Raw genomic sequence first — 57,544 nt, forward strand, 5'->3', positions numbered from 1 at the left:
GCCGATTAAAAACTTAATTTTTATGACAAGTCCATTTGATTTTTCGGATACAGGTTTATACGGGGCATTTCTAGACGATCGCTACTTTAATTTAGATAAAGCAGTAGATACATTCGGAAACATCCCTCCAGAGATGATTGACTTTGGAAACAAGATGTTAAAGCCAATCACGAATTTCTACGGCCCGTATGTAACGTTGGTGGACCGCTCGGAAAATCAGCGCTTTGTTGAAAGCTGGAAGCTAATGCAAAAGTGGGTTGCTGACGGAATCCCATTTGCTGGCGAAGCTTATCGTCAGTGGATTCGTGACTTCTATCAACAAAACAAACTAATCAATGGTGAACTTGAAGTTCGCGGACGCAAAGTAGATTTAAAAAATATTAAAGCTAATATTTTAAACATTGCTGCTAGCCGTGATCATATTGCGATGCCGCATCAAGTGGCAGCTTTAATGGACGCTGTTTCAAGTGAAGATAAAGAGTATAAATTGTTGCAAACAGGTCACGTATCTGTTGTATTTGGTCCAAAAGCAGTGAAGGAAACATATCCTTCAATCGGCGATTGGCTAGAAAAACGCTCTAAATAAAATAAAGACGAGGCTGGGACAAAAGTATTTTAGCCGAAGTGAAAAACGAACCACTGATATTAGTGGTTCGTTTTTTTGTTATGGTGAACGTAGGTTTCAAATATGTAGTTGCTTCTAGCTGTTGATTGGAGGGCAAGGCGAAGACTCCTGCGGGAAAAGCGGAACAAGTGAGACCCCGCAGGAGCGTCAGCGACGAGGAGGCTCACGGGCCGCCCGCGGAAAGCGAAGTCTTGCACGGAAATCAACAGCCATGTCACAAGCGGTTCAGCTCATGTATCCCATTTGTTCGTCTTTAGATTGGATTCATTTAATTATGTCTCAACCTCGTTTTTTTGTGTAAACAGACAATATTGAGTGACGGTTCTTTATGCGGACTGCTGGGATTTATGATATCTAATGACAAGTGAGGTGACTTCTTTTATACTAATGTAGTCACCTTCTTGAACATGGGATTTTTTACATGGATATTTCGATCCGTGTAACAATGAGTATGCTTTGGGAAGAAAGAAGAAAACTATTAGTATTATAACAAAAAAGGAATGTCAGATTATGCCGCAACCATGGAAACGACGAGTAAGACAGATGTCTTCAGCTCAAATTATTGTTACATTTTACATAGTGGCTGTTACGCTTGGATTTCTATTACTTAGTATTCCAGAAGCTTTAAAGCCGGGAGTGAAGTTAGCATTTATTGATCGCTTATTTATTGCCGTTAGTGCGGTAAGTGTAACAGGGCTGACACCTGTCTCTACTCCGGATACATTCAGTACGACGGGCTATTTTTTGCTCGCTTTTATCTTTCAAATCGGTGGTATTGGTGTGATGACACTCAGTACATTCATTTGGATAATTTTAGGTAAAAAAATTGGTTTAAAGGAACGTCAGCTCATTATGACAGACCATAACCAATCCCGCTTATCAGGATTAGTTGACTTGATGAGAAATATTTTATTTATTATTTTTGCCATTGAACTAGTTGGCGCCATTATTTTAGGATTACATTTTCTCCGTTATTATTCGAGCTGGACAGATGCGTTTCTGCATGGTTTCTTTGCTTCTGTCAGCGCTACAACAAATGCTGGCTTCGATATTACAGGATCTTCATTTATTCCGTATGCCCATGATTATTTTGTACAAGTGGTAACCGTTATTTTAATTACGCTTGGAGCGATTGGATTCCCTGTATTAATTGAAATTAAGCACTATTTTTTAACATTTAAAGATAAGCGTAAATTTCAATTTTCGCTATTTACGAAGCTAACGACCATTATGTTTTTTCTGTTGTTAGCAGGGGGAACAATCTTGATTCTTGTGCTAGAGCATTCAGGGTTTTTAGCAAATAAGTCTTGGCATGAATCTTTCTTTTATGCATTTTTCCAATCCGCTGCCACAAGGAGCGGAGGAGTGGCGACCATGAATATTAATGAGTTTTCGCTTCCTACGTTAATTATGATGAGCGCGATGATGTTTATCGGGGCTTCTCCGAGCTCAGTAGGGGGAGGAATTCGTACGACGACGTTTGCATTAAATATTCTTTTCCTGTTTTATTACGTAAGAGGAAATAAGACGATTAAAATCTTTCGCCGCGAAATTCATGAAGATGACATTATTAAATCAGTAGCTGTATCGATGTTAGCTATAATCATTTGCTCGATTTCTCTTCTTATTTTAAGTATTACAGAACATTTTTCTCTCATTGAGCTTATTTTTGAAGTGTGTTCAGCTTTTGGGACAACAGGTTTATCAATGGGAATTACAGGAGGGCTTTCTGATATCGGTAAATGCGTTATTATGATTTTAATGTTCATTGGTCGAATCGGCATGTTTTCATTTATCTTAATGCTTCGCCGTCCAACGTCTGGACCTGATTATCACTATCCGAAAGAACGTATTATTATTGGATAAAAGAGGCTGGGACAAAATTATGTTAGTTGCAGGAAGATCCGAACGAGTTTGTTTCTTGATTAAGAATCAAACTCGTTCGGATCTTTTATTATGATGGTGAACGTAGGTTTCATTATCCCATTTGTTCGTTTTTAGATTAAAGTGATTTTGTCATGTTTCAACTGCTTTTTTACAGCTTTTTCTGCTTATATTGCTTAGCAAAAGGCGCATTCTAAGAAAAGGAAGTTCAATGAGCTTCCAAGCATAGGAGGGATAGATGATGGCAAAGCGTAAAGTAGGGTACAAATCAGCACTAACTAACAACAATACACCAAAAGAGAGCCTTTCAGATGCAGAATTTGCTGCTGAGTATGCTGGCGGCGAGGAGCCGGCTAAAGGCGCGAATCGCAATTCAAAAAAAGGAAAGCAAGGTAAGCAACGATGAGCAAACATAAACAAAATAATAAGCACATCGCGAGCACCGAAGCGAAGCAAAAACAATTACTGCAAGAAGAGTTCGGAGCGGAAATGGGCGATCCGAACGCAGCTAAAATATATGAATCCCTAGGAAAGACAAAGTCTGATAAAGAGCATGAAAAGAAAAAAGAATGTTAAAGAAAAAAACCTCGGATATCCGAGGTTTTAGCTTACAACTGGAAGACCAAATGCTTCTACAGGTGCTGAATAAAGTTTCGTATCATTTGCTTTTTGATCATAATAAGCAAGAAGAACAGATGGTTGTTCATTGATTTGTCCCGTTTGTTTATAATACATATAGTCAAATGGAAGAATCTCTAAAACAGTGTGCTTGTATAATTCTTTTTCAGCAAGCTGTTCAGCTTCAAAAGCCCGTCCCATGATAGAAGGATTAGCAAGCATTTGCTGATAGTAATGAGAGCGGACTTGTTTTTCTACTTTATCGTCCCACCAAGGTTTACGAGGCTTATGCTTTTGGTTTTGTAAATAATCAATTTTCATAAACCCTTCAACCATTTCTTCATTTGAAAAATTCTCTGTTTCAATATACTGTCTAAGGCGTCTGAATAAATCTTCAAGCTGATGGCCGATTCGAACCCAGCCCATTTCATCCCAATACGTCCCGAAGTTTTGGAAGAAATCAAAAGGTGTATCATAGCAGTGCTCTACTAAAAACTCTATTGTTTCATCCATTCGATGGTCATTCCAAAACTTTTCTAAAATATCTTCTACATGTTTAATACGTACGACATCTGAAAATGGCAAGACGTTATTGCTTAAAATTTCATAAGGCGACTGATCCATGTATTGATAATTATAGCGAGGCGCACTTAAGCGTAAGCCGGTGCCGCGAAGCATTTTTAAAAAGCCTAACTGAAGCTCTTCAGGGCGAAGTGCAAATACATCATTAAACGTATTTTTAAATGAGTTATAATCTTCGTCTGGCAGTCCCGCGATTAAATCTAAATGCTGGTCGATCTTTCCGCCTTCTTTTACCATTGTTACGGTGCGCGTTAATTTTTTAAAGTTTTGTTTGCGTTTGACTAGTTCATTGACAGCATCATTTGTAGATTGAACGCCAATTTCAAAGCGGAATAATCCTTTTGGCGCATTATCGTTTAAGAACTGAATAACTTCTGGGCGCATAATATCAGCAGTAATTTCAAATTGAAACACGGTACCTTCACGATGTTCATCAATTAAAAATTGGAACATTTCCATGGCGTAGCTGCGGCTGATGTTGAACGTGCGGTCTACGAACTTAATTGTGCGCGCTCCGTTATCCATCAAATAGCGAATATCTTCTTTTACCTTTTCTCTATCGAAATAACGAACGCCTACTTCAATAGAAGAGAGACAGAACTGACAGCTAAACGGACAGCCGCGGCTTGTTTCAATATACACAACGCGTTTTGAAAGTTCTTGGCGGTCTTCTTCAAAACGGAAAGGGGAAGGCATTTCGCGCAGATCAATTTTATTGCGCTGTGGATTAACAACTGGTTTTCCTTCTTTTCGGAAAGCCACGCCGCTTACGTTTTCAAACTGACGCTCTCCGTGAAGTTCGTCCAACAGCTGCTTGAAGGTTTCTTCTCCTTCACCAATAGCGATAAAGTCAGCTTCAGGAATACGCTCTAGCCAGTGAGTTACATCATAGGTTACTTCTGGTCCACCGAATATAATGATGAGCTCGGGATTGATCTTTTTAAGCATTTGTGCGACTTTAATCGTTTCTTCAATATTCCAAATGTAACAGCTGAAACCAATAATATCTGGGTTGCGTTTATATAAATCTGTGACAATGTTCATAGCAGGATCTTTAATTGTATATTCGGCCATATCCACTTTATAGTCAGGCTCAGCATAGGCTTTTAAACATCGAAGGGCTAAAGAAGTATGAATATACTTCGCATTCAATGTACTGACAACAATGTTCATTCAAAAAGCTCCTTTTAACTCGTAATATGAAATCAATTTACTATTTTAGCACATTTGAGAAATAAAGTATAAATACCTTTGCACTTTTGTTGTGGAGGGGAAAAGATTTCGGTAAAATGTAACAGAAACGTAAAAGAAGAAAGAGTCTCGGTTAATGTGAACCTTGGTGAACGAAAAAAATGAGGTGGAAAACGTGGAATATAAGCGAATTAAGCCAAAAAAAATATACGAAGAAGTAGCCGAAACGCTTCTTGAGAATATAAAAGAAGGCAGCTTGAAGCCTGGAGACCGTTTGGATTCAGTGCAGCAGCTGGCGGAAAACTTTCAGGTAGGACGCTCAGCTATTCGTGAAGCTCTTAGCGCTTTGCGGGCGATGGGTCTTCTGGAGATGAAGCAAGGAGAAGGCACATTTGTACGCGAATTTAACTCAGATATGCTGTCTTTGCCTGTAACTAGCGCTGTATTAATGAATAAAAATGATATTGAACATTTGCTTGAAGTGAGAAAAGTATTAGAAATTGGAGCTGTTCGAGCGGCAGCTCAAAAGAGAACGGATGCGGACCTTAAACAGCTGTCCGATAGTCTGGAACAAATGAAAGGAGCGTTTGGCAATGAAGAACTGGGAGAGAAAGCAGATTTTGCTTTTCATTTAACCATTGCTAAAGCCTCACAAAACCCTCTTTTAGTGAAGCTTATGAATAACGTATCAGAAATGATGATTGAAACGATGAAAGAGACAAGACGCATCTGGCTTTATGCAGAAGAAAAAACGGCTGAACGGATTTATAAAGAGCATCAGCAAATTTATGAGGCTATTTTCTCTCAGCATGCAGAAGACGCTCAGCATTTTATGATGAGTCATCTTGACAATGTTGAACATGTACTAATGAAATACATACCGGAAGAAAAATAACGCCATTTCAGGTAGAAAAGTGTGCATCAAATAACAAAAAAACTAAAATTCAAGCACCTTCCGATAATTTATGCTTGCTCTATTGTGAAAAGATTTACATAATAGAAACTAGGATTGTCAAATGGAGGGTTACAAAGTATGAAAAAGCAATATAGAGATGATAGTTTGGCTTTGCATACAGATCTATATGAACTGAATATGGCGCATACGTATTTTAAAGACCACATTCATAACCGTCGTTCTGTATTTGAAGCTTACTTTCGTCGGATGCCGTTTGAAAGCGGTTATGCGGTGTTTGCCGGGCTAGAAAGAGTAATTGATTTTATTGCTAATTTTAGGTTTAGCGAAACGGATTTAGATTATTTATATGAAGAATTACATTATGAAGCGGAGTTTATCGACTATTTAAAACAAGTTCGATTTAGCGGTAATATTCGTTCGGTCGTAGAAGGCGAAATGATTTTTGCTAATGAACCAATGCTGCAAATTGACGCTCCTTTAGCAGAAGCGCAGCTTATTGAAACGCCGCTTTTAAATATTTTAAATTTCCATCCGCTGATTGCAACAAAAGCCTCGCGTATTCGCTTGGCGGCGGGAGAAGATAATTTATATGAGCATACGGGTACAAATCAGCTTATGGAATTTGGCTCAAGAAGAGCACATGAGCTAGACGCTGCTTTTTACGGAGCAAGGGCTGCTTATATTGGAGGCTTTGACGCAACGAGTAATGTCAGAGCGGGAAAAGTATTTGGAATTCCCGTGTCTGGCACTCACGCCCATGCGCTTGTTCAAGTCTATCGTGACGAATATAGTGCGTTTAAAAAGTATGCGGAATCACACCGTAACTGTATCTTTTTAGTAGACACGTATAATACGTTAAAATCAGGTATTCCAAATGCTATTAAAGTAGCAAAAGAAATGGGAGATCGCATTAATTTTATCGGTATTCGATTAGACAGCGGAAGACTTCCATATCTTTCTCAAGAAGCAAGAAAAATGCTTGATGAAGCTGGCTATCATGATGTGAAAATTTTTGCTTCGAATGATCTCGATGAGTACAGCATTCTGGATTTGAAAGCGCAAGGTGCCAAAATTGATGGATGGGGAGTTGGAACAAAGCTCATGACGTCTTTTGATCAGCCTGCGCTAGGAGCTGTGTACAAGCTGGTTTCCATTGAAGATGATCATGGAAACATGGTGGATACGATTAAGCTGTCAGAAAATCCAGAGAAAATTTCAACTCCCGGTCTAAAAGAAGTATACCGAATTGTAAATCAAGTGAATCACAAATGGGAAGGCGATTATATTACGATGCAAGACGAAGTGCCGAACGAAGAGCAGCACTTAAAAATGTTTCATCCGATTCACACGCACGTCAGCAAGTTTGTCACAAACTTTAACGCACGTAAAATTCACCAGCCAATCTTTGCGCAGGGAAAGCTTGTGTACGAGCAGCCTACAATTGAAGAAATGAGAGCCTACTGCTTACAAAACTTAAAGCATCTATGGGATGACTACAAAGTCATTACAAAATCGAACGAAGATGTATTCCGTCCTACAGAGTATCCAGTAGACTTGAGTACAAACTGCTGGGATAACAAAATGCAAAATATCGAAGAGACTAGAAGCAAGTTACTATCTGATACAGTGCTTGTGTAGATCCCATCAGCTAGTAATGAGAGGAGAGTTTTTTTATGAAAGAGCTACAAAAGCAAATTATTGAAGAAATGAACGTACAAAAAGAAATTAATCCCGTAGAAGAAATTCGCCGCAGCGTTGATTTTCTGAAATCATACATGAACAAATATCCTTTTTTACGTTCGTTTGTACTAGGTATTTCCGGCGGCCAAGATTCTACGTTAACTGGAAAGCTGGCACAGCTAGCGGTTAATGAGTTAAATGAAGAAGCCGGAGAAGAGCGCTATCAGTTTATTGCTGTTCGTCTTCCATACGGTGTGCAGGCAGATGAAGCAGACTGTCAAGATGCACTTGCTTTTATTCAACCAACAAAATCTATTTCTATTAACGTAAAACCAGCAGTGGATGCTATGCTTTCTGCTGTTGAAGAAGCGGCAGGAGATAAAGTATCCGACTTCAACAAAGGAAATGTAAAAGCACGTGAGCGAATGATTGCACAATATACGGTAGCTGGAATGTACAGTGGAGTCGTACTAGGAACGGATCACTCTGCTGAAGCTGTTACAGGATTTTATACAAAATTCGGTGACGGAGGAGCTGACTTAGTACCTATCTTCCGTCTGAACAAGCGACAAGGAAAACAAATGCTAAAAGAATTAGGCTGTCCCGAGCATCTATATATGAAAAAACCAACGGCTGATTTGGAAGAAGATCGTCCACAGCTTCCGGATGAAGAAGCGCTTGGCGTAACGTATGAGCAAATCGACGATTATTTAGAAGGCAAAGATGTAGGTGAACATGCAAGTAACATCATTGAAGGTCACTTCTTAAAAACGCAGCATAAACGCCAATTGCCAATCACAGTATTTGATGATTTTTGGAAATAAATAAGTAAGAAGCTAAGACAAAAGTAGTTTAGTTAAAGGAAGATCCGAACGGGTTTGATTCTTGATGGAGAATCTTCACCGTTCGGATTTTTTTAATGATATGGCAAACGTAGGTTTCACGTGTTTCGTTTCTTCTAGCGGTTGATTGGAGGGCAAGACGAAGACTCCTGCGGGAAAAGCGGAATAGATGAGACCCCGCAGGAGCGGAAGCGACGAGGAGGCTCATCGGCCGCACGCGGAAAGTGAAGTCTTGCACGGAAATCAACAGCGGTGTAACAAGCGACTAGCCCATTAATCCCATTTGTGCGTCTTTAGATTGAAATGATTTCGTTATCAACCTCTTATTATTTTGTGGGAAAAATATCAAACAAAGAAATGTATTTTTGAAAAACTAGTGAAATTAGAAAAACATAGGAGTATAATAGCATTAAGTCATCTGATGACCTGTTAACTAAAAGAAGTAAAATGATCAGCTTGGAGGGAGCAAATGATGAAAGTATCTTTATTTGCCACATGTTTGATTGATATGTTTCAAACAAATGTAGGAAAAGCGACGGTAGAATTGTTAGAACGATTAGGATGCGAAGTGGATTTTCCAAAGAGTCAAGTTTGCTGCGGGCAGCCTGCGTATAACAGCGGTTATGTAAAAGAATCAAAAGAAGCGATGAAAAACATGATAAAAGCGTTTGAACATGCAGAGTACGTTGTATCTCCGTCTGGCTCGTGTGTGACAATGTTCAAAGAGTATCCCCATCTTTTTGAAGGTGATGCTGCATGGCATGAACCTGCCGTGAAGCTTGCTGATAAAACGTATGAGCTAACGGATTTTATTGTAAACGTTTTAAAAGTGGAAGATGTAGGAGCCAGCTTAAATGGGAAAGCCACTTATCATTCTTCTTGTCATATGACGCGTTTGCTAAACGTAAAAAAAGAACCTTTTACACTATTAAACAATGTAAAGGGTCTTGAAATGGAGAATCTTGAAAACAGTCATAACTGCTGCGGATTCGGCGGGACGTTTTCGGTTAAAATGGGGCAAATCTCTGAACAAATGGTAGATGAAAAAGTAGGCTGTATAGCTAAGACAAACGCAGAGTACTTAATTGGAGCTGACTGCGGCTGTCTTATGAATATTGGAGGAAGAATTGAACGAAAAGGACAGCCTGTAAAAGTGATGCATATCGCTGAAGTGTTAAATAGCAGAATGTAAAGAAAGGAGAATACCGAATGTCTATGAAAATAGGAAACGATCAGTTTAAAAAACGCGTCGATGATGGAGTCAATAATGCATTTATGCGCTTTGCGGTTTCAAGTGCTCAAGAGCGTTTAAGAAGCCGTAGATTAGATGCGGCAGAAGAGTTAGGAAACTGGGAAGAATGGAGAGCGCTTGGCGAAGAAATTCGTCAGCATACGCTTGAAAATTTAGATTACTATTTAGAGCAGCTCACTGATAATGTAGCTAAACGCGGAGGCCACGTTTTTTTCGCTCAAACAGCTGAAGAAGCGAATGAGTACATAAAAAATGTAGCGAGGAAAAAACAGGCAAAGAAAGTCGTTAAATCCAAGTCAATGGTTACAGAAGAAATTCATATGAACGCTGCTTTAGAAGAACTAGGCTGTGAAGTTATTGAAACGGACTTAGGAGAATATATCCTGCAAGTAGATGATCACGATCCGCCTTCTCATATCGTAGCTCCTGCGCTTCATAAAAATAAAGAACAAATTAGAGATGTATTTCAGGAAAAGCTTTCTTATAAAAAAACAGAAAAACCTGAAGAACTAGCTCTTCATGCCCGGGAAATGCTGAGAAAAGAATTTTTATCAGCAGATATTGGCATCACAGGATGTAATTTTGCGATTGCAGAATCTGGATCTATTTCACTTGTTACCAATGAAGGAAATGCAAGGCTAACGACCGCCCTTCCTAAAACGCAAATTACGGTTATGGGAATGGAACGAATTGTGCCAACATTTGAAGAGTTTGAAGTGTTGGTAAGCCTGTTAACTAGAAGTGCAGTAGGTCAGCGGCTTACAAGTTACGTAACGGCACTTACGGGACCTAGACTTCCAGGAGAAGTAGACGGACCAGAAGAATTTCACCTAGTGATTGTAGATAACGGACGATCTGCGATTTTAGGAACTGAGTTTCAATCTGTTTTACAGTGTATTCGCTGTGCGGCATGTGTGAATGTATGTCCCGTGTATCGCCATATTGGAGGACATTCATATGGATCTATTTATTCAGGTCCGATTGGAGCTGTATTATCTCCTTTGCTTGGAGGCTATGAAGACTACAAAGAGCTTCCATATGCCTCAACGCTATGCGCAGCCTGTACAGATGCCTGTCCAGTCAAAATTCCGCTGCATGAGCTATTGCACAAGCACCGTCAGCGAATTGTCGAAAAAGAAGGAAAAGCACCTATTTCGGAAAAGCTGGCGATGAAAGCATTTGGCTTGGGCGCAGCTTCCTCTTCTCTATATACAGTGGGCGCTAAAGTAGCACCGGCAGCTCTTACTCCTTTTATGTCAGGAAGCAGTATTTCCAAAGGGCCTGGTCCATTAAAAGCGTGGACGGAAAGCAGAGAGTTTCCAGCGCCTACAAAAGAGCGCTTACGAGATTGGTTTGATAAAAGGAGTGATGGTGATGAACGGAAGCATTCAAAATAGAGACAATTTTTTAGACAATATTGCTGCTAATCTTAAGCGAAGCAGGCGAACAAGCGGCGTAGTAAAGCCACAATGGAAGCATGCTCCTCAGCATGAGGTCTACCGCAACTATTCGCCGGATCAATTAAAGAAAGAGCTTGAAAACCATTGCGAACGTATTCATACTCGCTATGTAGAAACCTCATCACAACACTTACCAGCTGCCCTTGAGGAAGCCGTAGCGAACTATGGAAATGGTCTTGTCTGCACGTGGAATGATCCTAGGTTTTCCGAATATGGATTGAATCCGCTGATGGAGAAATGGGAAACAAACCGTAACCTTCACGTATGGAATTCAGTAAAAGGCGATGAGAATATTACACTAGCTGAACAAGCAAACGTCGGCATCACGTTCAGTGATTTGACGCTAGCGGAATCTGGAACAGTTGTTTTGTTTAGCAGTGCTGCAAAGGGACGAGCAGTAAGTTTGCTGCCCGCCACTTATATTGCGATCATACCTCAAAGCTCAATTGTCCCTCGCATGACACAAGCCGCTGAAATGATTCATGAAAAAGTAGAGCGAGGAGAAACGATTGCTTCTTGCATTAACTTTATTACGGGACCGAGCAATTCGGCTGATATTGAAATGAATTTAGTAGTTGGTGTGCATGGACCTATTCAAGCAACTTATATTGTAGTGAATGATCGATAGAGGCTGGGACAAACGTATTTTTGTTGAAGGAAAATCCGAACGATGAATCGAGATTCTTAATGAAGAATCAAATTCGTTCGGATTTTTTTATTGGTAGGGTGAACCTAGGTTTCTTGTATGTAGCTGCTTCTAGCTGTTGATTGGAGAGCAAGGCGAAGAATCCTGCGGGAAAAGCGGAATAGGTGAGACCCTGCAGGAGCGGAAGCGACGAGGAGGCTGACCGGCCGCCCGAGGAAAGCGAAGTCTTGCACGGAAATCAACAGCGGTGTAACAATTGATCCATACTAGGGCACTTATCCAATTTGTTCATCTTTAAATTGGATTGATGTAGTTATGTCTCAATCTCTTTTTATTCATGATTTCTTTCTAAATAGCGGGATAATGTGAAGAAATGTCGCATTTTGAATAAACATGCCTAATTTTAAAAAGGTAAAAAGCAAATCTTGTAGAATACTAAGTCTATAGATAAAAGGTGGGGAAATGGGAAGTGCAAAAGAAAGGAGCAATGAGCATGTCACCACACAGAGAATTAACATCTGAAGCTGCGCAAAAGCAGCAAGGTGAATTACAGCAGCTACGAGCTATTTTTAATGACGTATTAGATGCCATTGTCGTATTTGATGAGTATTTTCAAGTTATAAATGCAAATGAATCAGCCTGCGGGCTGTTTGAAAAAACAAAGGATGAGCTATTAACGTATCAAATGAAAGATTTTCTGATGTATTTTCCGTATGACATGATTGAAGCGTATTATCCAGCACTCTTAGAAGAAAGCTATTTCAAATATGAAGGCGCGATGACGCTTCGAAGCGGCATGATGAAACATGTTGAATTTACTTCACACAAACATAGTCACATGTCGGGCATTATTGTGTGTACATTTCGAGATATTACGCAGCACAAAATGATGGAAAATGAACGGTTTATTAGTCATCATATGTTTATGGATGTATTTAATGAAGCGGTAGACGGAATTGTCATTTTTGATCGAACTGGTCAGCTTATCGACGCGAACCCTTCATTTTGCGAAAGATTAAATTATACAAGAGCACAGCTTCTAACCAAAACATTAGAAGAGCTTGTAGAACCTACTTATCATTATAAAGTGAAAAAATTATGGAGAACTCTGCATCAAGAAGGAAAGACAAGCGGCGAGCTACCGATCAGGCTCGAAAATGGAGACGTTACTTTTTTTGAATTTACCACAACCGCTAATATATACAGTCAATACTATATGTCCATTATGAGAGACGTGACGGAAAAACGCCTGATGGAGCAGCAGCTGTTGAGAAGCGAAAAAAATTTCAGGGCTATTTTTGAAAATGCGATTGAAGCGATCTTGATTTGGAGAGACGATGGTGAAATCTTGAACGCTAATCTTGCTTCTTCGCGTGCATTTGAGCTGCCGTTAAATAAATTAATTGGAAGCAATTTGTATACGTTTATCGATACAAAAAGCTTTAGTGCGTTAAAGGTGCTCCAAACGTTTCAAACAAAAGGAGAAATTCGCAATCAGCTTCCTTTTTACATGCCAAATGGAGAAATCAAACAGTTGGAATTCACAGGGAAAAAAGGCATTATAGAAGGAGACCATTTAACCATTTTTCGAAACATCAGTGAACGTACAAAAATCGAACAGGAGCTTCGGAATAACGAAGAGAAATTCAGACAGATTTTTAATGGTTCGATCGATGGATTAGTTTTATGGGACGGCAAGCGAAATATTATTGATGTGAATTCTTCTCTTTGTGATATTCTAGAACTCAGCAAAGAGGAGATTTGTGCGCACTCCATGGAGAATTTTATTTCTTCAGCGAATTTAGATGCGGTGATTGAGCATCAAGAAACGATCGAGCAAAAAGGGGAAGCTGAAGGAGAGATTACGTACGTTACGGGGAACGAAAAAGTTAAAAATATCGAATTCTCTACGAAAAAAGATATCTTGCCAGGTCTATATATGACGCTTTTAAGAGACGTAACGGAACGAAATCAAATGCAGGAGCAGATTCGGAAATCGGATACGCTTCAAGTAGTCGGACAGTTAGCAGCTGGGATTGCACATGAAATCCGCAACCCGATGACAGCTTTAAAAGGGTTTGTTCAGCTGTTAGAAAGCAGCATTCAAGAAGATCACTCTCTTTATTTTGATATTATTAAATCCGAATTAAAAAGAATTGAAACCATTATTACAGAGTTTCTAGTACTCGCTAAGCCACAGGCCGTAAAGTTTGAAAAGAAAAATCTAGATGCGGTTGTTAAAGAAACGATTGATTTATTAAATGCTCAAGCGCTTTTAGAAAATATTCAGTTTGAACTAAGTGTGTCCCCTCAGCTGCCAATGGTGTACTGCGAGCCAAATCAAATTAAGCAAGTACTAATAAATGTAATTAAAAATGCAATCGAAGTCACGTCAAACGGGGGAAGAATTTTTATTGAAGTCTACTCCACAGAGCCGGGTTACGTAACGGTCTCCGTTCGAGATCAAGGAGATGGAATGCCCGAAGAGCGCATCAAGCGCTTAGGAGAACCATTTTATACGACAAAAGAAAAAGGAACGGGACTCGGTTTGATGGTCTCATATAAAATTATCGAAGAACATAAAGGGCGAATTGAAGTGGAAAGCAAAATAGGAGAAGGAACAGCTTTTCATGTTATTCTTCCAGCTTAAATAGAAAGGATAAGCAAGTATGTACTATGGAGAAATGAATTTATTTTCTGATTTGAAAATTTATATTGTAGCCTCGGAAAAAGGGGTTCAACATATTTTATTTGATAGCGATGATCATAATGAGCAGCTTAAAGAACTTGTCCATGACGAGAATTATCACTATGTGAAAGAAGCGAAGCGACAGCTGCAGGATTATGCTGAAGGGCGCATGCTAACATTTGATTTGCCTTTGGATATAAAAGGAACAGACTTTCAAAAAGAAGTGTGGTTAACGCTTAAACATATACCTTATGGACAAACGTGGTCTTATAGTGATGTAGCGGAGTCTGTTAATCGTTCTAAAGCCGTAAGGGCTGTGGGACAAGCGAATCGTCGAAATCCACTGCCTATTATTTTACCTTGTCACCGTGTGATTGGAAAAAATGGAGCTTTAACAGGTTATGCTGGTTCACAAACTCATATAAAAGAGAAACTATTAATGCTTGAAAGAAATGTAGCAAAAGGCGCTCTTTAGTTAAAATAACTATTCACCGTCTAATTTCCAGCCTTCTCCTTGCACAAAAACACCGTCAATTTGCTGAGGAGAAGGGAGGGAATTTAGTTCTTCATCTTTGGATAAATCGAATAGCTGATATTGCTGCTTTCGATTCAGCGCTTTGTTTTTATCCGTTTTTTGCTCTGAACTCATATTTACTCTCCCCTTTATTCAAAAAGAATCCCCTATAATATATGTAGTAAAAGAAGATAGTACTGTTACAATTGTGTTACAAATGCAGTTGAAAACCAGTGCTCAATAAAAAAAGCCGCATAGCAGCGGCTTTTTTTATTGAGCAGATTGCAGCAAAACTTTTTGAATGGATTCAGAAGACGGGGAATGGATAATTCCATGCTCTGTAATAATGGCCGTAATCAGTTCGCTTGGCGTTACATCAAAAGCTGGATTGTACACAGAGATGCCGTCTGGAGCAATTTGTGTATCTCCAATGTGCGTTACTTCTTTAGGTGAACGTTCTTCAATAGGGATGCTGCTTCCGTCTTGAATAGATAAATCAAATGTGGACTGCGGCGCTGCTACGTAAAATGGAATACCGAATGCTTTCGCTAAAAGAGCAAGTCCATATGTTCCAATTTTGTTAGCCGTATCGCCATTTGCTGCAATGCGGTCAGCACCTACAATAATCCCATTAATCTCTTTTGTTTTAATTGTATGAGCAGCCATATTATCCGTAATCAGCGTAACGTCCACTCCCGACTGCTGAAGTTCCCATGCTGTTAAACGAGAACCTTGAAGAACGGGTCTTGTTTCACAGGCAAATACTTCAAGCGGAATATCGCGCTGCTTAGACAAGTGAAAAGGTGCTAAGGCTGTTCCATAATAAGCTGTAGCAATTGAACCAGCATTACATATTGTCATGATTTTATCTTTCTTTTTAAATAAAGAAAGAGCATGATCTCCAATTCGGTAGCACGTTTCTTCATCTTCTACTTGAATTTGAATAGCTTCATGAACAACTTTTGTTTTAGCTTCATTAACGGACGAAGCGGATTCAGCGCTTTTCGCTACGCGTTCCAATGCCCAAAATAAATTGACGGCAGTAGGGCGTGAACTAGCTAAATACTGTTGATCAAGAGCTAGCTTTTTGTTAAATTCCTTGACTGAATCTGTGTCATAGCTAAGCGCAGAAAGAGCAAGACCAAAAGCCGCCGTAATGCCAATTGCAGGGGCTCCGCGTACTTTCAAGGTAGTGATAGCATCCCATACGTCTTTAATGGTTTGCAGCTTAATATATTCAACTTTGCCAGGAAGCTGCTGCTGATCTAATAAAGTAATATATGATTCATTCCATTCCACTGAGCGCGGAAGTGATAGTGTATTTGTCATGCTGATACCGATCCTTTCATTGTGTATATTATTCGTTATCGAAGTAAATGTTCAAATTCATTTGGTGAAACGTCTTGTTGGTGCAGAAGCAAATAGCGTCCAATTTTTAACGCAGTACGTTTAGCGTTAATTTTTCTTTCCTCTGAAGAAATTCCATCTAAGTCCGCCACGTGAGCTAAGCCAATCGTACGTCGAATGATTTCACATCCTGCATATCCAACAGCATCTTGCCACGTTTGCGTTAAAATTTCATGTAATAAGCGCTCATCTTTAGCAAAAGGTTCAGTGTTTTCAGAATGCCAAAGCGCAGTAAAGGTATCTTTGAATACGTTCCATGTGTTAGTAATGTGTGCAAATAAAGGTTCGCGATTTGTTTCTCGAGAAAGAGCATTTAAAAATAAATTCGCAACAAATTGCCCTAAATCGAATCCAAACGGACCGTAAAAAGCAAATTCTGGATCAATCACTTTCGTTTCTTGACTGCTAGCAAAGATGCTGCCTGTATGTAAATCACCGTGGATTAGCGTTTGCGCATTTGTTAAAAATTTATATTTTAATTTTGCTGCTTGTAGCTTTACATCACTATCATTCCACAATTCTTCTACATCAGGACGCAGCGCTTTTTCAAATTCATTTGTATCAATATCAAAAAAAGGATCTGTAAAAACTAAATCTTCCGTAATATTGCATAAGTCCGGGTTGCTGTACTTAACAACTTCTTCTTTTTTATCCTGAGGCTTTAAGGCAAAATCAGACGTTTTGAACGCAATATGTCCTAAAAAAGAACCGATATGCTGTGAGAGTAGAGGATAACTTTCACCTTGAATAAGTCCGGCGCGAGAAATCGTTAAATGAGACAGATCTTCCATGACCGTAACAGCAAGCGTTTCATCGTGGTAATAAACAGCGGGCACAAGTTCTGGCGTAAATGAACCGAATTGCTTGAGCGCATTGCTTTCAATTGTGGCACGGTTCAAGGATAGAGGCCAGCTTTCGCCTACAACTTTTGCATAGGGAAGTGCTTGTTTGACGATAATGGATTTATTCGTTTGATCATTTATGATGTGAAAGACAAGATTTAAGTTGCCGTCACCAATTTCACGGGCAGTCAGTGCTTCTGTGGCATCAAAAAGACCTAGCTTTTTCACAAGTTTGATTGCTGAAATTTCTGTTAAAGGCTGATACTTCTCTGTTTTTGTTGTTGACATCGGAATCCCTCCATAGTTTATTAAACTGATTTGTTTACTAAGTTAATAGGTTTAAGAATATATGGAGGCTTTTATAATTTTAGAAAATATAAAAGCCTCTTTCGTTGGAAAGAGGCTTGATTGTAGTGTTCAAACCTCTTATCTGCCAGAAAGAATTACTTTCTGTTGGAATTAGCACCGTGCCTTTGTAAAACATGTTTTACGGGTGTGATCCACCTTAGGATGGAATGACGGTCGGTTGCTGGGCTTCACAGGGCCAAATCCCTCAGCCAACTCTTGATAAGAGTACGATTACTTATTCAATTTTGATTTGTTTGAATATTTTATGATATCTGGTGAAAATCGTATCATGCAAAAAAACGGCTGTCAATACATAATTAATAAAATTCTGTGCGTCGATCTGTAAAGACAGGAATTTGTTTACGAATTTCTTTTACAAGTTCCAGGTTAACGTCAGCACTTAAAAGTTCTTCGCTATCGCCAGCTTCAGCGATTATTTCTCCCCACGGATCGATGACTAAGGAATGTCCGGCAAATGTGTTATTAGGATCTTGGCCTACACGATTACACGCGATTACATAGCATTGATTTTCGATTGCACGGCTAATGAGCAGTGCTTTCCAGTGGGCAAGTCTTGGAGCCGGCCACTGAGCGACAACAAACAAGACTTCTGCTCCGCTGCTAGTATGAACCCGAATCCATTCTGGAAAACGAATATCGTAACAAATAACTCCTGCGCACAGTGACTGTTCAAGTGTAAAAAGATTTTTTGCTGTTCCTGCTTCGAGATAGAGGTGCTCATCCATTAATTTAAATAAGTGCAGTTTACTGTATTGTGATACTTCACGACCTTTTCGGTCAAAAATATACATCGTATTCGTGACGCCTTGCTCTGTTTTTTTCGCGATCGAACCTGCCACAATATTTACTTCGTTCGTTTTAGCAAATTGAGAAATTAATTGCTTGGCTTGCTGTCCTTCATCATCTGCAATTTCGTCTAGCCGCGTCAAATCATAAGCTGTATCCCATAGCTCAGGAAGCACAAGGATATCAGGGTTTTCTTTCAGGGCTTCCGTCATTTTTTGTTCGATATATTTTCGGTTTTTAGTTGGGTTTCCAAACGCAATATCAAGCTGCAAACACGTAATTTTTACACTCACTTTATCATCCGTCCTTTTTGTAGTAGTTGAAAAAAATGACTTTACAAGTTGAGTATTACAATATATTATTTGTGACTAGAATTTCAAGAATTTTTTGAGAAGGTGTGCGATGATGAAACAATTTGAGCAATCGGAACTATTAAAAAGTTTACCAAAACAATTTTTTGCATCACTTGTAGGCAAGGTAGGAAAAGTAATGGCCCAAGGGCACGACGTTATTAACTTAGGGCAGGGAAATCCTGATCAGCCTACTCCTTCACATATTGTAGAAACACTGCAAAAAGCAAGTGCTAATCCTATGCATCATAAATATTCTCCATTTCGGGGGCACCAGTTTTTAAAAGAGGCCATTGCAACTTTTTATAAGCGAGAATATGGCGTTGATGTGGATCCTGAAAAAGAAGTAGCTATTTTATTTGGCGGGAAGGGTGGACTTGTTGAAATCCCGCAGTGCTTATTAAACCCTGGAGATACGGTGCTGGTTCCGGATCCTGGATATCCTGATTACTGGTCTGGAGTAGAGCTTGCAAAAGCCAAGATGGAAGTGATGCCGCTCACGGATGAAAATCATTTTCTACCCGTATATGAAGAGATAAGTGAAAGTGCTAAAGAACAGGCAAAGCTCATGTTTTTAAACTATCCGAATAATCCTACTGGTGCAGTGGCAACGGCAGAATTTTTTGAAAACACCGTGGCGTTTGCTGCCAAGCACGATATTTGTGTGGTACACGACTTTGCCTATGGAGCAATTGGATTTGATGGTAAAAAGCCGATCAGCTTTTTACAGACTCCTGGTGCAAAAGAGACGGGAATTGAAATTTATACTCTTTCTAAAACGTATAACATGGCGGGATGGCGAGTTGGATTTGCTGTAGGAAATGAAAGTGTTGTAGAAGCTATTAATCTTCTTCAAGATCATATGTATGTCAGTCTCTTTGGGGCGGTTCAAGAGGCAGCAGCCGCAGCTCTGTTAGAATCTCAACAATGTGTGAATGATTTAGTTAAGCGCTATGAATCTAGACGCAATACCTTTATTCAAGGGCTTCGAGAAATTGGATGGGATGTTACATCTCCAGCGGGCTCCTTTTTTGCATGGCTAAAAGTTCCTGGAGGATATACTTCTGAACAGTTTTCAGATTTACTTCTTGAAAAAGCCCACGTTGTAGTGGCTCCTGGAGTAGGCTTTGGAACATATGGTGAAGGCTATGTGCGCATAGGACTGCTGACGGATGAAGAGCGCATGAGAGAAGCTGTATCTCGAATAAAAAAATTAAGTTTATTTTAAAAACGCATTGACAATCCTTTTTGAGTTGGCTTAATATGTAAGAAGTTAACGAGATTAATAACCGATAAATCCTAGCGGTATTTTTTATTTAGTATATAATCTACGAATTCAATTTAAATAAATAGCAACTTTCTTATTAAGAGTAGGTGGAGGGACTAGCCCGATGAAGCCCGGCAACCGACTTAACGCATGTTAAGCACGGTGCTAATTCTTGCAGCAGCAGCTGAGAGATAAGAAGAGCAACGAAAGCCTCTTCTTAATCACAGAAGAGGTTTTTTTATTAACGATATTAAACAGCAAGGGAGTTTTTAGCATAATGAGCGAAATCGTTGCAAGCTACTTACTACATGATAATAAAGGGAATTTTCATAAAAAAGCGGAAGAAATCGCTTTAGGACTAACCGTCGGCTCATGGACAGATCTGCCGCTTTTAGATCAACAGCAGCTTCAAAAGCATAAAGGGCGCGTCGTGTCAGTAACTGAGCTTCAAGATTGCGAACGTGTAAACGGATATTTAGGCGGAGAAATTAAGCAGGCTATTGTCAAAATTGCTTATCCAACTGCCAACTTTTCAAGAGATTTACCGGCTATTTTAGTTACGGTTTTCGGAAAACTATCACTTGATGGAAAAGTGAAATTATTAGACTTGGATTTTCCTGATGAACTATTAGCTGAATTTCCAGGACCGCGCTTTGGAATAGAAGGTATACGAGAGAAACTAGGCGTTTATGACCGTCCGCTTGTGATGAGTATTTTTAAAGGCGTGATTGGAAGAGATATGACGTACTTAACAACTCAGCTGCGTGAGCAAGCGCTTGGCGGAGTGGATTTGGTTAAAGACGACGAGATTTTGTTTGATAGTGAACGAACACCTTTTGAAGCTCGCGTTACAGAAGGAAAAAAAGTACTGAATGAAGTATACGAAAAAACGGGACACCGCACGCTGTATGCTGTTAATTTAACGGGACGAACGTTTGAATTAAAAGAAAAAGCAAGAAAAGCAGCTGAGCTAGGAGCTGATGCTCTTTTATTCAACGTATTTGCTTACGGGTTAGACGTACTGCAGGCACTTCGAGAAGATGATGAAATTAACTTGCCGATTATGGCACACCCAGCTGTTAGCGGAGCGCTTACGCCATCAGAGTTTTACGGTTTTTCAAATTCATTACTGCTTGGAAAGCTATTGCGTTTAGCCGGAGCAGATTTCTCACTGTTTCCATCACCATACGGAAGCGTAGCGCTTTCTCTTGAAGATACGACAGGCATTGCCTATGAATTAACGCGTCCTGTATACAAATATAAGCAGTCTTTCCCGGTTCCTTCAGCAGGAATTCATCCTGGAATGGTACCGCAGCTTGTGAAAGACTTTGGAATCGACAGCATTATTAATGCAGGAGGCGGAGTTCACGGTCATCCAGACGGAGCTATTGGAGGAGGAAAAGCATTCCGTACGGCGATAGATGCAGTACTCTCTCATCAAACACTAGCCGAAAAAGCTGAAGAATCAAAAGAGTTGCAAAAAGCTTTGCAACTATGGGGAACAGTAGAGGTGAAAGCATGACATCGTTAAAAATCTTTTGTGACTTTGATGGAACAATCACAAATAGCGATAACATTATTGCTATTATGAAACAATTTGCTCCTCCGGAGTGGGAAAGTATTAAAGACGACGTGTTGGAACAGCGCGTCTCCATTCAAGAAGGAGTAGGGCAAATGTTTGCCTTGCTCCCCGTGGAATTAAAGGAAGATATTATTTCTTATATTTTAGAGACGTCTGCTATTCGAGATGGATTTGATGATTTTATTGCCTATACAAAAGAGCATCATATTCCGCTTTATATTGTAAGCGGAGGAATTGACTTTTTTGTAAAACCACTTTTGGGAAATCGAGTTGCAGAGGAAATGCTCTACTGCAACGGATCTGATTTTTCCGGTGAGCATATTTCCATTACGTGGCCTCATACATGTGATAAACAGTGTACAAATGACTGCGGATGCTGTAAGCCAACGATTATTCGCCATCTTGCAGATGAAAGAGATCATACGGTTGTTATTGGCGATTCAATTACGGATTTGCAGGCTGCCAAATTAGCTGATACGGTCATTGCACGTGACTTTTTAATTAAAAAATGCGAAGAGCTATCTCTACCGTATCGTCCTTTTTCTACTTTTTATGATGTGATTCATCATTTACAAGAATTAACAGAAGAGGTGAAAGCATGAGTATCATGGCTCAGCAAAGATTGCATGAGCTTGCGGATATAAAAGATGAGTTGGCAGAGCGCGATTGGTTCTTCGGTACAAGCGGAAACTTAGCAATTAAAGTGGACCAAAATCCGACAACTTTCTTTGTATCAGCAAGTGGAAAAGACAAAAGAAAACGTACAAATGAAGATTTTTTATTAGTTGATCAATACGGAAAGCCTGCAGAAGAAACGCATTTAAAGCCTTCTGCTGAAACGCTTTTACACGTTAAGATTTACGATTTAACGAATGCTGGGTGCAGTCTTCATGTACATACAATCGACAATAACGTGATCTCTGAACTGTACGGAGATGAAGGCGTTATTTCATTCAAAGGTCAAGAAATTATTAAGGCGCTAGGTATTTGGGAAGAAGATGCGGAAATCACTGTTCCGATTATTCCGAATTACGCAGATATTCCGACACTAGCAGAAGAGTTTTCTCACCATATAAAAGGCGATCAAGGTGCGATTTTGATTCGTAACCACGGGATTACGGTATGGGGGAAAAATGCATTTGAAACAAAAAAAGCGCTAGAAGCCTATGAATTTCTATTTAGCTACCATGTCAAATTACTGTCACTTAAAGGCATTAAGCCAAAGGTGCATTTATAAAAGGAGGAAACAACAATGGCGCAAATTCGCTTACATGTAAACAATAAAAGAATTGAAACTCAAGAGGAAGTATCAGCTTTTCTGGCAAACAATGAAGTTATTTATGAAAACTGGGATATTACAAAACTTCCAGAAAATCTTCGTGAAAAATATGATTTAACTGATGAAGAAAAAACAGAAATTTTAAACGCTTTTGGTGAGGATATTAAAGATATTTCGGAACGCCGCGGCTATAAAGCTCAAGATGTTATCTCGTTATCGGAATCTACACCAAATATTGATGAATTGTTAAAAAACTTTCAGCGCAAGCATATTCATACAGATGACGAAGTTCGCTTTATTGTAAGCGGTCATGGAATCTTTGTTATTCAAGGAAAAGATGGCGAATTTTTTGATGTTGAATTAGAGCCGGGCGATTTAATTTCAGTACCAGAAAACATTCTTCATTACTTTACACTAATGGAAGATCGTAAAGTAGTCGCTGTCAGAATTTTCGTGACAACTGAAGGATGGGTACCTATTTACGCATAACAATTACTTGTAAAGCATAGGCCATCATCACCCCGCTTTTACATCTAAAAGCGGGGTATTCTTTGGATTATTATAAAACTAACTATTTTTATGTGAATAATAAGTTTAATAGGAGGAACACCATGAAAAAGAGTAAAAAAATGCTGTGGCCACTTACTTTGCTCGTGCTTCTAGTCTTTGCGCTGGCTGCCTGCACGAAAGAACAGCCAAGTCTAAACGAAAAAGCACAGGCAGCTCCAGCGCAGCAAGCGGCTTCTGCTAAGCCTGTACAGCAAGAAGGAAAAAAGATTACGAAAGATACAAAAATTGCTCTTATTTCTGAATTTACGTCAGGCACTCATGCTGCTCAGTACATAACAGGCGTGACAAAAGCGGCTAAAAAAGCAGGAGTACAGCTGTCCGTTTCTGATTCAAACAATGATCAATCTAAAATGGCTGCTTATTTAGACACGGCTATCAACCAAAATGTTGACGGTATTATGATTGACCACGGCCGGGCTGAAACTCTTGAACCTGGCGTGAAGCGCGCGATTGCAAAAGGAATTCCCGTTATTGCAACAGACGTAGAATTAAAAGTAGAAGGCGTTACAACCATCGATCAGGACGATTATATGCTTGCGCTGCAGGGTCTGAAACAAATGATGCAGGACATTAATGGAAAAGGAAACATTGTATATGCGTTTGTTGGAGGCTTTGCACCGATGGAAAAGCGCGACAGCATTTATAAAATTATGATGAATCGCTATCCAGATGTAAAACAAATTGCTACGTTCGGAAGCGCAACGGACAACACCTCACTAGACACACAAAATAAAATGGCAGCCGTGTTGAAGCAGTATCCAAATAAAGGAGACATTGCGGCCGTTTGGGCACCTTGGGACGAATTTGCAAAAGGGGTAACAAGAGCGATTAAAGAAGCAGGACGAGACGAGATTAAAGTATACGGAGTAGACTTATCTGATGAAGATCTGCAAATGATGCAGGCAAAAAACAGCCCGTGGAAAGCGTCAGCTGCCGTAAATCCAGCTTCAGTAGGAGAAAAGCAAGTTGATCTGCTTCTTAAAAAGATTTCCGGTCAAGAGATCCCTCGTTATTATTCCTTTGATCCGGTTTTAGTCAAACAAACAGATTTGCCTAATCAAACGATTAATATGGATCAGCTTAGTCAGTACGTAGAAGAATGGGGTAAAAAAGAATAGAAGTGGAGGGACAGGTATGACGAACGAGCTTTCAATGAAGAACATAACAAAAAACTTTGGTTCTTTTCAAGCGCTGAACAAAGTTGATTTTACTGTTCAAAAAGGGGAAATCCATGCTTTATTGGGAGCCAATGGTGCCGGTAAAAGTACGCTGATGAAAATATTGTGCGGAGCTTACAACGAGTACGAAGGAAAAATCTGTAAAAACGGAGGGGAAATCTCCATTTCTTCTCCTAAAGAAGCTAAGCGCCACGGCATCGGTATTGTACACCAAGAAGTGGATGTAGCGCTAATTCCTTCGCTGTCAGTAGCTGAAAACATTGTGTTAGACGTGCAGGCTTCTAATAAAAGTAAGACATTTGTAAACTGGAAATCTATTTATAAGAAAGCGGAAGAAGCTCTTTCTTTACTTGGTTCTTCTCTATCCGTTAAAAAAAATGTCGTTGATCTAACTCTATCAGAAAAACAGCAGGTGCTTATTGCACGTGCAATTGTACAGAATGTTGATTATTTAATTTTGGATGAACCAACCGCACCTCTTAGTGTGGAAGAGACGAAACAATTGTTTTCTGTGATGAGAGAGCTGAAGAAAAGCGGAGTAGGCATTATTTACATTTCACATCGCCTTCAAGAAGTGGTTGATATTTGCGACCGCTTAACGGTTTTAAAGGACGGACGCTATGTAGTTACAAAAGAAACGTCACATACATCGATTGAAGACGTGATTACGTTCATGTTAGGAACGTCTTCTGTAAAACAGTGGGTCAAAAAATCAGTAGAAATTGGAAACGAACTCTTACATGTAGAAGCATTATCTCTTCCAGGGCGCCTTTCTAATATCTCTTTTCATGTAAAAGAAGGAGAAGTAGTCGGTATTGCAGGGCTTGTAGGAGCGGGTAAAACGGAGCTTTGCCGAAGTCTATTTGGTTTAGAGCAATATGTGAGCGGCAGCGTTCGGTTAAAAGGCAAGAAACTAAAGTTGAATAAGCAGCCGTATTATTATATTGCACAAGGTCTTTCTCTTGTTCCTGAAGAACGAAGAAAAGAAGGAATTTTTGTTCATGAATCGATTGCCGATAACTTAGTTTTGCCAAGTCTGTCCCGCTTTACAAATTATTCGTTTCTAAAGCGAGGAAAGATCAAAGAAAAAGCGCAGAAAACGACTGGGCAAGTTGGCGTAAAGTCTCATTCTATCGAGCAGTCAGTTGGAACGTTAAGCGGTGGAAATCAGCAGAAAGTAGCAATCGGAAAATGGCTTGTTACGGACTCTAGCGTGCTGTTGTTTGATGAACCAACTAAAGGGGTTGATGTAGGCTCCAAGCGAGAGATATTTGATTTAATTACAAATCTTGTGTCACAGCAAAAAGGAGTTGTTTATGCAACCTGTGAATTCGAGGAGCTGCTAGGGGTAGCGGATCGAATTTATGTTATGTACAACGGAAAAATCGTGAAAGAATTATCCAAAGAAGAAGCAACTAGTGAAAAATTATTTTATTATACAGCAGGAGGAGTAAAAGGATGAGTGCGGAGTATGTAACAGAACCTGTAGCGAAACCAAAGAGAATAATAAGCGTTTTCGACTTTTTTTATAAATATGGGACAGTCTTAATGATTTTTGTCATTATGATTATTTTTTCCATTGCCACACCTAACTTTTTAACAGGAGAAAACATTAGTGATATCCTGCGCTCTATTTCTATTGTTACCTTAATAGCGCTTGGTGTAACGATATCGTTAACCGTCAACGGACTCGATTTATCTGTAGGGTCTACGGCTGGGTTAGCCACTATTTTATCAGCCTCTATGCTTGTTTTACACAGACAAGAAATTGCAGTTGCTATCATTGTTCCGATTATTGCATCGCTTCTTATCGGGTTAGTAAATGCTTTTTTAGTAGTGAAAGTAAAGATTCCTGATATTTTAGCCACTCTTTCAATGATGTTCATCGTACAGGGGATTTTATTAACGTATACAAAAGGCTCAGCTATTTATACCAATATGCCTTTACCAAGCGGAGAAAGAGCTCCGGGAATTTTTATTCCATCTTTCCTTGCACTAGGGCAAGGTCATTTTCTAGGTATTCCTGTCCCTGTTATCATTATGCTGCTGACTGTGCTGCTTGTTCATATCGTTTTTTCCTATACGAAGTTTGGGCGTTTTTTCTACGTAACAGGAGGGAACATAGAAGCTGCAAGACTTTCGGGTGTACCGGTTAACCGTTACCGTATGTATGCCTATATGTTTTCAGGTTTGCTTGCTGGAATTGGAGGAGTCGTACTGGCTGCCCGTATTGGAGTAGGAGAAGTGAACGCAGGCTCACCATTTTTAATGGATGCTGTAGCTGCTACATACATTGGCTTTTCCGTATTTGGAGCAGGGAAACCGAACGTATTCGGGACGCTCATTGGTTCTATTTTAATTGGTGTGCTGTTAAATGGATTAACGATGCTAAATGTTCCGTATTATATGCAAGACATTATTAAAGGAGCTGTATTAGCAGGAGCCTTAGCTTTAACGTATTACCGCTCAAAACAAACATCTACGGCTGTGTAAACAGCCGTTTTTTTTCGTTTGAAATCGGGAAGAATAAGGAAAAACAATAGTATAGCCTATTATTTATGTAGAAAGAGGGAGTATAGATGAAACGTGTCGTCATTATAGGAGGAGTAGCCGCCGGAATGAGCGCAGCTTCACAGCTTCGCCGGATGAAAGAAAAAGAAGAAGTGGAAATCCTTGTGTTTGAAAAAGGGGGAGACATCTCTTACAGCGCATGTGGCATGCCTTACTATCTGTCAGGTGTGGTAAAAGAAAAAGACGATTTGATTGCTCGGACGAAACAAGAATTTGAAGAGCGAAATATCTCCGTCCACCTTTTTCACGAAGTAAAAGAAGTAAATCATACAAAAAAATACATAGTAGCGCAAGATGTAAAGATGCAAACTGAAAAAGAGATAACATATGATGAACTCATCATTGCAACTGGAACATCGGCTGTTAAACCCAATTTTATGAGTGATAACATGCCGAATGTATGCACATTAAAATCATTAGAAGACAGCGCAAGAATCTATACATATCTACAGGCTCACTCCGTAGAGAAAGTCACCATTATCGGCGGAGGATATGTCGGAATGGAAGTAGCTGAAGCAATGAAGACTTTGGGAAAAGAAGTACGGGTCATTGAACAGGGAAAGCAGATTCTATCTATTTTAGATCAAGAAATGGCAGAGCATTTACAAAAGCAGCTAGATGACGATATTTTATTTCATTTCGAAGAAGAAGTGGAAGCATTGCTGAATTCAGATGGTTCCGTCACTCACGTTCAAACAAACCGTCAAACATATCAAACAGATTTAGTGATTGTAAATGTAGGAGTTCGTCCGAATACGCAATTCTTAGAGAGAAACGGACTAAGAATGCTTGAGAATGGAGCTATTTTAGTAAACGAGAAGTTGGAAACTAACGTGCCTCATATCTACGCAGCAGGGGATTGTGCAACAAGCTATCACCGCGTATTAAAAAAAGATGTTCATATTGCTCTTGGAACCATTGCCAATAAGCAAGGAAGGGTTCTTGGTTACCGATTAGGGGGAGAAAAGCGAGAATTTCCGGGTGTTGTAGGTACAAGTATTGTCAAAGTGATGGACTATGAAATTGGAAAAACCGGCATTTCAGAAAGAGAAGCAAGAGAAAATTCTCTTTTATACAAAGCCATCACAGCAGAGGCTCCGAGTCATGCTTCTTACTATCCAGGAGCTGAAAAGATTGTGATAAAACTTGTTTATCATCCTGAAACAAAAGAGATTTTTGGGGTTCAAATGATTGGTAAAGAAGGAGTAGCAAAACGAATCGATGTATTTGCGACAGCTATTACTTGCCGCCTCACAACAGATGAAATAACAATGTTAGATCTTTCGTATGCCCCTCCTTTTGCTACGGTATGGGATGCTGTACAAATTGCTGTTCAGAAAGCTGAATAGAAAAAGATACAGGGACAAAAGTATGTTAGCTGAAGGAAGATCCGAACGAAGGGATTCTTGATTAAGAATCAACTTCGTTCGGATTTTTTCATGGTGATGGTGAACGTAGGTGTCATATATTTAGCTGCTTCTAGCTGTTGATTGGAGGGCAAGGCGAAGACTCCTGCAGGAAAAGTGGAAGAGGTGAGACCCCGCCGGAGCGTAAGCGACGAGGAGGCTCATCGGCCGCCCGCGGAAAGCGAAGCCTTGCACGGAAATCAGCAGCGTTGGAACAAGCGGTTCAGCTCCTGTATCCCATTTGTTCGTTTTTAGATTGAATTGATTTCGTTATGTCTCAATCTCTTTTTCTATTCGACAAGCGGCATCTTTTGTCGAAAAACAACTTGTAAAAAAAAGATAAATGGTATTCCTATAGTAATGTAAGCGTTTGTAAATTCCGACAAAATAATTTTTTCGCAAAAAAAATGTCTATTATTGCGACTCTATTTACATATTTAGTAGAATTTGTAATAATGCGTTATAAGCTAATTTCTTTGTCATAGGAGAGGATTTTGTGTTTGGAGTGAGAAATAGAACGAAATCAGAGAGATTATTAGTAGAAATCGTCCTAAAAAGACAAAAGATGGTGCAACTCGGAGAAGAAAAAGGTTTGACTAATGAAGAAACCGTTACCTGTAGTCAAGAGCTTGATCAGCTCTTACTCGTTTATCAAAAGCAGCGTTTAAAAGAAGAGGAAGATAAGACATCGTTTGCCACACTGATTAGCCGCTTTTTATCTTTTTCAAAGCTGTAATGAAGGACAAGCATTCGGGATCGGGCAGTAAAACAATTACGCTGCCCGTGGCCTCTCTTCAGCTTTAAAAAATGTTAATTAAAAAAATCATAAACAAAATACCAAAAATAAACGAATAAGTAGCAAATCTTTCGTTTCCATCGCCGTGACTTTCCGGAATCAACTCTTTATAAATAATAAAAAGCATGGCTCCAGCAGCAAAAGCTAATCCATATGAAACGAGAGAATCAACAAAATTAGTTAAATAAAACCCGAGTAAAGAAGTTACAATCTCAACGGAGCCTGTAAGGGTCGCAATTAAAAATGCTTTTATTTTACTGATATTTTGCTGAGCTAAAAATAGCGCGACCAACAGTCCTTCAGGTGCATTTTGAAGACCGATTGCAAGGGCGATTAAGTTCCCTGTATTTTCAACATTTGAAGCGTAGCTAACACCAACAGACAGTCCTTCAGGAAGGTTATGCAAAGTAATAGCGGAAACAATTAAAAGTGCTTTTTCATCAAATTGAATGCCGGTTTTAGAATGCTCAAGATCAATGTGAGGAATATTCTGCTCCAAGAGTGTTAATGTTACAACTCCAAGCAGTAAGCCAATGGCTAAGGAAAAAAAACCGCCGCTTTGAAGAGATTCTGGAATCAAACTCATAGTAGAAGCTGCTGTCATAATACCTGCAGTGAGCGCAAGAAGTATATCTTTCCAGCGATGAGTCAATTCTTGATTCAAAAACAGAATAGGCAAAGCGCCTACTCCAGTCGATAGCGCAGAAAGAATGCTTCCAATTAGTACTTCAGTCATAAACCGTCTCCTTTTACGTATTCTTCTTTTTATCCTCAATTCACATCGTTCTTTTAGTGTATGTTTTTTTGTTTTCTATGAGCATGACTATTTTAAAAGTGAATAGCTTTATACAATAACCTTACAAAAAAGTTGAACCAGTGAAGGTTCAACTTTTTAGGTAAAGTACAGCTCCTGAACTTGGTTAGCAATGTGCTCAAGCTTATTGGAAACTTGAGGAATGCCATATCCTACATACAAAGGAGATGTGGCAAAGCGAGGAATGATTTTCGCCGCAATTTTGCCATTTTTAAGATTATAAAAAAATAAGTTGTAGCTCGTGCAGCTACGATGAAAATGATTTAATAAATAGTGAGCAGCCGTTTGAAGATAATCTGCAAACGCGTGCAGCTCTTTGTCAAGCTGATCCGTTATCACGTTAAATTCAAAAAAGCCCATTCTAGGTTTTACAGATAAATTAAATGTGACGTGTTCATTTTGGGCAATTGTGACTCCTTCAAACTGCTCTAGCTTCACATTTTCATTTACATCCATCTCATTTAAACCAATAATTTGCATATGAGGATGTCGTAATGATCCTCCGGACATGGGGCCGTGGTTTTTAAAGAAAAGAACAGAAGCATATTCTCCGCTGTTCATCATAGATATCCATCGTTCAGTAGCGAAGCTCAGCAAGGTGTACAGATGTTCCTTTGAATAAATAGATAGTTCCGAAGAACATTCATCGGTCTCAATAATAACCGTCTGATAAGCATCTTGCAGAACGGGAAACTTATTTTTCAGCCAAATGATAGGTCCTTGTTTTTCAATGATGCCTGTAAGAGATTCTACGTCGCAAAAGGGACAGGGATTTTGCCGGTTAACGATTGTTTCAGGCTTTTGTGAACCAATCGCGGAATTAAATAATAAATGGGTTGGTTTCATAATCATTCACCTTTTTATGTAATGGTCATATGTTTATTGTATTAAAAGCATATGTATAAATCCACTTATATACATTTTTTATCAAAAAAATTGTACAAGCGGAGAGAATAACCGATGAAATAAGCCTGCTTTGATTGACTTTGAAGGGAAATTTTAGTATTATCTTGATATCAAGATAATATTAAAGGAACTGATTAAAATGACGAATGATGTAACTAGAGAAGAGTTAGACCAATCTCTTAAATTATTTATTGTACTATCTCGTGCCAATCGTTCAATTAATGATCATGTGCATAAATTTATTCAACAGCATGGAATGAATCCAACCGAATTTGCTGTCCTAGAGTTATTGTACCACAAAGGTCAGCAGCCTCTGCAGCAAATTGGCGGAAAAATTCTATTAGCAAGCGGCAGTATTACGTATGTAGTAGACAAGCTTGAGAAAAAAGGTTTCTTAGAGCGCGTTGCTTGTCCGAACGATCGCCGTGTAACCTATGCAGCTATCACCAAGCAAGGCAAGGAAATGATTGAAAGCATGTTTCCGAGTCATGAAAAAAGAATTCATGATATTTTATCCGTTCTGTCTAGCGAAGAAAAGGAAGTTGCTATTTCGATGCTTAAGAAATTAGGGCACTATGCAGATGAATTTTTACCGGAATCGACTGATTAACTAAGGAAAAGCGAGGCTGGGACAAACGTGTTTTAGTTGAAAGAAGATCCGAACGATTCATCGTTCGGATTTTTTCATTGTGGTGGTGAACATAGATTTGATGTATGTAGTTGCTTCTAGCTGTTGAGTGAAGGGCAAGGCGAAGACTCCTGCGGGAAAAGCGGAACAGGTAAGACCCTCGCAGGAGCGGAAGCGACGAGGAGGCTTACCGACCGCCCGCGGAAAGCGAAGTCTTGCACGGGAATCAACAGTGGTCTAACAAGCGATCCATACTAGCTTCTTTATTCAATTTGTTCGCCTGTAGATTCCATTGATTTAGTTAGGTCTCAATCTCGTTTTTTCTATGACTTCTTTCATGATCAATCGACATAAAAAATAAAAAGTGACAAAAAATTGAAATTAACAGGAATACAGCTAGATAAAAACGAATTAGGTTACATACAGACAATAGAGGAAGGGGAACAAATGATGAAATTTGAGAATTATACATATACACGACCTGATATGAATGAAATTGAAAAGCAATTTGAAAAGGCCATTACACATTTTACGGAAGCAGCGTCAGTCAGTCAGCAAAACGAGGCAATTCGTCTAGCAAATGACGCGTATTCCAAGTACAGCACCATGGGGAACATCTGCTATATTCGTCATTCTATAGACACAGCGAATGAATTTTATAAAGAAGAACAAGACTATTTTGATGAAACACAGCCGCTTTTAGAAGGATATGTAGAGAAATTTTACAAAGCGTTAATCTCTTCGCCTTTTAAAGAGCAACTAGAAGAAAAATGGGGCAAGCAGCTGTTTTCTCTTGCTGAAATGCAGTTAAAAACATTTTCGCCGGAAATAGTAAAAGAGCTGCAGGAAGAAAATAAGCTATCGTCTCAATATACGAAACTAGTGGCGTCAGCTAAAATTGTATTTGAAGGCGAAGAAAGAACGTTAGCCCAGCTCGATCCGTTCATGGAATCACCTGATCGAGAAATGAGAAAAAAAGCAGCAGAAGCGAAGTCTCAATTTTTCACCGATCATGAAGAGGAATTTGATGATATTTACGATAAACTTGTAAAAGTACGTACAAAGCTTGCTGAAAAATTAGGCTATAAAAATTTCGTAGAAGTGGGCTATGCTCGTATGTCTAGAATAGGCTACGATGCTGAAATGGTTGCCGCTTTTCGCAAACAAGTAAAAGAGTATATCGTTCCCCTTACTGAAAAATTAAAAAAGCGTCAGCAGGAAAGAATTCAAGTAGAGAGCTTAACTTATTATGATGAACCGTTTCAGTTTGAAACAGGAAACGCAGTGCCAAAAGGTGATGAAAAGTGGATTATTGAAAATGGACGGGTTATGTATAAGGAGCTTTCTAAAGAGACGGACGAATTTTTTTCATTTATGCTTGAAAATAATTTGATGGATTTAGTCGCTAAAAAGGGCAAAGCAGGCGGAGGCTACTGTACGTTTATTGAAGAATACAAAGCGCCGTTTATTTTTTCAAATTTTAATGGAACATCAGGCGATATTGATGTGTTAACGCATGAAGCAGGGCACGCTTTTCAAGTGTATTCCAGCCGAGATATGGAAACCAATGAGTATCACTGGCCTACGCATGAAGGAGCCGAAATTCATTCAATGAGCATGGAATATTTTACATGGCCTTGGATGGAGTTGTTCTTTAAAGAAGACAAAGATAAATACCAGTTTTCGCATTTAAGCTCAGGCTTAACTTTCCTGCCTTACGGGGTAGCGGTAGATGAATTTCAGCATGCTGTATACGAACGCCCTGAGATGACGCCTTCGGAACGAAAACAAACGTGGCGAGAAATTGAAAAGAAATATATGCCTTCTAAAAACTATGACGGCCATCACTATCTAGAAAGCGGGGGCTTCTGGCAGCGCCAGCTTCATATTTACACGTCTCCATTTTATTATATTGACTACACCCTCGCTCAAATTTGTGCATTTCAATTTTGGAAAAAAGATCGAGAAAATCATGAACAAGCATGGCAAGATTACGTTCATTTGTGTAAGCTTGGCGGAAGTAAGCCATTTTTAGAATTAGTAGAGGAAGCGAATTTAATCTCTCCATTCGAAGAGGGCTGCGTGCAGTCTGTAGTAGATGAAATTGAAAACTATTTAAATAGTATTGATGATAAAAAGCTATAAAAAAAGCCGCGTTTGCGGCTTTTTTTATTGACATGTTCCTTCTTTCCATAGAGGAATCGTAAGGGTAACGCTGGTTCCTTCGCCAACAGTGCTTTTAATCTCAAATGTTCCTTTATGCTGATACAAAATGTTTTTAATCACAACAAGTCCAAGACCGGTGCCTGAGGGCTTCGTGGTAAAAAAGGGTTTTTGAATGTGCGTAAGCAAATTTGAGGGAATGCCGACTCCTGTATCTTTAATGAAAATAGTAAGATCTTTAGTATGCTGAGTAACGTTTAAATGAATTTCTCCTCCGCTAGGCATAGCTTCGAGCGCATTTTTTAATAAGTTAATGAGTACTTGCTTAATTTGATTTGCATCACAGCAGATGTATGTATGCGGGGCTTCCACCTGCGTTTTAACTACGACATTTTTTAATACACATTCTGATTCATACAGAAGAATAACGTCATTTAAAATAGTAGAGAATGCATGCTTTTTCATAACCGTATCATGAGGTTTAGCGAGCAATAAAAATTCTCCAACGATTGAGTTAATACGATTCAGTTCACTCAGCATGATGGTTGTATAAGAATGATAGCAGCTGCTGTCTTCATGAATAAGCTGAATAAATCCATTCAGAGAAGTAAGCGGATTTCGAATTTCATGAGCGATTCCCGCTGCCATTTCGCCGGCTAAAGATAATTTATCGGTTTGGCGAAGGAATTTTTCTGTTTCCTTTTCTTCGGTAAGGTCACGTGAAATACCAAAAAGCGCAACGACCTGTTTATCACGATTAAAAATAGGTGAAACAGTGATTTCTACATCAATTATTTTTCCGTCTTTTCGCTTATCTTGGGTTTCAAAGGCTACCAGCTTTTCTCCTTTTTTAACCCTTTCTAATCGGCTTTCAGCGTCGCCTTTTAAGCCAGCAGGAATAAATGGAATGGCCTTTCCAACAATTTCTTCCGCTTTCCATCCGTATATTTGCTCAAAAGCATCGTTTACTCTAATCACTTTACCGTCTAGACTGAACACGGCAATGGCGTCGCGATTGTATGTAAAAAAAGATTGTAAATACTCTTGAGCTGAATACAGTTCATCTTCGGTTTTGTTCATTTTGACCGTGTTAATAGCAATCAGTTTTTTAGAGAAATGAGCACAGTACAACAAAATAATCATTGTGATCAGCGTAAACAAAATGAAATAAACGATATCTAATTTCACGAAGGTCACAGATGTAAAAAGAGTGTTGCTTACATAAAAGTACAAAACAATTATTATGGACATAAATGTAGAAATTACAATAGCGATATAGCTATAATAAATAAAGCTAACAATTATTCCAAGAAACAAAAACAAATAATTAATAACAGCAGGTTCAATAGATGTCATGTACGCAATATAGGCATAATAGCATATGAAAAAAGAATACATAATGATAGCAGGATGAAAACGAAAGTAATACATAGCCGTCACTAACAGTAATAAAATCCCTCCGCTTATAAAAACAATCATATGAGGAGCGGCTGCAATAAAGTGGTATAAAACAATGTGAACAAAATATAGCAGCCAAAAAATAAGTAAAAGAACAAAATTCCGTTTTTTTATGAGGTTGTGTGATTCCATAAAAAATCCCTTTCTTAAATGATGAATAATTTTATAGGAGAATAACTTTATAGTCATCTAGTCGCACGGTATAGTAATATATCACTCATATTAGCATAGTTACAACTGTGTGAATAGACGAATTGAGTACTTAGACCAAGGAAGATAGATCTAGAATACAGCGGGCTATAAACTATTAAGGAAATATGAGCGGAATATGAACGAAATGAAAGAGATGTAAAGCTTTTGTAATAACCTTGTAAAAGTGAACTTTTTTCTAATTGGATAGGCTATACTGCCAGTAGAGCCATATGAATGGTGACTACATAGAGGCTCAGATGATTCGAAAGGAGACGGTAAAATGAACAAAAGTTTATTAGTCAAGTTATTTGGATCACTTCTAGCAATTATGTTAATCACAGCATGCAACTCACAAACGGATGAAAAAGATGCCACAGAACAGCAAACAGAACAGTCGGATGATACTCAAGCGGAGGATACAACTACAGATGATTCACAGGAAACAATGAAGCAAGACGAAGCAGCTGATTCGTCTGAGGATGAAGCAACTGATGATCAAGAAGAATCAACGGATAGTGCCGGCGAAAAAACAGACGAAAAAACAGATGAAAGTAAATAAACGTAAGTATTTCTATAAAAAAAAGCGACTCAAGTAGAGTCGCTTTTTCTATTAGTTTTGTACGGTGATTTCGCTTGCTTCATTTAACGTTACGTTCACTGTAGATACATCTCCATCATCTAACAGTAAATCTGTAATTCGATCTTCAAGCTGTTCTTGAATTGCTCGGCGAAGTGGTCTAGCACCAAATGCAGGGTGGTAGCCAAGTTCAGCCAGTTTTTCTTTTACTTCATCTGCTACGTGCAGCGTGATGTTTTGTTCTTGTAATGTTTCTTTCAATTCAGCAAGCATAAGGTCCACGATTTTAATCAAGTTATCTTTTTCAAGGTGATTAAATTCAATGATTGTATCAAATCGATTTAAAAACTCTGGTTTGAAATAAGATGAAAGTGAATCTAAAACGGATGCCTGCTTAAGTGCGTCACTTTCTGCATCAAACCCAACCGTAATTTTCTTTTCACCTACACCAGCGTTACTTGTCATAATGATAACTGTGTCTTTGAAGCTTACTGTGCGACCTTGACTATCTGTTAGACGTCCATCTTCTAAAATTTGCAGAAACATATGCTGAACGTCTGGATGAGCTTTTTCAATTTCATCTAGTAAGATGATAGAATAAGGATTACGGCGTACTTTCTCTGTTAATTGTCCTGCTTCTTCGTGACCTACGTAGCCAGGAGGTGAGCCAATTAATTTAGACACCGCATGTTTTTCCATGTATTCACTCATATCTAGACGAACCATTGCATCTTTTGATCCGAATAGTTCTTCAGCTAATGTTTTGGTTAACTCTGTTTTACCGACACCTGTTGGACCCACAAATAAGAATGAACCAATTGGGCGATGCTTCGCTTTTAATCCAGCGCGAGAACGTCGAATCGCTTTTGCTACTTTTTCTACAGCTTCCTGCTGTCCGATTACTTTTTGAGCCAAGTGTTTCGCTAAATGCTTCATTTTTGCTGATTCATTGTCCTGAAGTTTACCAACAGGGATGCCCGTTTTCTTTTCAATAATTGCTTGAATGTCAGCAATATCCACATTCAATTTATGCTGTTCTTCGTTCAATTGTTTTTCAAGAGCAGCTTCTTCATCGCGCAGTTTTGCCGCTACTTCATATTTTTCATTCTTTAACGCCTGCTCTTTTTCATTTGTAATTTCTTTTAAGCGAGCGGCCGCGTCGTCTTTATTTGTAATGCCTGCCTGTAAATTCATTTTTGAGCCTGCTTCATCTAGCAAGTCAATTGCTTTATCAGGCAAGAAGCGATCTTGAATGTAGCGGTGTGATAAATTTACACAAGCGCGGATCGCTTCATCTGTATAGCTAACGCCGTGATAATCTTCATATTTACGTTGAATTCCTTTTAGAATTTCAACGGCTTCTTCTACAGACGGTTCGTGAACCATAACCGGCTGGAAGCGTCGTTCAAGAGCCGCATCTTTTTCAATCGAACGGTACTCTTTTAAAGTTGTAGCTCCGACTACTTGAAGTTCGCCTCGTGCAAGAGCAGGTTTTAAAATATTGCTTGCGTCCATTGAACCTTCCGCTGAACCAGCTCCTACAAGAAGGTGAATTTCATCGATAAATAAAATCACGTTTTTTCGCTGTTGAAGCTCAGAAATTAACTGCTTCATGCGCTCTTCAAATTGGCCACGCACGCCCGTATTAGCTACGAGAGATGCTACATCTAACAGATATACATCTTTATTTAACAGCTTCGCAGGAACTTTTCCTTCCGCGATTTTTAAAGCTAACCCTTCAACAACAGCTGTTTTACCAACACCGGGTTCTCCGATTAGTACCGGGTTGTTTTTGTTTCTTCTATTTAAAATTTCAATTACACGCTCTACTTCTTCTTCGCGACCAATAACAGGGTCAATTAATCCCGTTTTCGCAATTTGAGTTAAGTTTCGCCCGAACTGGTCTAAAAATCCGCTGCCGCCATTTCCTTGCTGTGGCTGTTCCGGTACAGCTTGTTCTTGTGACATTTGCTTGAATAAATCATCGATGTTCATAAAGCCGCCACCTCCAAAACCTGATGGGATTTTATGTTCTTTCATTAGTGCTTGATAACATGTATGACATAAACGATATTGAGATTTTTGGTTATTTGTTTGTACATTTAATTGAATAGATGCTTCACGCTTATTACAGTTTTGACAAATCATTTAATTAGCCTCCCTAAATGATTTTAATCGAAGATCAGCAGGTGTTTGACCTTTCTTGACCTTTCTTAATTTTATTATACTTTGACCTTTTTTGACTTTCAAGTCTTTTGCTTAAAAAATTTTGAGGGAAGTTCCTCGCTTATGTACAAAAGGTAGTACATTAAAAAAAGATGTGTTTTATGTGTACCCGTTCTATACATGTAAAAACATAAGAGGCATTTTGTACAATGATCTGCTTGGAGAGGGAACTAATATTAATAAGAAGAAAAGTGGGAAAATGAGTGCAGAGCTTACCGTTAGATAAAATAAGTTATTGACAGCAAGAAGGATAAAATTTATACTCAAGAAGGTTTGCACTTAACTGCGTAAAAGCATAAAAGCGTTTAAGTGAAAAAGAAAGACAGAAAGGGAATACCTCATGAAAAAAGAAATTTCATTTATACAATCAATAGCGGTGGTTTTGGTGCTATTAGCTATTATTTTTGTTTCATTATTTACGTTAAAGCTGCCGCCTCATATTCCGCTGATATTTGGTGTAGCATTTATTAGTGTGATTGGCTTTTTGTTGAAATATAAGTGGACAGAAATGGAGAAAGGGATTTTAGACGGTGTTAGACTGGGCATTAAGCCTATCCTTATTTTAATGCTGATCGGGATGCTCATTGCTATTTGGATGGTAGGGGGAACGATACCGACGATTTTGTCCTATGGCTTCCACTGGATTTCACCGCAGTACTTTTTAATTAGTGCTTTGGTTATTACCGTATTGGTTTCAACATTCACGGGAAGTTCATTAACAACCGTCAGCACGGTAGGGGTCGCTTTGTTTGGCGTAGGAACTGCTATTGGTGTACATCCAGGGCTAGCAGCGGGGATGATTGTTTCAGGAGCTGTGTTTGGAGATAAGATGTCTCCATTGTCTGATACAACAAATTTTGCTTCTGGTATCGTTGAAGTGCCGCTCCCTAAACATATTCAGCACATTACGTGGACGACGGTTCCAAGTATTGTTATTACAGCAATCATTGCATTGGTAATCGGAATCAACGGAAATCAGGAAAGCGTCAATTACGGGGAAATTCAAGGAATTCAAGAAGCATTAAAACATACATTTAATTTACATGTGTTAACGTTGCTTTCTCCACTTTTAGTTCTTGTTTTTTCAATGAGAAGAGTCGATGTACTGCCAACGTTAGTTTTAGGTATTGTAACGGCAATCATTACAGGAATGATCACACAGCATGAATTTACGCTGAGTCAATTGTTAGGCGTTCTTCAAAGCGGACCGGCAGTAGAGTCAGGAAATAAAGTAGTGGATGCGATTGTGAATAAAGGCGGACTGCAGTCCATGATGTTTTCTATTTCCCTTATCATGATTGCCTTGTCGTTGGGTGGCTTGATGAGAGCGGTTGGAATTATTGATGCTTTGTTAGAAGGATTAGCAAAACAAATTCGCCGCAGCGGAGACGTTATTTTTGCTACGCTTCTATCTTCAATTGGAGTGAACGTTATTACAGGAGAACAGTATTTATCGATTCTCTTGCCTGGGCAGACGTTTAAGCCACTGTATGAAAAGTGGAATTTAGATCCAAAAAACTTATCACGAACGCTGGAAGACGGCGGAACGGTTATTAATGCTATTATTCCGTGGGGTGTCAGCGGTGCTTTTATCTCAACAGCACTAAATATTCCAGCGGCTGATTATGTTCCATTTACATTCTTTAGCATTTTATGTCCTATTTTTTCAATTATTTTAGCATATACAGGCATTGGCATTGCCAAGAAAAAAGCTCAGTCTTAACTGGGCTTTTTTTTCGGAAAAAGGACAGGTAAAAAACGACAAAAAAAGTATCATTCCACTTTTCAAATCTATAATTTAATAATACAATTTACTATACGTCTTTCTTGTTAATGTATTTGGATGAATTCTTATTTTTTTATTGATGAAGAAATTTGAGTTTTGCGGTATGATAAATAAGCTGTATTGGCGATGGGATGAATGCCCTTTTTAGCAAACATTTAAGAAGGGTAAAGCCAAATGAAAACACTCATTATAAAAGAGAAAAGATATTTATTGAGGAGAGGGTTTCTGTTGAAAAAATGGGGCATCATTGCATTAATCACTGTAGCTGTGCTCGGTGTGACAGCGGTTTTCAACCGAGCTGAAAGTGATGATGTAAATAAAGAAAAATTGAATTTATTATCGCCTTATTCAAATAAAGTAGATGTATATAGCATTACGTATCCTAGTGATAATTTAAAGATAAAAGGGTTTTTAGTGCAGCCTAAAGACATTGCAGATAAACATTATCCGCTTTTAGTATATAATCGCGGAGGAAATCGCGAACACGGCATGATTCGCGCAAAAACACTTCAGTATTTATCATATTGGGCAAGTAAAGGCTACGTCGTTGTTGCGACTCAATACAGGGGAAATGGCGGAAGTGAAGGAACAGAGACATACGGCGGTAAAGATATTGACGACGTATTAAATCTTATTAAGTGGGGAGAACAGCTTCCTTATGTAAATCACCAGCAAAAGGTAGCGCTAGGATATTCACGCGGCGGCATGATGACGTATTTAACGATGAAAAACGGCGTTAAATTTGATGCAGTTGTCGTACAATCAGGTATTACAGACATGTTTCAATTCTACGATCAAAGAGGGCCTGAAATGAAACAAGTGCTGCGGACAATTGTAGGAGATCCTGCCAAGTATCCAGAGAGGTATAAAAGTCGTTCTGTTGTCTATTGGAGCGACAAAGTAAATTCACCTCTTTTGATTTTACAGGGTGATCATGATCGTAAAGTTCACCACACTCAGGCTGAAAAGCTTGTGAAACAACTAGATGAGCAGGGAAAAGAATACAAATATGTACTGTACAAAAACGGAGACCATCCCCTAACTGCGTATTATGATCAATATAACGCAGAAATTGATAAATGGTTTAAAATGCATTTAGCTAAGCAGTAAAGAAATTGGAAGCAGTTTTGATGAATTAGAAAGAGCAGCTTGTTTTATCCTACTATATGTAAGCATATAAAAAGGGGATGAAGCAAAATGACTCAGTCTAAAAGTCAAAAAGAGCGTCAGTGGAATGTGCGAAAACAATCACAAAACCCATCGCATGGAAAAGTAAAGTCTTTTGAAGAACTATCAGAAGAAATCACGCCTAAACGTAAATAAGGTAACCATCATATAAAGGAAGACACAAAAAAGGAGAGCTGAAGCTCTCCTTTTTCTATGTTTGTTTATGGATTTGTGGACCACATGCCCGCAGATTTGATAAAAATACGCGGATGCAGCTTTAATTGTGCTACCATAATTTCTGCTAGGTCTTCAGGCTGCATCACTTTATCAGGATTGCCATCTGTTAAGTTTTCTTTATACGCTAATTCCGTTGCTACTGTACTTGGCGTTAGAGCTGTTACACGAATATTGTGTTTGCGCACTTCTAGCGCTAGAGATTCAGTTAAACCGAGTACGCCAAATTTTGAAGCGCTGTAAGCACTTGTAACGGGAGCGCCTTTTTGACCAGCAGTGGATGAAATATTGATGATGTCTCCACCATTTTTTTCGATTAATTGAGGTAGAACGGCGCGCGTTACGTAGTAAACGCCCATTAAATTCACATCAATGATTTGTTTCCACTCAGCTGGGTCTAGCTCTAAAAAGCTTCCGAATTTACCGATTCCCGCATTGTTGATTAAGATATCTGTTGCCCCTAATTTTGTATGTAGATGCTCAACTGCTGCGTTTACTTCTTCCATAGAAGAAACGTCTGCTGTTGCATAAGCAACTTGTACATCAAATGCTTCTAGTTCAGAAGCAACAGCCTTTAAATCTGCCTCTGTACGAGCAATTAAACCGATATTTACGCCTTCTTTTGCTAATTCAATCGCAGTTGAACGACCGATGCCTTTTCCTGCTCCTGTAATAAGAGCTACTTTGCCTTTAAGTGATTGTGCCATGTATAGACTCCTTTCAATGTTCCGCATAAACATTCTTCATAATAACAAAGAATTATCCATTACTATCCTATAGAAATGCACAAATGATGTCAAAAATAAAGATTATTAAAATGGCTTCAAGTATAAATTTCCTTTTCATACAAAAACTATAAAGACTAAAAAGAAGAAATTCCGTTTCTTTTCGTTCAATGTAGTGGAGGATGAACAATGCGTATAAAAAAACTATCTGAGTTAACGAATAAATCCAAACAGCGAAAAGAAAAAGCTGATCAATCGAAGGACTCTAAGGAAACTAGTGCTTCTTCTACACAGGAAGAGCAGAAATTATCGGAGAGGGTGGGAGATAATTTATCCTGCATGAAAAAAGCACTGGGACAGAGCACGGACTTAGTTGTACGAGAGTTTCGAATTTCGATTGAAGAAAAATTCACTTTAGGTGTTGCTTATATCGACGGATTAGTAAATAAAGACGAAGTTGAACACTATGCGCTGGACTCCATTATGCACTATCACGATGAACATTTAACACATGATGATGGCATCGTTAATATGTATGAATTGATTAAAAGCTATAGTTTGGCAGCGGGTGAAATCATGGAAGCAAAGACATTGGATGATGCTCTTCTTCATGTTTTATCAGGAGATACCGTGCTGTTTTTAGAAGGGTATCAAACGTGTATTGTGGCAAGTACAAGAGGGTGGAGAGACAGGGCTGTTTCTGAACCACAATCTCAGACCGTTGTAAGAGGGCCTCGAGACAGTTTCACAGAAACACTGCGAACGAATACCGCATTGATTCGGCGCCGAATAAAATCTCCAAAACTTTGGATTGAATCTCAGCAAATAGGAGAGTTTACAAAAACGGATATTGCGCTCGTTTATATAGACGGTATTGCGGATGAACAAGTCATTCAAGAGGTAAAGGCGCGTCTTTCTAAAATTGATATAGACGGTATTTTGGAGAGCGGATACATCGAAGAGTTGATTCAAGATGAAGATTATACACTTTTTCCTACTATGCATAACAGGAGCGTCCAGACTCCGTGGCAGCAGGTCTTTTAGAGGGGCGGATAGCCATTCTAGTAGACGGTACGCCTTTTGTATTAATGGTTCCTGCCCTATTTATTCAATTTTTTCAAGCGGCCGAAGATTATTACCAGCGCGCAGATATTAGTACATTGATTCGCTTAATGCGCTACATGGCATTTTTCTTAGCCCTTTTAACACCTTCTGCTTATATTGCTTTAACTACTTTTCATCAAGAGATGCTTCCTTTTGCTTTGTTAATTAGTATTGCAGCTCAAAGGGAAGGTGTTCCTTTTCCTGCTATTATTGAAGCGTTTATTATGGAAATCACGTTTGAAATTTTGCGAGAAGCTGGAGTTCGATTGCCTCGGGCAGTAGGTTCAGCTATTTCGATTGTGGGAGCACTCGTTTTAGGAGAAGCCGCCGTACAAGCGGGATTAGTTTCACCTGCAATGGTTATCGTTGTATCCATCACTGCTATTAGTAACTTTGTGTCACCTGTGTATGATATGGCTATTGCAGTAAGGATGCTGCGCTTTATTTTAATGGTTTTAGCAGCTACTTTTGGCTTGTTCGGTATTATCCTGGGGCTAATCTTAATGATTTTACATTTATGCAGCTTAAGGTCATTTGGAATCCCTTATATGACACCTATGGCTCCATTTGTAAAGCGCGATCAAAAGGATGTTTTGATTAGACGTTCGATCAAAAAAATGAAAACAAGGCCAAAGCTTATTAACGAGAAGAATATTTCACGTCAAAAGACGCAAAAAAACTAAACTGTGTAAAGGTGGCCGTTTACTATGAAAGCATTTCTAATGTTATGTATCTGTTCATTGCTATTAAGCGGCTGCTGGAGCAGTCGAGAGTTGAATGAGCTAGCCATTACGGTTGCTGTCGGAATTGATAAAGCAGAAGATGGCATTATTGTGACAGTTCAGCTGATTAACCCTGGTGATATTCAGGCCAAAACCCCTACAAACGGGCCTTCTGTTACCACATTTTCTATTAAGGCTTCGTCTGTGATGGAAGGGTTAAGAAAAATAACGACAAAATCCCCGCGGAAAATTTATCTTTCTCATTTACGAATGCTAGTCATCAGCGAAAGCATGGCGGAAGACGGTATCGCTGAAGTGCTTGATTTCTTTGCTCGGGATCATGAAGTGCGTACGGATTATTTTGTTGTTGTTGCTAAAAACACGAAAGCATCGAGCGTTCTGAACGTATTAACAACAATCGAAAAAATACCAGCTAACCATATGTTTGCTTCATTAGACGTGTCGCAGCGTATTTGGGCACCTACTAGAGGAGTAAAGTTAAATGAACTGATCAGTAACTTAACCAGCGAGGGAAAGCAAGCGGTATTATCAGGTGTATTGGTGAAAGGCAATGTAAAAAATGCAGGAGATATGTCCAGCATTTCTCGCACTAATCTTTCCACCCTGCTCAATTTCAAAGGATTAGGAGTCTTTCAAAATGATAAGCTTATCGGCTGGTTCAATGAAGACGAAAGTAAAGGATATAACTATATTACAGGAAATGTAAAAAGCACGTTAATTGTTATTCCATGCGAAAAAAAAGAAAAACAGCATGATATCATCGGAGTAGAAATGCTTCGAACGAATGTCAAGGTGACAGCTACTATGAAAAATCATAAACCTCATATTCACGTTGATTTAAAAGGAGAAGCGAACGTGGCTGATGTAGAGTGTCAAGTAAATTTACAGGACCCAGCTGTAATCAATATGCTCGAACGAAAAACAGCAGCTGACGTAAAAGAAAAAATGAATGATGCAGTAGAAAAAGCTCAAAAAACCTATAAAAGCGATATCTTTGGTTTTGGCGAAGCGTTTTACAGACAAGATGTAAAGAGATGGTACAAAATGAAAAGAGACTGGAACAGAATTTACGCAGAGGATTTAACCGTCGATTTAGATGCAAAAGTTCAAATCCGTCGCTTAGGCACGTTAAATAACTCATATATGAAGCAAATGAAGCATTAAGGAGAAAGAAAATGGAGGGATTTATCGCCTTACTTGTACTGCTTGCTTATTTGACTAAAAAAATAATGATCAACTTCCGAAAGGAAAAGTATTATCGTGAAATAGTCGTCTACCTTTGTCTCATAGGTTTGGGTCTATTCTTTTGGGGAGCGATTACACTCCGTAAAGAAGTTCCTACGCCTCTGTACTTTTTAGAGGCACTAATTAAGCCTCTTACTAGAACCGTTCATCATCTGTTATTCACGTGAGCAAGCATGTAGGAGAGAAGGTGTGTATGATGCAAATAAAAGAATTTATTAGTCCGAAACAATTTCTTTTTCTAATTTATGTTTTTTGTATCGGAAGCGCCATCTTGGCAGTTCCGGCTACATTATTAGAGACGAATAGACAAAATGCGTGGTTTTGCGGTGTGCTTGCTATTGGCTTTGCACTTTTAATCGTTGCGGTGCTTTTATGGCTGATTCAGCGTTACCCTCAGCAAACATTTATTCAAATAGCCAAAAAGGCGCTAGGTCCTTATGCCGGAACGTGTATTTCTCTTATTTACATTTTCTTTATGTTCATTCAATCTACGTTTTCGCTTCGAGATATCAGTACATTTATGACGACTCAAATTGTCCCTGAAACGCTGCCTACGTGGATTCATGCTCTTGTTCTTTTAGCTGTGATATACGGAGGATATCTAGGTATTGAAGTGGTAGCGAGAACCGCGGAAATCTTTTTGCCGTGGATTGTGGTCCCCTTTTTATTGTTAATTGTTTTAAATATTCCTCAGATGAAAATTGATCGTCTTTATCCTTTTTTTGAATTCAGCATGGGTGATTTAGTATTAGGGACCACTTATTTTTTAGGAAATCCGTTTATGGAATTGATTTTTATTCTAATGATTACGCCTCATATAAAAGGTGGAAAAAAGGTAAAAAGAATGTTTGTTATCGGCACTGTCGCATCGGGCTTGACGATTACGATTGCCGTTGCGGCTTGTATATTAGCTCTTGGCGCGAATATTGCATCGATGCACAGCTACCCAGTTTATTTATTAGGAAAAATGATTTCGTTAGGTGCAACGATTCAGCATGTTGAAGTATTAGTAGCTATTATTTGGATGTTATCTATCTTTTTTAAAGTTGTCATTGTGTTCTATGCTATTCAGTTAAGTATCGTCCAATTGTGTAATTTACGCGTACGTAATTTTTTAAGTTTTCCTTTAGGTCTAATCATTACAGGGGTGGCGTATTACATTATTCCGAATACAGCATACTTCAATTATTTTGAAAAATATTACTGTCCGTTTTATTTATTTGTACTAAGCGTCTGTTTTCCATCGCTATTTATTGCTCTTTCTTATATAAAGAAAAATAAGGCAGCAAAAGGCGATAGAAGCCAACAAACATAGCATTATTTATACGCATGTGGTATAGTATACGATGACAATTCAAGAAGAAACGCCGTACACGTTTGTATATGTACGGGAGAGGTTCGAAAACTCCCTCTATAAAAAACTAAGATCATCGTTGATGACAAAAGACACGGTTTTAGCGTGTCTTCTTTCACGTGCTTTTCTATCAACGCGTCTTTTTGACGTGTATGCTGGCGAGGACGTGTATCTTAGTTGCTTTTTAGGGAGATTGCTGGAAAAGAGCAGTCTCTTTTTTGTGTTATAAAATTAGTCACAAAGGGAACGAACGGTTCAATAAAGTTTCTTCTTCTTTTGATTTCAATCAAAAAGGAGACGAACAATAATGATGAAAAATGAAAAAGCTATTGTTGTATTTAGCGGAGGTCAAGATAGTACAACATGTCTATTTTGGGCTTTGAAAAACTTTAAAGAAGTAGAAACGGTTACTTTTCAATATGGTCAGCGTCATAGTCAAGAGATAGAGGTAGCAAAAGCTATTGCAGCTGATTTAGGTGTGAAGCACACCGTACTAGATATGTCACTTTTAAATCAATTAGCACCAAATGCATTAACGCGAGATGATATTGATATCGAGCAAAAAGAAGGAGAATTGCCTACGACTTTTGTGGATGGCCGCAATCTGTTATTTTTATCATTTGCCGCCGTACTGGCTAAGAACAGCGGAGGCCGTCATATCGTAACAGGCGTTTGTGAAACTGATTTTTCGGGATATCCAGACTGTCGAGATGTATTTGTAAAATCGTTAAACGTCACGCTTAATTTATCAATGGACTTTGAATTTGTGATTCATACACCGCTTATGTGGATTGATAAAGCAGAAACGTGGGCTTTAGCTGATGAGTTAGGGGCGCTTGAGTATGTGCGTGAAAAAACATTAACGTGCTACAACGGTATTGTTGCTGATGGATGCGGCCAATGTCCCGCATGTCAATTGCGAAAACGTGGGTTAGATCAATACATGCAAACAAAAGAAGGAGGAGAGGAATAATGCTGCAACAAATGTATCCTCAAGTATTTCATGACTATGAATATGAACTGAACAAAGATATGCAGTTTGCTGCGGCACATTTTGTTCCTCACACAGAAGCAGGAAAATGCCGTCAAGTCCATGGACATACGTATTTTGTTAATTTAACTGTTGCCGGAGATACATTAGACGAAGCGGGCTTTTTAGTAAACTTTGCGTTATTGAAAAAAATTGTTTCTGGTCAATTTGATCATACATTATTGAACGATCATTCTATCTTTAACGAAGAAAATCCAAATGATTTTCCTACAACTGAAGTTGTTGCTCGTAAAATTTATGAGTTGGTTCAAGAATATCTAGACACACTACCAAATAAGCCTTCTTGCGTACAAGTATTCGTGCGGGAAACGCCGACAAGTTACGTAGTTTACCGCCCAAAGAAGGTGAAAAAACGTGGCTAATACAATTCCAGTACTTGAAATATTCGGACCCACAATTCAAGGGGAAGGAATGGTTGTAGGACGTAAGACGATGTTTGTTCGTACCGCGGGCTGTGATTATTCCTGTAGCTGGTGTGATTCAGCTTTTACATGGGATGGATCAGCTAAAAACGATATTCGTCAGCTAACAGCAGAACAAATTTGGATGGAGCTAAAAGAAATTGGAGGAGAGTGCTTTGATCACGTCACCATTTCTGGAGGAAACCCTGCGCTTATCAAGGCAATTGGTTCACTTGTAGAGCTTTTGCACAGTCATGGGGTAAAAGCAGCTCTTGAAACACAGGGAAGCCGTTATCAGGATTGGTTTCTAAAGATCGATGATTTAACGATTTCTCCTAAGCCTCCAAGTTCATTAATGAAAACAAATTTCTCCGTACTAGACGATATTATAGAGACATTAATAAAGGAAAAACGCATGGAGCACATAAGCATAAAAGTCGTTGTATTTAATGATGAGGACTTTGAGTATGCAGCGTCTGTTCATGAACGTTATCCTGAGGTTCCATTTTTTGTTCAAGTAGGCAACGAGGACTTAACGACAATCGATAATGCGTCCTTAACACAAGAATTGCTTAAAAAGTATGAGTGGTTAATCGATAAGGCCGTGGCAGCTAAAAACATGAACGATGTAAGAGTTCTGCCGCAGGTTCACGCCCTTGTTTGGGGAAATAAACGAGGCGTGTAAGCGCATAGCAAAAAATTTACAAAGAAAAATAAAAACAGATATATACAAAATAAAAAAACGCTGTTAGAATGACAATCGTAGAAAGAGAGGAAATGCAAATGAGCGGTCGAAAAGATGAAGAATTAGAAGGTGTATCACTCCTTGGAAATCAAGGAACAAACTATTTGTTTGAATATTCACCAGAGATTCTAGAAGCATTTGATAATAAACATCCAAATCGTGATTATTTTGTAAAATTCAACTGTCCGGAATTTACGAGCTTATGTCCAAAAACAGGTCAGCCGGATTTCGCAACCATTTATATTAGTTACATTCCAGATGAAAAAATGGTGGAAAGCAAGTCGTTAAAGCTTTATTTGTTCAGCTTCCGTAATCATGGAGATTTCCATGAAGACTGTATGAATATTATTATGAATGACTTAATTAAACTGATGAATCCAAGATATATTGAGGTATGGGGAAAATTCACACCGCGCGGCGGGATTTCAATTGATCCATATACAAACTATGGCCGTCCCGGTACGAAGTATGAAGAAATGGCTAATTATCGCCTAATGAATCATGATTTATACCCAGAAACAATTGATAATCGTTAATTCGAACAAACAGGTTGTGTATGCAACCTGTTTTCCATTGCAAAAACAACAGGTGAGAAGGTGAAAGAATGTCACAGAGATCAGCATTAGTATTAGGTGCAAGCGGACTTGTTGGTCAAGAACTTTTAAAAATGTTATTAAGCAACAGCTTATATAACCATGTGACAGTGTTTGTTCGAAAAAAGCTACCAATCGAACACACAAAGCTACGTCAGCTTGAAATTGATTTTTCAGAGCTTGATAAGCACGAAGAATGCTTTGCAGTTGATGATGTATATTGCTGTTTAGGCACGACAATGAAAAAAGCAAAAACAAAAGCGAAATTCATTAAAGTGGACTACGAATTTCCTTTAAAAGCGGCTAAATGTGCAGAAAAATATCGCTGCAAAAACTTTTTAACGATTACAGCAATTGGTGCTGATCTTCGTTCGCCATTCTTTTACAGTAAAGTAAAGGGGCAAGTAGAAGAAGATATCGCAAGCTTGTATATCCGTTCTACTCACTTTTTCCGCCCATCGTTATTATTAGGCAAGCGCCAAGAGTTTCGCCTATTTGAAAAGATTGGGGGATACACGTTAAAGTCGTGTTCATTTTGCCTTGTAGGAAAGTGGAGAAAGTATCGTCCAATTAAAGCGTATAACGTAGCCAAATCGATGATGAAAGCTGCACTTGAAGATAAATGTGGGGTTCATGTACATGAAAGCCAAGACATTTATACAGGTGAATGCTATTATTCGTTTACCAACGGCAAGCGCGTGTTATCAAAATAAAGAAAAGCCTCTTCATAAGAAGGGGCTTTTTTCTATCTTCCGTCACCATCCGCATCGCCATCGCCATCATGATCGTGATTAGAAGCAGATTCACTCCAGCTTGTGTAGGAGTTAGAATCTTCTTCGGCATAATTCATGGGTTCAACGGATGTTTTTTTATTTGAAGTTTGCTTGCGTTTAAAAACGAACTGCACGATGAAAAAAAGAATGACAATAAGAGCAACGATAAACAATACAGTATCAAACATGCTAGTAATTCCTTTCGGTAAGAAGATAGTAGTAGCTTGTTCTTATTGTCACACGAAAATAAGCCCCCTTTCAAGAAAAAATGGGGCCTGTTTTTGTTTCTTTAAAGAAACTTTTTTTATCTCAGCCATATATTATTGTATAAAGAAACATTTTAGAAAAGAGGGAGTACAGTGAAAAAAAGTTCGAAGGATGTTAAGGTGCAACAGTATATTTACCTCATGTATAAGCTGGGGATTATTACAGAAGAACAAAAGAATCAATTCTTTCAACACCAATAAAAAAGCAACCGCTCTTGCTTTCCGGTTGCTTTTTTCCTTTACATAGCTGGATTAATAATGGTGTAGTTTTTGTGATTGACAACGGTTCGCTGTTCTAAGTCTAAATCGCGGTAGTTTGCCATGTAAGTCAAGTCAACAATCACGGAGTTTTCATTTACTTTTTCAACAATGCCCTGTAAGCCATTTTTAAATTCTATCAAGTTTCCTACCTCTGCTATTTTCATGATTCATCGCTCCTTTGTTTTAAATTATTTCATTATGAATTTTTACAATAATTTTAATTTTTAAAATAGTAAAACTAGTTAGCGTTTTCTTTTTTACAATTTTGCCTTAAAACTGGGAATTAGTAAAGAGTTTTTTGAAAAAATATAAAATAAAATTGAAAAAATAAGTAAAATGTGCTGAGAAATAAAAGGAATTGGTAGCTTTAACGAAAGAGAGAAGCAGGACAGTTCCATCTTTGTTCATCTTTCGTTATAATAAACGAGGTATAATCTTGTCATAAATTATAAGAATTAGAAGGTGTAGAAATTGAAAGATACTGGACTTGTGCTCGAAGGAGGCGGTATGAGAGGCCTTTATACAACTGGAGTTTTAGATTACTTTATGGAAAGAAATCTGTACCTTCCGTATGTAATTGGCGTTTCAGCCGGCGCTTGTCATGCCACTTCTTATTTATCTAGACAAATAGGAAGAAGCCGCAAAGCTAATTTAGATTTTTTAAAGGATCCTCGCTACTTGTCGTGGAAAAATTATTTTAAAACAAAAGAGATATTTGGAATGGATTTCGTTTTTGATGAAATTCCTAATCAGCTTCTTCCATTTGACTTCGATGCATTTGCTGAGCGGACAGAGAAGCTTGTAGTAGGAGCAACGGACTGCGTGACGGGGGAACCCGTTTATTTTGATGAGTATGACCGGGACATTTTGACAGCGGTTCGCGCTTCTAGTTCCCTTCCATTTTTAGCACCTGTCGTTACATATAAAGGAAAAGAGCTGTTAGACGGAGGAATCAGTGATCCGATTCCAATCAAAAAAGCAGTGCAGGATGGATATAGAAAAAATATTGTTGTGCTAACTCGAAACGAAGGATATCGAAAAAAGAAATCAAATATGCTTTGGTTATTGAAGCGCAAATATCGTCATTATGATGGGCTGACTCGTGCGCTTGAGAATCGCTATAAATTGTATAATGAAACATTGTCATATATTGAAGAGCAGGAAAGACAGGGGAATATCTTTGTGATTCGTCCGCAAACCCCTCTTGTAGTAGGGCGAATTGAGAAGAATCGTGAGCGTCTGGACGCTCTTTATAACCAAGGATATAAAGAAGCTGAAGCTCAATTTGCATCTCTGCAAAATTGGCTGAACAGTTAAAAGCGAGGTGAAACTGAATGGATGAACAAACAGCAATAAACATGTTGAATGAGTTAAGTGAAGGAAAAGTAACCGAAATTAAAGTTAAAAAAGAAGACTTTCTTGCTTTTCGCCCTTTTTTAGTAAATCGCCCTGATTTCAAACATTTTCGTGGAATAGCCGGACGCGGTGGAGATTTCACCTATACGTATCTAGAAATTCCTAGGAGCTAAACGAAATGATGGCATTATTTGATTACGCCTTATATAATGGATGTATGAGCCTGTACAGTAGAGAATATACTGTTACAAGTGCTTGTGCGTTTATTTAATAACGTACGGTAAGAGCGAATAAACGTGTTTAGTTATAGGAGGGATATTATGGATGAGTTTCGAAAAAGTACAGCACCTTTTTATTTTGCAGATCATATATGGAAAGATAAAAATGGAATGACGACTTATGGGATGCTGTTAACGAACCGGCCCGAAGATGACGGGGACTATGACCTCCATTCGTTATTAGAAGAAGCATATGTAGATCATAAAAAAATTCTAATTACTACTGTTTACGATAACAGTGAACAGCAGTTGACCGGATACGTGATACATTTATCAGATGATCAAGACGTCTTTACGTTTATGGATGATACGGGTGCTAAGCTAGTGATTGATTTCTATGATGTTGTAGAAATTGAGATCGAAGATTAAAAAGAGCTGAATGTTGATTACAACATTCAGCTTTTTTGTGTAAAAGTAGATGAATTTAAATGTTTATCATAAGAATTATAAGGGAAAAACAAATGAAGAAATTTCTGATTAAACTGAAATAAAGCGGGAAAATATACCTGCTTTTTAGAAAAATTACCGTGATTATGACAAAAAACAAGGTACAATGTCATAATTGTGTTCCGAACGTAATTTTGTTCATCAAACTTAAAGAAATGTAATTGAATCGTTCGGTGAAACCCCTATATAGCTATGATAGAGTAATACCATACGAAATTTCAGGAGGTATTACCTATGAAACATAGTTATATGAAATCAATGGTAGTAGCTTGTTTAGCTACTCTTTCATTTATAGGTTTTAATGCAACAGCTACGGCTGCAACTAATTATAAAGTAGTCAAAGGCGATAGTCTTTGGAAGTTAGGTAAAAGATATAGTGTAACAATTGACGATATTAAAAAATTAAACAATCGTCAAGGAGATATGATTTATATTGGTGAAACATTAGCTATTCCGAGTAAGACAAAAGTACTGGCTGCTGAAACAACGGAACCTTCAACGGCAGCACCTGCTAATACAGCCAAGCCTGAACCAAAACCAGAAGCGAAACCGACAGAGCAGGAAACACCTGCAGTTTCTATTTCTGCAAGTGAAAAAGATTTATTAGCTCGCTTAGTAGAAGCTGAAGCAAAAGGCGAATCGTATGAAGGAAAAGTAGGGGTAGCAACAGTTGTGTTGAACCGTGTAGATTCTCCGAAGTTTCCAGATACGGTAACAGGAGTTATTAAACAAGTTGTCGGAAAAGCATACGCTTTTTCACCGGTTCAAAACGGATCGATTAATAAACCTGCTTCAGAAGAGTCGAAAAAAGCAGTAGAGCAAGCATTGACAAGAAAAGATCGTTTAAACGATTCTATTTATTTTTATAATCCAAAAACAGCTACCGATAACTGGATTCGTTCACGTGCTGTAATTAAAACAATTGATCATCATGTATTTGCTAAATAAAAAAGAGCCGGTTGGGCTCTTTTTTTTAGTCTAAAAAGATATCGCGTTCCAAACTGCCTTCAGAACCCGTTAAAACCAGACCAATATCGGTATTAGCTTCTAAGTTCTGAACGATGGTAAAAGGCACTTTGTATTCGTTAGCAGCTTGAACATAAGGGGAGAGATATGAATAAGATAAGGAGCCATTTAAAAACAAATGACCGTCTTTTACTTTTTTTAAAAGAGGCTTTATTTTTGCTATATCCTTTTTCATGACTTGTCCTTTTTTTAGCGCAATTTCAATATTCTCACGTAGAGCAGTTAAGAAATATCTTCGTTCGTCCCTTTTCGTTTCCTTTGCTCCGTACATTCCTCTTTCTAAATATTCTTCTAGTTGATCAGACATTATGTCACTTCCTTTCGTTATAAACTATAAACGATTATGTGTATAAGTAAAAGGGACAGGAAAAAAGGAAAATCACTGTGCTATATCACTCGTTTTTTTGCTGAGTACAAAGAAAAACAAAAAATGTGTTGAAATTTAGCCCGAAATATTGTTTAATGTAAATAGATAGAAAATCATATCGGTTTTTTATTAAAGGTTTGTAAGCGATTACAGATATACATACATAGCAGCGTTTGGGGAGACGCTCCTATGATTTTATGTTCAAAGCGCATTGTATAAAAAGGGGATTATATAGCTTTAGGGCATATACGGTCAAGCAAAGGGTCAGATAAATTAATAAAAAATCGCTATGTATTTTCATAAGAAGAACGGTCAACATTTTTGTTGAGCGTTCTTTTTATGCGTTCATATTATGTTTATTCCTCATTGCAGCAGCTGCTGAAAATTGTAAAGGTGCATTCCTCGTTTCATCTCTCTTATTTTACATAAGTTACATGTAGTATGTTTCAAAGCCTTAAAAAATATATGTCTGTACGCTTGTTTAATCCTAACGAGGTGGTAGAAAAGGAATATTTTTAAGAAATCACCAAAAAAAGAGGCGATTGCCTATGCAAGAAGTGGGTGAATAACATATGTAATAAAGAGAATGAAATATAACTTGAGGAGGCATGTATCATGCAAGAATTTGATATTAATGACATAAGAAGACCATTCGGTGGTTTTGGAGGCTTTGGCCGTCCAGGCTTCGGTTTCGGTCGTCCAGGTTTTGGCTTCGGCCGTCCGGGTTTTGGTTTTGGTCGTCCGGGATTCGGCTTCGGTTTTGGTCGCCCTTGGGGTTGGGGCTTTGGAGCTGCTCCATTCCTTGGAGGATTAGTTCTTGGAACTGCATTAGGAGGTCCAGGTTATTACGGTTATCCACCACCATATTACCCGCCGTACCCACCATATTATCCTTACTATTATTAAAACAGTGAGCGCTTATAAAGCGCTCTTTTATTATGTCCAATCCAAGGGACATACAAAATGAATGCAAGACGTTACGTTTAGAAAATGATAACAGTTTTAAATAAGGAATGAATGCTTAAGCTAAAGGAGACAAGTTTTCCTTGCAACAATTGTTGATTTTGCTATAATAACTTCGGTGGCATTTTTGGTCACTGGGTGGGCGAGGGATAGATGAAAAGAAGGAAATTAGATTGAACGCATTATTTGAAAAGTTGTTTCGTTTAAACGACCACCAAACAACTGTCGGAAAAGAGAGCTTAGCTGGGGTCATTTCATTTCTTTCCATCGTGTATATTATTGCTGTTAATTCAACCATTTTGTCTGATGCCGGTATTCCGCTTGAAGCAGGAATATTCGCAACAGTAGCTTCGGCTTTTGTAGGCTGTGTTATTATGGCTTTTTGGGCAAATGCGCCTCTCATTCTGGTGCCAGGTATGGGGATTAATGCATTATTTACGTATACGATGGTTCAATCAATGGGGTTATCTTGGCAAGAAGGGTTATTAGCAGTAGTGGTATCCGGCTTTCTTTTTACAGCATTAGCTTTTTCGCGACTGTCTGCCAAAATTGTCTCATCGATTCCACATTCGCTAAAAGAAGCGATAACAGTCGGTGTTGGCCTATTTTTAACGTTTATCGGTTTACAAAAAGGGAAGCTTGTAGTTCCAAGCGAAAACACTTTTGTAGCACTTGGAGACTTGTCAGATCCGTTTGTTATCAGTACGTTGTTGACGTTAATTATCACAATCGTACTATTTATCCGAAATGTGAAAGGCAACTTTTTGTTAAGCATGATTGTTGGATCAATCCTTGCCTTTTTACTAGGTGTAAGAAGCGGGGCAGAAAAAGGACAGTCGGCTGCGAGTGTGAACGACTTCTTTAGCAGCTTTGGCACATTGTCTTTTGGAGCTATTGGGGACGTTGCGTTTTGGGCAGCTGTCTTTTCATTAACAATGGTATTGATTTTTGAAAATATCGGTTTGCTGCATGGTCAGCTAGGTATGATGAATCAAGATAGCAAATTTCCGCGGGCCTTTCAAGCAACAGCTGCCTCAGCTTTGCTAAGCGGCGTGTTTGGAACAAGTCCAACGGTGTCTTCTGTAGAAGGAGCATCTGGTATTGCAGCTGGAGGGCGAACGGGTTTAACATCGCTGATTACAGGAGTTTTATTTTTAAGTTCACTTCTGTTTATTCCATTTATCAAGCTGGTCCCAGACAGTGCTATTGCACCTATTCTTATTGTTATTGGAGCATTGATGATTCAAAATATCAAAAACATCAATTTACAGGACTTAACAGAAGGTTTCCCCGCATTTTTAATTATTGCGCTTATTCCTCTTACGTACAGCATTGCTGATGGAATTGCATTTGGGTTCATTGCGTATCCACTGCTTAAATTATTCCTTGGTAAAATGCGTGAAGTATCGATGTTTATGTATGTAAGCGCGCTATTATTTTTCTTGAATTTTGTTCTGCATTATATTGCTTAAAATAGACAGCTGAGTACTTTTACTCAGCTGTTTTTTGGTGTTTGCAGGTCAAGAATCCTCTTTTTAGATATCATACTCCGTATTTCGTGTCCTTTGGCTAATCTGTCGCTTCTAAAATAACGTTTCCTGCGTAAAGTAGTACAGAAGTCAGCGGGCGATATAAAGGGGAGAAAACGATGGGAATTAAATTAATTAAAATATCAGCCGTTTATTTTGGAATTGGCATCATATTAGGATATTATATGTCAATTGTTCACAGCTACGCTTTGACACCTGTTCATGTGCATATCAATTTGTTAGGGTGGACGTCGCTTACGTTGGCCGGGCTTATTTATTATTTGTTTCCCACGTTTAGCGAAAATAAATTAGCCAAGCTGCACGTATGGTTGCACACTATAGGATTACCGGTCATGATGATTGGTTTATTTTTTATAATCGTACTAGAAAATCAGGCTTTTACACCTGTAGTGGCAGTGGGAGCAACACTTACTGCTATTGGCGTTTTAATTTTCGTGTACCACATCCTTAAAAATTTGAAATCTGAACGATAAACGATGATGGCTGCTAATTTCAAAAGGAAAAAGAACCAGCTATAGCGAATATACATGTAAACAAGCTGAAAGTGTGATTTACATAAAGGTGTGCTAGGCATCTTTATAAGGAGGGGTAAGCTGCAGGGATTTCTAGCTCTTATAAAAGCCAATAAAAGGGCTGATTATAAGTTTCTTGCGGCGGAGATACTATGGGAGAACATCAACAATTAGTGCGTGTTAGGGAGCTAGCAAATGAAATTATTCGACTTCGTCTTCAAGACCGTACGACTTATGACGAATTAGAGTTGCAAAATAATGTAGAGTTGTTGTCTCGTTCTGTGGTTGACTTAGTAAACATTATGTTAGCCGAAGATGTGGATTCGTCTAC

At 38.6% G+C, this 57,544-nt stretch carries 60 protein-coding genes, 1 pseudogene and 3 riboswitches (2 of these 64 only partly in view); of the genes and pseudogenes, 48 read left to right on the forward strand and 13 right to left on the reverse strand.

Annotated features, from left to right (window positions below; translation table 11 throughout):
• The 5 genes from LIS78_RS06220 to LIS78_RS06240 form a co-directional block, all read left to right on the forward strand.
• Positions 1-586, forward strand: partial view of a class III poly(R)-hydroxyalkanoic acid synthase subunit PhaC gene (locus LIS78_RS06220; RefSeq protein WP_013055939.1) — the 3' portion only. Its footprint begins 503 nt before the window's first position; only the last 586 of its 1,089 coding nucleotides appear in the window; its start codon lies beyond the left edge, outside the window; it ends in the stop codon at positions 584-586.
• Positions 587-707: 121 nt separating this feature from the next.
• The gene (locus tag LIS78_RS06225) at positions 708-926 is read left to right on the forward strand and encodes a hypothetical protein (RefSeq protein ID WP_209151188.1); all 219 of its coding nucleotides are present in this window, start codon (positions 708-710) and stop codon (positions 924-926) included.
• A 185-nt stretch (positions 927-1,111) separates the two neighbouring features.
• Positions 1,112-2,491, forward strand: a complete 1,380-nt coding sequence (locus LIS78_RS06230) for a TrkH family potassium uptake protein (protein WP_286676965.1) — start codon at positions 1,112-1,114, stop codon at positions 2,489-2,491.
• A 256-nt stretch (positions 2,492-2,747) separates the two neighbouring features.
• The gene (ykzP, locus tag LIS78_RS06235; RefSeq protein ID WP_474326131.1) at positions 2,748-2,915 is read left to right on the forward strand and encodes a protein YkzP; all 168 of its coding nucleotides are present in this window, start codon (positions 2,748-2,750) and stop codon (positions 2,913-2,915) included.
• The gene (locus LIS78_RS06240) at positions 2,912-3,085 is read left to right on the forward strand and encodes a protein YkzE (protein WP_013082205.1); all 174 of its coding nucleotides are present in this window, start codon (positions 2,912-2,914) and stop codon (positions 3,083-3,085) included. Before ykzP ends, LIS78_RS06240 begins: the two co-directional genes overlap by 4 nt.
• Before the next feature lie 27 nt (positions 3,086-3,112).
• Here the strand turns inward: LIS78_RS06240 and LIS78_RS06245 are convergent, their stop codons facing one another.
• Entirely contained in the window at positions 3,113-4,882 is a 1,770-nt protein-coding gene (locus LIS78_RS06245) for a B12-binding domain-containing radical SAM protein (RefSeq protein WP_252284843.1), read from the reverse strand.
• Between the two features lie 193 nt (positions 4,883-5,075).
• Between LIS78_RS06245 and LIS78_RS06250 the strand changes: the two genes are divergently transcribed.
• The 8 genes from LIS78_RS06250 to LIS78_RS06285 all read left to right on the forward strand — a co-directional run bounded on the left by LIS78_RS06250 (position 5,076) and on the right by LIS78_RS06285 (position 14,860).
• The gene (locus LIS78_RS06250) at positions 5,076-5,795 is read left to right on the forward strand and encodes a FadR/GntR family transcriptional regulator (RefSeq protein WP_280640304.1); all 720 of its coding nucleotides are present in this window, start codon (positions 5,076-5,078) and stop codon (positions 5,793-5,795) included.
• Positions 5,796-5,933: 138 nt separating this feature from the next.
• Positions 5,934-7,454, forward strand: coding sequence for a nicotinate phosphoribosyltransferase (locus LIS78_RS06255; RefSeq protein ID WP_195780851.1), 1,521 nt, complete (start codon positions 5,934-5,936; stop codon positions 7,452-7,454).
• A gap of 35 nt (positions 7,455-7,489) precedes the next feature.
• Positions 7,490-8,320: an NAD(+) synthase gene (gene nadE, locus LIS78_RS06260; protein WP_252284844.1), complete on the forward strand. Its 831-nt coding sequence runs from the start codon at positions 7,490-7,492 to the stop codon at positions 8,318-8,320.
• A gap of 490 nt (positions 8,321-8,810) precedes the next feature.
• Complete coding sequence (locus LIS78_RS06265) at positions 8,811-9,530, forward strand: (Fe-S)-binding protein (RefSeq protein WP_029325071.1); 720 nt, start codon at positions 8,811-8,813, stop codon at positions 9,528-9,530.
• A gap of 17 nt (positions 9,531-9,547) precedes the next feature.
• On the forward strand, positions 9,548-10,987 hold the full coding sequence (locus LIS78_RS06270) for a LutB/LldF family L-lactate oxidation iron-sulfur protein (RefSeq protein WP_057238750.1): 1,440 nt from the start codon (positions 9,548-9,550) through the stop codon (positions 10,985-10,987).
• On the forward strand, positions 10,965-11,678 hold the full coding sequence (locus LIS78_RS06275) for a LutC/YkgG family protein (protein ID WP_195780849.1): 714 nt from the start codon (positions 10,965-10,967) through the stop codon (positions 11,676-11,678). The genes LIS78_RS06270 and LIS78_RS06275 overlap by 23 nt, the downstream gene beginning before the upstream one ends.
• 511 nt (positions 11,679-12,189) lie before the next feature.
• Entirely contained in the window at positions 12,190-14,346 is a 2,157-nt protein-coding gene (locus LIS78_RS06280; protein WP_229754471.1) for a PAS domain S-box protein, read from the forward strand.
• Positions 14,347-14,365: 19 nt separating this feature from the next.
• Positions 14,366-14,860: a methylated-DNA--[protein]-cysteine S-methyltransferase gene (locus tag LIS78_RS06285; RefSeq protein ID WP_195780847.1), complete on the forward strand. Its 495-nt coding sequence runs from the start codon at positions 14,366-14,368 to the stop codon at positions 14,858-14,860.
• Between the two features lie 9 nt (positions 14,861-14,869).
• Here LIS78_RS06285 and LIS78_RS06290 read toward each other — a convergent pair whose 3' ends face one another.
• The 4 genes from LIS78_RS06290 to LIS78_RS06305 all read right to left on the reverse strand — a co-directional run bounded on the left by LIS78_RS06290 (position 14,870) and on the right by LIS78_RS06305 (position 18,596).
• Complete coding sequence (locus LIS78_RS06290) at positions 14,870-15,034, reverse strand: hypothetical protein (protein WP_013055953.1); 165 nt, start codon at positions 15,032-15,034, stop codon at positions 14,870-14,872.
• Between the two features lie 135 nt (positions 15,035-15,169).
• Positions 15,170-16,228 carry an S-methyl-5-thioribose-1-phosphate isomerase gene (gene mtnA / locus LIS78_RS06295; protein WP_195780846.1) on the reverse strand — a complete coding sequence of 353 codons (1,059 nt, stop codon included), beginning with the start codon at positions 16,226-16,228 and terminating at the stop codon, positions 15,170-15,172.
• Between the two features lie 35 nt (positions 16,229-16,263).
• Positions 16,264-17,436 carry an S-methyl-5-thioribose kinase gene (mtnK, locus tag LIS78_RS06300; protein WP_209151192.1) on the reverse strand — a complete coding sequence of 391 codons (1,173 nt, stop codon included), beginning with the start codon at positions 17,434-17,436 and terminating at the stop codon, positions 16,264-16,266.
• Between the two features lie 135 nt (positions 17,437-17,571).
• A riboswitch (SAM riboswitch) is annotated at positions 17,572-17,722 on the reverse strand.
• A 91-nt stretch (positions 17,723-17,813) separates the two neighbouring features.
• The gene (locus LIS78_RS06305) at positions 17,814-18,596 is read right to left on the reverse strand and encodes a carbon-nitrogen family hydrolase (RefSeq protein ID WP_013055956.1); all 783 of its coding nucleotides are present in this window, start codon (positions 18,594-18,596) and stop codon (positions 17,814-17,816) included.
• Positions 18,597-18,708: 112 nt separating this feature from the next.
• Here LIS78_RS06305 and LIS78_RS06310 point away from each other — a divergent pair, with 112 nt between their 5' ends.
• The 11 genes from LIS78_RS06310 to LIS78_RS06360 all read left to right on the forward strand — a co-directional run bounded on the left by LIS78_RS06310 (position 18,709) and on the right by LIS78_RS06360 (position 29,242).
• On the forward strand, positions 18,709-19,881 hold the full coding sequence (locus tag LIS78_RS06310; RefSeq protein ID WP_209151711.1) for a pyridoxal phosphate-dependent aminotransferase: 1,173 nt from the start codon (positions 18,709-18,711) through the stop codon (positions 19,879-19,881).
• A 130-nt stretch (positions 19,882-20,011) separates the two neighbouring features.
• A riboswitch (SAM riboswitch) is annotated at positions 20,012-20,118 on the forward strand.
• A gap of 79 nt (positions 20,119-20,197) precedes the next feature.
• Positions 20,198-21,442, forward strand: a complete 1,245-nt coding sequence (gene mtnW, locus LIS78_RS06315) for a 2,3-diketo-5-methylthiopentyl-1-phosphate enolase (protein WP_252284845.1) — start codon at positions 20,198-20,200, stop codon at positions 21,440-21,442.
• Positions 21,439-22,104, forward strand: a complete 666-nt coding sequence (locus LIS78_RS06320) for a 2-hydroxy-3-keto-5-methylthiopentenyl-1-phosphate phosphatase (RefSeq protein WP_252284846.1) — start codon at positions 21,439-21,441, stop codon at positions 22,102-22,104. The genes mtnW and LIS78_RS06320 overlap by 4 nt, the downstream gene beginning before the upstream one ends.
• Positions 22,101-22,739 carry a methylthioribulose 1-phosphate dehydratase gene (locus LIS78_RS06325; RefSeq protein ID WP_116074192.1) on the forward strand — a complete coding sequence of 213 codons (639 nt, stop codon included), beginning with the start codon at positions 22,101-22,103 and terminating at the stop codon, positions 22,737-22,739. Before LIS78_RS06320 ends, LIS78_RS06325 begins: the two co-directional genes overlap by 4 nt.
• A 15-nt stretch (positions 22,740-22,754) precedes the next feature.
• Positions 22,755-23,270 carry a 1,2-dihydroxy-3-keto-5-methylthiopentene dioxygenase gene (locus LIS78_RS06330; protein WP_013055961.1) on the forward strand — a complete coding sequence of 172 codons (516 nt, stop codon included), beginning with the start codon at positions 22,755-22,757 and terminating at the stop codon, positions 23,268-23,270.
• A 122-nt stretch (positions 23,271-23,392) separates the two neighbouring features.
• The gene (locus tag LIS78_RS06335; RefSeq protein WP_028414165.1) at positions 23,393-24,469 is read left to right on the forward strand and encodes a sugar ABC transporter substrate-binding protein; all 1,077 of its coding nucleotides are present in this window, start codon (positions 23,393-23,395) and stop codon (positions 24,467-24,469) included.
• A 16-nt stretch (positions 24,470-24,485) separates the two neighbouring features.
• Positions 24,486-25,991 carry a sugar ABC transporter ATP-binding protein gene (locus LIS78_RS06340; RefSeq protein WP_252284847.1) on the forward strand — a complete coding sequence of 502 codons (1,506 nt, stop codon included), beginning with the start codon at positions 24,486-24,488 and terminating at the stop codon, positions 25,989-25,991.
• Positions 25,988-27,022, forward strand: coding sequence for an ABC transporter permease (locus tag LIS78_RS06345; protein ID WP_252284848.1), 1,035 nt, complete (start codon positions 25,988-25,990; stop codon positions 27,020-27,022). Before LIS78_RS06340 ends, LIS78_RS06345 begins: the two co-directional genes overlap by 4 nt.
• A gap of 86 nt (positions 27,023-27,108) precedes the next feature.
• The gene (locus LIS78_RS06350; protein ID WP_209151195.1) at positions 27,109-28,449 is read left to right on the forward strand and encodes a CoA-disulfide reductase; all 1,341 of its coding nucleotides are present in this window, start codon (positions 27,109-27,111) and stop codon (positions 28,447-28,449) included.
• Between the two features lie 137 nt (positions 28,450-28,586).
• Positions 28,587-28,766, forward strand: a complete 180-nt coding sequence (locus LIS78_RS06355; protein WP_252284849.1) for a hypothetical protein — start codon at positions 28,587-28,589, stop codon at positions 28,764-28,766.
• A 236-nt stretch (positions 28,767-29,002) separates the two neighbouring features.
• Positions 29,003-29,242 carry an aspartyl-phosphate phosphatase Spo0E family protein gene (locus LIS78_RS06360; protein WP_195780839.1) on the forward strand — a complete coding sequence of 80 codons (240 nt, stop codon included), beginning with the start codon at positions 29,003-29,005 and terminating at the stop codon, positions 29,240-29,242.
• Between the two features lie 64 nt (positions 29,243-29,306).
• Here LIS78_RS06360 and LIS78_RS06365 read toward each other — a convergent pair whose 3' ends face one another.
• Positions 29,307-30,038 (reverse strand): ZIP family metal transporter, encoded by a 732-nt coding sequence (locus LIS78_RS06365; RefSeq protein WP_016763389.1) that lies wholly within the window; start codon positions 30,036-30,038, stop codon positions 29,307-29,309.
• A 156-nt stretch (positions 30,039-30,194) separates the two neighbouring features.
• A complete protein-coding gene (locus LIS78_RS06370; protein ID WP_252284850.1) occupies positions 30,195-30,962 on the reverse strand; it encodes a DUF4931 domain-containing protein in 768 nt (255 codons plus the stop codon).
• Between the two features lie 199 nt (positions 30,963-31,161).
• Here LIS78_RS06370 and LIS78_RS06375 point away from each other — a divergent pair, with 199 nt between their 5' ends.
• From LIS78_RS06375 to LIS78_RS06385, 3 genes are all read left to right on the forward strand, one after another.
• Positions 31,162-31,632, forward strand: a complete 471-nt coding sequence (locus LIS78_RS06375; protein ID WP_025749435.1) for a MarR family winged helix-turn-helix transcriptional regulator — start codon at positions 31,162-31,164, stop codon at positions 31,630-31,632.
• Between the two features lie 123 nt (positions 31,633-31,755).
• Positions 31,756-31,908 (forward strand): hypothetical protein, encoded by a 153-nt coding sequence (locus LIS78_RS06380; protein WP_195783338.1) that lies wholly within the window; start codon positions 31,756-31,758, stop codon positions 31,906-31,908.
• Positions 31,909-32,100: 192 nt separating this feature from the next.
• Positions 32,101-33,795, forward strand: a complete 1,695-nt coding sequence (locus tag LIS78_RS06385; RefSeq protein ID WP_209151712.1) for a M3 family oligoendopeptidase — start codon at positions 32,101-32,103, stop codon at positions 33,793-33,795.
• 24 nt (positions 33,796-33,819) lie between these two features.
• On the opposite strand, the gene LIS78_RS06390 is transcribed toward LIS78_RS06385, so the two are convergent.
• A complete protein-coding gene (locus tag LIS78_RS06390) occupies positions 33,820-35,403 on the reverse strand; it encodes a PAS domain S-box protein (RefSeq protein WP_209151197.1) in 1,584 nt (527 codons plus the stop codon).
• A gap of 340 nt (positions 35,404-35,743) precedes the next feature.
• On the opposite strand from LIS78_RS06390, the gene LIS78_RS06395 reads away from it, so the two are divergent.
• Entirely contained in the window at positions 35,744-36,022 is a 279-nt protein-coding gene (locus LIS78_RS06395) for a hypothetical protein (protein WP_209151198.1), read from the forward strand.
• Positions 36,023-36,073: 51 nt separating this feature from the next.
• On the opposite strand, the gene LIS78_RS06400 is transcribed toward LIS78_RS06395, so the two are convergent.
• The gene (locus tag LIS78_RS06400) at positions 36,074-38,188 is read right to left on the reverse strand and encodes an ATP-dependent Clp protease ATP-binding subunit (protein WP_195780835.1); all 2,115 of its coding nucleotides are present in this window, start codon (positions 38,186-38,188) and stop codon (positions 36,074-36,076) included.
• Positions 38,189-38,606: 418 nt separating this feature from the next.
• Between LIS78_RS06400 and nhaC the strand changes: the two genes are divergently transcribed.
• The 3 genes from nhaC (at position 38,607) to LIS78_RS06415 (ending at position 41,375) form a co-directional block, all read left to right on the forward strand.
• Entirely contained in the window at positions 38,607-39,989 is a 1,383-nt protein-coding gene (gene nhaC, locus LIS78_RS06405) for a Na+/H+ antiporter NhaC (protein WP_195780834.1), read from the forward strand.
• Positions 39,990-40,280: 291 nt separating this feature from the next.
• On the forward strand, positions 40,281-41,162 hold the full coding sequence (locus LIS78_RS06410; RefSeq protein ID WP_195780833.1) for an alpha/beta hydrolase family protein: 882 nt from the start codon (positions 40,281-40,283) through the stop codon (positions 41,160-41,162).
• Between the two features lie 87 nt (positions 41,163-41,249).
• A complete protein-coding gene (locus LIS78_RS06415; RefSeq protein WP_013082238.1) occupies positions 41,250-41,375 on the forward strand; it encodes a DUF6254 family protein in 126 nt (41 codons plus the stop codon).
• A 65-nt stretch (positions 41,376-41,440) separates the two neighbouring features.
• Here the strand turns inward: LIS78_RS06415 and LIS78_RS06420 are convergent, their stop codons facing one another.
• Positions 41,441-42,160 carry a 3-ketoacyl-ACP reductase gene (locus LIS78_RS06420; protein WP_013082239.1) on the reverse strand — a complete coding sequence of 240 codons (720 nt, stop codon included), beginning with the start codon at positions 42,158-42,160 and terminating at the stop codon, positions 41,441-41,443.
• Positions 42,161-42,367: 207 nt separating this feature from the next.
• Between LIS78_RS06420 and LIS78_RS06425 the strand changes: the two are divergent.
• The 9 genes and pseudogenes from LIS78_RS06425 (at position 42,368) to LIS78_RS06465 (ending at position 50,127) form a co-directional block, all read left to right on the forward strand.
• Positions 42,368-43,965, forward strand: a pseudogene (locus tag LIS78_RS06425) (spore germination protein).
• A 24-nt stretch (positions 43,966-43,989) separates the two neighbouring features.
• The gene (locus LIS78_RS06430; RefSeq protein WP_209151200.1) at positions 43,990-45,189 is read left to right on the forward strand and encodes a Ger(x)C family spore germination protein; all 1,200 of its coding nucleotides are present in this window, start codon (positions 43,990-43,992) and stop codon (positions 45,187-45,189) included.
• A gap of 11 nt (positions 45,190-45,200) precedes the next feature.
• Positions 45,201-45,437 carry a hypothetical protein gene (locus LIS78_RS06435; protein WP_013055980.1) on the forward strand — a complete coding sequence of 79 codons (237 nt, stop codon included), beginning with the start codon at positions 45,201-45,203 and terminating at the stop codon, positions 45,435-45,437.
• 26 nt (positions 45,438-45,463) lie between these two features.
• A complete protein-coding gene (locus tag LIS78_RS06440) occupies positions 45,464-46,585 on the forward strand; it encodes a GerAB/ArcD/ProY family transporter (RefSeq protein ID WP_252284851.1) in 1,122 nt (373 codons plus the stop codon).
• A gap of 72 nt (positions 46,586-46,657) precedes the next feature.
• A riboswitch (PreQ1 riboswitch) is annotated at positions 46,658-46,701 on the forward strand.
• A gap of 230 nt (positions 46,702-46,931) precedes the next feature.
• Complete coding sequence (gene queC / locus LIS78_RS06445; RefSeq protein ID WP_229754470.1) at positions 46,932-47,597, forward strand: 7-cyano-7-deazaguanine synthase QueC; 666 nt, start codon at positions 46,932-46,934, stop codon at positions 47,595-47,597.
• Positions 47,597-48,037, forward strand: coding sequence for a 6-carboxytetrahydropterin synthase QueD (gene queD, locus LIS78_RS06450; RefSeq protein ID WP_013055983.1), 441 nt, complete (start codon positions 47,597-47,599; stop codon positions 48,035-48,037). Before queC ends, queD begins: the two co-directional genes overlap by 1 nt.
• Positions 48,030-48,761: a 7-carboxy-7-deazaguanine synthase QueE gene (gene queE, locus LIS78_RS06455; protein WP_195780830.1), complete on the forward strand. Its 732-nt coding sequence runs from the start codon at positions 48,030-48,032 to the stop codon at positions 48,759-48,761. Before queD ends, queE begins: the two co-directional genes overlap by 8 nt.
• 98 nt (positions 48,762-48,859) lie before the next feature.
• Positions 48,860-49,357: a preQ(1) synthase gene (queF, locus tag LIS78_RS06460; RefSeq protein WP_013055985.1), complete on the forward strand. Its 498-nt coding sequence runs from the start codon at positions 48,860-48,862 to the stop codon at positions 49,355-49,357.
• Positions 49,358-49,425: 68 nt separating this feature from the next.
• The gene (locus LIS78_RS06465; protein WP_013055986.1) at positions 49,426-50,127 is read left to right on the forward strand and encodes an NAD(P)H-binding protein; all 702 of its coding nucleotides are present in this window, start codon (positions 49,426-49,428) and stop codon (positions 50,125-50,127) included.
• A gap of 32 nt (positions 50,128-50,159) precedes the next feature.
• On the opposite strand, the gene LIS78_RS06470 is transcribed toward LIS78_RS06465, so the two are convergent.
• Together LIS78_RS06470 and LIS78_RS06475 are read right to left on the reverse strand one after the other, a co-directional pair.
• Positions 50,160-50,375, reverse strand: a complete 216-nt coding sequence (locus LIS78_RS06470) for a hypothetical protein (protein WP_053487017.1) — start codon at positions 50,373-50,375, stop codon at positions 50,160-50,162.
• 317 nt (positions 50,376-50,692) lie between these two features.
• Positions 50,693-50,878 carry a YkvS family protein gene (locus LIS78_RS06475; RefSeq protein WP_048020030.1) on the reverse strand — a complete coding sequence of 62 codons (186 nt, stop codon included), beginning with the start codon at positions 50,876-50,878 and terminating at the stop codon, positions 50,693-50,695.
• Positions 50,879-51,185: 307 nt separating this feature from the next.
• Here LIS78_RS06475 and LIS78_RS06480 point away from each other — a divergent pair, with 307 nt between their 5' ends.
• The 4 genes from LIS78_RS06480 to LIS78_RS06495 all read left to right on the forward strand — a co-directional run bounded on the left by LIS78_RS06480 (position 51,186) and on the right by LIS78_RS06495 (position 53,743).
• Positions 51,186-52,031, forward strand: coding sequence for a patatin-like phospholipase family protein (locus tag LIS78_RS06480; RefSeq protein WP_209151203.1), 846 nt, complete (start codon positions 51,186-51,188; stop codon positions 52,029-52,031).
• Between the two features lie 17 nt (positions 52,032-52,048).
• Positions 52,049-52,243: a protein YkzS gene (ykzS, locus tag LIS78_RS06485; protein WP_013055990.1), complete on the forward strand. Its 195-nt coding sequence runs from the start codon at positions 52,049-52,051 to the stop codon at positions 52,241-52,243.
• Positions 52,244-52,390: 147 nt separating this feature from the next.
• Positions 52,391-52,717, forward strand: a complete 327-nt coding sequence (locus LIS78_RS06490) for a hypothetical protein (RefSeq protein ID WP_013082248.1) — start codon at positions 52,391-52,393, stop codon at positions 52,715-52,717.
• A 312-nt stretch (positions 52,718-53,029) separates the two neighbouring features.
• Complete coding sequence (locus LIS78_RS06495) at positions 53,030-53,743, forward strand: cell wall hydrolase (protein ID WP_195780828.1); 714 nt, start codon at positions 53,030-53,032, stop codon at positions 53,741-53,743.
• A 25-nt stretch (positions 53,744-53,768) separates the two neighbouring features.
• On the opposite strand, the gene LIS78_RS06500 is transcribed toward LIS78_RS06495, so the two are convergent.
• Positions 53,769-54,128 (reverse strand): YueI family protein, encoded by a 360-nt coding sequence (locus LIS78_RS06500; RefSeq protein WP_195780827.1) that lies wholly within the window; start codon positions 54,126-54,128, stop codon positions 53,769-53,771.
• Between the two features lie 675 nt (positions 54,129-54,803).
• On the opposite strand from LIS78_RS06500, the gene ymaG reads away from it, so the two are divergent.
• The 4 genes from ymaG to LIS78_RS06520 all read left to right on the forward strand — a co-directional run.
• Entirely contained in the window at positions 54,804-55,094 is a 291-nt protein-coding gene (ymaG, locus tag LIS78_RS06505; protein WP_209151205.1) for an inner spore coat protein YmaG, read from the forward strand.
• 230 nt (positions 55,095-55,324) lie between these two features.
• The gene (locus LIS78_RS06510) at positions 55,325-56,623 is read left to right on the forward strand and encodes an NCS2 family permease (protein WP_195780825.1); all 1,299 of its coding nucleotides are present in this window, start codon (positions 55,325-55,327) and stop codon (positions 56,621-56,623) included.
• Between the two features lie 176 nt (positions 56,624-56,799).
• Positions 56,800-57,174: a cytochrome-c oxidase gene (locus tag LIS78_RS06515; RefSeq protein ID WP_252284852.1), complete on the forward strand. Its 375-nt coding sequence runs from the start codon at positions 56,800-56,802 to the stop codon at positions 57,172-57,174.
• Positions 57,175-57,365: 191 nt separating this feature from the next.
• On the forward strand, positions 57,366-57,544 hold the 5' portion of the coding sequence (locus tag LIS78_RS06520) for a hypothetical protein (RefSeq protein ID WP_013055998.1). The gene runs 85 nt beyond the window's last position; the window shows 179 of its 264 coding nt (coding positions 1-179); its start codon is at positions 57,366-57,368; its stop codon lies beyond the right edge, outside the window.

The organism is Priestia megaterium, from assembly GCF_023824195.1.
GTDB lineage: Bacteria > Bacillota > Bacilli > Bacillales > Bacillaceae_H > Priestia > Priestia megaterium_D.

Coding starts and splice junctions, on each gene's coding strand:
- LIS78_RS06345 (WP_252284848.1), top strand. CDS start 25,988: ATGAGTGCGGAGTATGTAACAGAACCTGTAGCGAAACCAAAGAGAATA.
- LIS78_RS06470 (WP_053487017.1), bottom strand. CDS start 50,375: ATGTTTGATACTGTATTGTTTATCGTTGCTCTTATTGTCATTCTTTTT.
- mtnW (WP_252284845.1), top strand. CDS start 20,198: ATGAGCGAAATCGTTGCAAGCTACTTACTACATGATAATAAAGGGAAT.
- LIS78_RS06325 (WP_116074192.1), top strand. CDS start 22,101: ATGAGTATCATGGCTCAGCAAAGATTGCATGAGCTTGCGGATATAAAA.
- LIS78_RS06400 (WP_195780835.1), bottom strand. CDS start 38,188: ATGATTTGTCAAAACTGTAATAAGCGTGAAGCATCTATTCAATTAAAT.
- LIS78_RS06310 (WP_209151711.1), top strand. CDS start 18,709: ATGAAACAATTTGAGCAATCGGAACTATTAAAAAGTTTACCAAAACAA.
- LIS78_RS06375 (WP_025749435.1), top strand. CDS start 31,162: ATGACGAATGATGTAACTAGAGAAGAGTTAGACCAATCTCTTAAATTA.
- LIS78_RS06435 (WP_013055980.1), top strand. CDS start 45,201: ATGGAGGGATTTATCGCCTTACTTGTACTGCTTGCTTATTTGACTAAA.
- LIS78_RS06420 (WP_013082239.1), bottom strand. CDS start 42,160: ATGGCACAATCACTTAAAGGCAAAGTAGCTCTTATTACAGGAGCAGGA.
- LIS78_RS06465 (WP_013055986.1), top strand. CDS start 49,426: ATGTCACAGAGATCAGCATTAGTATTAGGTGCAAGCGGACTTGTTGGT.
- LIS78_RS06255 (WP_195780851.1), top strand. CDS start 5,934: ATGAAAAAGCAATATAGAGATGATAGTTTGGCTTTGCATACAGATCTA.
- LIS78_RS06275 (WP_195780849.1), top strand. CDS start 10,965: ATGAACGGAAGCATTCAAAATAGAGACAATTTTTTAGACAATATTGCT.
- nadE (WP_252284844.1), top strand. CDS start 7,490: ATGAAAGAGCTACAAAAGCAAATTATTGAAGAAATGAACGTACAAAAA.
- LIS78_RS06340 (WP_252284847.1), top strand. CDS start 24,486: ATGACGAACGAGCTTTCAATGAAGAACATAACAAAAAACTTTGGTTCT.
- LIS78_RS06240 (WP_013082205.1), top strand. CDS start 2,912: ATGAGCAAACATAAACAAAATAATAAGCACATCGCGAGCACCGAAGCG.
- LIS78_RS06415 (WP_013082238.1), top strand. CDS start 41,250: ATGACTCAGTCTAAAAGTCAAAAAGAGCGTCAGTGGAATGTGCGAAAA.
- mtnA (WP_195780846.1), bottom strand. CDS start 16,228: ATGACAAATACACTATCACTTCCGCGCTCAGTGGAATGGAATGAATCA.
- nhaC (WP_195780834.1), top strand. CDS start 38,607: ATGAAAAAAGAAATTTCATTTATACAATCAATAGCGGTGGTTTTGGTG.
- LIS78_RS06245 (WP_252284843.1), bottom strand. CDS start 4,882: ATGAACATTGTTGTCAGTACATTGAATGCGAAGTATATTCATACTTCT.
- LIS78_RS06440 (WP_252284851.1), top strand. CDS start 45,464: ATGATGCAAATAAAAGAATTTATTAGTCCGAAACAATTTCTTTTTCTA.
- LIS78_RS06495 (WP_195780828.1), top strand. CDS start 53,030: ATGAAACATAGTTATATGAAATCAATGGTAGTAGCTTGTTTAGCTACT.
- LIS78_RS06430 (WP_209151200.1), top strand. CDS start 43,990: ATGAAAGCATTTCTAATGTTATGTATCTGTTCATTGCTATTAAGCGGC.
- LIS78_RS06335 (WP_028414165.1), top strand. CDS start 23,393: ATGAAAAAGAGTAAAAAAATGCTGTGGCCACTTACTTTGCTCGTGCTT.
- LIS78_RS06280 (WP_229754471.1), top strand. CDS start 12,190: ATGTCACCACACAGAGAATTAACATCTGAAGCTGCGCAAAAGCAGCAA.
- LIS78_RS06475 (WP_048020030.1), bottom strand. CDS start 50,878: ATGAAAATAGCAGAGGTAGGAAACTTGATAGAATTTAAAAATGGCTTA.
- LIS78_RS06285 (WP_195780847.1), top strand. CDS start 14,366: ATGTACTATGGAGAAATGAATTTATTTTCTGATTTGAAAATTTATATT.
- LIS78_RS06290 (WP_013055953.1), bottom strand. CDS start 15,034: ATGAGTTCAGAGCAAAAAACGGATAAAAACAAAGCGCTGAATCGAAAG.
- LIS78_RS06265 (WP_029325071.1), top strand. CDS start 8,811: ATGAAAGTATCTTTATTTGCCACATGTTTGATTGATATGTTTCAAACA.
- LIS78_RS06320 (WP_252284846.1), top strand. CDS start 21,439: ATGACATCGTTAAAAATCTTTTGTGACTTTGATGGAACAATCACAAAT.
- LIS78_RS06395 (WP_209151198.1), top strand. CDS start 35,744: ATGAACAAAAGTTTATTAGTCAAGTTATTTGGATCACTTCTAGCAATT.
- LIS78_RS06270 (WP_057238750.1), top strand. CDS start 9,548: ATGTCTATGAAAATAGGAAACGATCAGTTTAAAAAACGCGTCGATGAT.
- queF (WP_013055985.1), top strand. CDS start 48,860: ATGAGCGGTCGAAAAGATGAAGAATTAGAAGGTGTATCACTCCTTGGA.
- LIS78_RS06350 (WP_209151195.1), top strand. CDS start 27,109: ATGAAACGTGTCGTCATTATAGGAGGAGTAGCCGCCGGAATGAGCGCA.
- LIS78_RS06500 (WP_195780827.1), bottom strand. CDS start 54,128: ATGTCTGATCAACTAGAAGAATATTTAGAAAGAGGAATGTACGGAGCA.
- ykzS (WP_013055990.1), top strand. CDS start 52,049: ATGGATGAACAAACAGCAATAAACATGTTGAATGAGTTAAGTGAAGGA.
- LIS78_RS06365 (WP_016763389.1), bottom strand. CDS start 30,038: ATGACTGAAGTACTAATTGGAAGCATTCTTTCTGCGCTATCGACTGGA.
- LIS78_RS06330 (WP_013055961.1), top strand. CDS start 22,755: ATGGCGCAAATTCGCTTACATGTAAACAATAAAAGAATTGAAACTCAA.
- ykzP (WP_474326131.1), top strand. CDS start 2,748: ATGATGGCAAAGCGTAAAGTAGGGTACAAATCAGCACTAACTAACAAC.
- LIS78_RS06390 (WP_209151197.1), bottom strand. CDS start 35,403: ATGGAATCACACAACCTCATAAAAAAACGGAATTTTGTTCTTTTACTT.
- LIS78_RS06385 (WP_209151712.1), top strand. CDS start 32,101: ATGAAATTTGAGAATTATACATATACACGACCTGATATGAATGAAATT.
- ymaG (WP_209151205.1), top strand. CDS start 54,804: ATGCAAGAATTTGATATTAATGACATAAGAAGACCATTCGGTGGTTTT.
- LIS78_RS06515 (WP_252284852.1), top strand. CDS start 56,800: ATGGGAATTAAATTAATTAAAATATCAGCCGTTTATTTTGGAATTGGC.
- queD (WP_013055983.1), top strand. CDS start 47,597: ATGCTGCAACAAATGTATCCTCAAGTATTTCATGACTATGAATATGAA.
- queC (WP_229754470.1), top strand. CDS start 46,932: ATGATGAAAAATGAAAAAGCTATTGTTGTATTTAGCGGAGGTCAAGAT.
- LIS78_RS06490 (WP_013082248.1), top strand. CDS start 52,391: ATGGATGAGTTTCGAAAAAGTACAGCACCTTTTTATTTTGCAGATCAT.
- mtnK (WP_209151192.1), bottom strand. CDS start 17,436: ATGTCAACAACAAAAACAGAGAAGTATCAGCCTTTAACAGAAATTTCA.
- LIS78_RS06370 (WP_252284850.1), bottom strand. CDS start 30,962: ATGAAACCAACCCATTTATTATTTAATTCCGCGATTGGTTCACAAAAG.